Raw genomic sequence first — 45,789 nt, 5'->3', positions numbered from 1 at the left:
AAAAGAAACGGGGCCCTCGCGGGCCCCGTTTTTTTTCGGCTCCTGCAGGTCGCGCTAGTAGCCCGCGGCCTGCCCGTCCTTGCGGCTCTCGGACGCACCGGCATACACGCCGGTTTCCGGATCGCGCGCAATCGCCTGGTAGCCGCCGTAGGGGCCGTCGGCGAATTCGATGGTGTGGCCCTTGCGCATCAGGGCGCGGATGGTTTCGTAGTCGAAGCCGGTTTCCAGGTTCAGCACGCCGCCGTCGTTCATCTCGGCCACCTGGCCGGCCGGATCCGTGCTGCCGTCGTGCTGGATGCGCGGCGCGTCGCCGGCCTCCTGCAGGTTCATGCCGAAGTCCACCAGGTTCATCACGATCTGCGCGTGGCCCTGCGGCTGCATCGCGCCGCCCATCAGGCCGAAGCTCACCCAGGGCTTGCCATCCTTGGTGATGAAGGCCGGGATGATGGTGTGGAAGGGCCGCTTGCCCGGCGCGAAGCTGTTGGGGTGGCCGGCCTTGAGCACGAACTGCTCGCCGCGGTCCTGGAAGATGAAGCCCAGGCCCGGCGTCGCCATGCCGCTGCCCATGCCGCGGTAGTTGGACTGGATAAGCGAAACCATCATGCCGTCCTTGTCCGCGGTGGTCAGGTAGATGGTGTCGCCGTGCTGCAGGATGCCGGCGTCCACGGATTTCGCGGCGCGGTCCGGGTTGATCAGCGCGCGGCGCTTGGCGGCGTACTCTTCGGAGATGAGTTCACCGACCAGGGCCTTCGCCTTTGCACGGTCGCCATCGCGCGCCGGAAAATAGTCCGGATCGGCGTACCAGCGCGCACGGTCGGCGAAGGCCAGCTTCTTGGCTTCGACAAACAGGTGCACGTGTTCGGCGCTGCCGAAATCGATCTTCGAGAAGTCGAAGCCTTCCAGTATCTCCAGGATCTGCAGCGCGGCGATGCCCTGGCCGTTGGGCGGCAGTTCCCAGACATCGACGCCGCGGTAGTTGGCGCTGGCCGGCTCGACCCACTCGCCTTCGTGCGCGGCAAGGTCCTCGTAGCGCAGGAAGCCGTCGTTTTCGCGGAAGTAGGCGTCGATACGGCGGGCGATGTCACCCTTGTAGAAGGCGTCGCGGCCATCGCGGCCGATGGTCTCGAGCGTATTGGCCAGGTTCGGGTTCTTCCACAGCTCACCGGTGCGCGGCGCGCGGCCGTCGATGGTGAACTGTTCGCTGAAGCCCGGCCACTTCGACAGCAGCGGCACGCTGCGGTTCCAGTAGTAGGCGATGGTGTCGTGCACCGGGTGGCCCTCGCGCGCGTAGCGCACGGTCGGCGCCAGCACCTCACTCATCGGCAGTTTGCCGAAACGGCCATGCAGCGCGAACCAGCCGTCCACCGCGCCGGGCACGGTCACCGGCAGCGGGCCGTGCGAGGGCACCGATTCATGGCCGTTGTCCTGGAACCACTTCAGCGTCAGGCCCCTGGGCGAACGCCCGGAGCCGTTGTAACCGTGCAGCTTCTGCGTCTTCGGGTCCCAGACGATGGCGAACAGGTCGCCGCCGATGCCGTTGCCCGTGGGCTCCATCAGGCCCAGGGCCGCGTTGGCGGCGATGGCGGCGTCCACCGCGCTGCCGCCCTGTTTCATCACGTCCAGCGCGATCTGGGTGGCCAGCGGGTGCGAAGTGGCGGCCATGGCCTCGGGCGCGTAGACCACCGAACGCGTGGCGAAATCGCGGCCGGTGATGCGGTCGGCGGCCGGAGCGGGCGCCGCCAGCAGGACCAGGCAGCACATCAGGGAGGCGGGCATGACTTTCATCGGTAGGCTCCGGGCGGTGACTGGGGGAAGATAGCGCACTGTCCCCGATACAAAGCGAAGGAAACGTCATGCGCGCCCTGGCCCTGTGCTTGTCCTGCCTGTTACTGCTTGCCGCCTGCAGCGGCGAATCCGCGCCCGGGGCCGCTCCTGCCGCCGAGGCACCTGCCGCAGACCCGGCCACCGTAGCCGCCGAGCTCAACACCTTGCTGGCCGACTGGCACGAGGCCCAGCTCAAGGCCAACCCGATCATGGCCACCGCCCTGGGCGACCTGCGCTACAACGACCAGCTGCCCGATTTTTTCTCGGCCAGCTTCCGCGAACAGTCCGAAGCGCGCGAACGGGACTTCCTCGATCGCATCCAGCGCCTTGACCGCGACGCCCTGGCCGGCCAGGACCGGCTCAGCTACGACGTCTTCATCAGCGACCGCACCCTGTCGCTGGAAGGCAATCGCTTCCCGGCCTGGATGCTGCCGGTGAACCAGATGAGCAACTACGGCAGCTTCTTCGCCCAGCTGGGTTCGGGAAAAAGCCTGCAGCCCTTCAGTGAGGTCAAGCACTACGACGACTTCCTGGCGCGCATCGCCGCTTTCCCGGCCATCAACCGAAGCGCCATGGCCAACATGCGCGAAGGCATGTCCGCGGGCGTGGTGCAGCCCAGGCCCGTGGTCGAGAAGTCCATCCCGCAGTTCGCGGCGCACGTGGTCGAACGTGCCGAGGACAGCGTGTTCTGGGGGCCGATTTCGGCCATGCCGGAAAGCTTCCCGGCGGAAGAACGCGAACGGCTCACCGCGGCCTACCGCGCGGCGATCATGGACACCGTGGTGCCGGAGTACGCCGCCATGCGTGATTTCCTGCGCGACCAGTACCTGCCGGCCGCCCGCGAAGGCGTGGGCATGATGCACCTGCCCGACGGCAAGGACTGGTACGCCTACAGCGTGCGCACCCAGACCACCACCGGCCTGTCGCCGGAAGAGATCCACCAGTTCGGCCTGGACGAAGTGGCGCGCATCCTGGCCGAAATGAACGCGGTGCGCGAACAGGTGGGCTTCGAAGGCGACCTGCCGGCCTTCTTCGACCACCTGCAGACCGACGACCGCTTCTACTTCAAGACGCCCGAAGAAGCGCTGCAGGCGTATCGCGACGTGCAGGCGAAGATCAATCCGGCGCTGCCGCAGCTGTTCGACATCTTCCCCAAGGCCGATTACGAAGTGCGCGAAGTCGAAGCCTTCCGCGCCGAATCCTCGGCCGGCGCGTCCTACATGTCCGGCACGCCGGATGGTTCGCGGCCGGGCGTGTTCTACCTCAACACCTTCAATCTTCGCGCCCAGCCCAACTTCCTGGTCGAAACCCTGTCCATCCACGAAGCCTCGCCGGGCCACCACTTCCAGGTCTCGATCCAGCAGGAACTGGAATCGCTGCCGGCCTTCCGCCGCTTCGGCGGCTACACCGCCTACGCCGAGGGCTGGGCGCTGTACGCCGAATCGCTGGGCAAGGAACTGGGCCTGTTCACCGACCCCTACCAGTGGTACGGCCGCCTGAGCGACGAACAGCTGCGCGCCATGCGCCTGGTGGTGGACACCGGCCTGCACTACTACGGCTGGAGCCGCGAGCAGGCCATCGATTACATGATGCAGAACTCGTCCATGGCCGAGTCCGACGTGGTGGCCGAAGTCGAGCGCTACATCGTGATGCCGGGCCAGGCGCTTTCCTACAAGGTCGGGCAGCGGGTCATCCGCGAACTGCGCGAAGAGGCCGAAGCCGAACTGGGCGACGACTTCGACGTGCGCGCCTTCCACCGCCAGGTGCTGGCCGACGGTGCGCTGCCGATGGGCGTGCTGCAGACCAAGATCCGCGAGTGGATCGCCAGCGAAAAGGCTGCCCTCGCCGGCTGACCGGCGCACTGCATGGCTGCCTTCGACGCCTTTGCGCTGATCCTGGCGATGCTGGCCCTGGGGCTGGTGTTCCAGCGCCTGCGCCTGTTTCCGGAAAGCGCGCCGGAGGTCCTGAACAAGGTCGTGCTGTACGTGTGCCTGCCGGCGGCGGTGCTGCGCTACGCGCCGCGGCTGGAGCTGGGGCCCGAGGTGATCGCGGTGGCCGCGGTGCCCTGGGCCCTGCTCGGCGCCACCGTGCTGGCCGTTTCCGGCGTGACCCGGCTGCTGAAGCTGCGCCGCGACCAGCACGCGGTGCTGCTGCTGTGCGTAGCGCTGGGCAACACCAGCTTCCTGGGTTACCCGCTGGTGCGCGCGCTGCTGGGCGAAGACGCGCTACCGTACGCGGTCATCTACGACCAGTTCGGCGCCTTCCTCATTCTTTCGACCTTCGGCCTGTACGTGCTGGCACGCTACGGCGGCGACGCCGAACCCACCTGGCGCGACATCGCGCGGCGCATCGCCACGTTCCCGCCCTTCCTGGCCGATCCGCCGGAATGGATTGCCGGTGGCCTGCAGCGCCTGGCCGATGCACTGCTGCCGCTGGTGGTGCTGGCGATTGGCCTTGGCCTGAAGCTGAAGCTGCCGCGCGACGAACTCAGGCCGCTGGCGGCCGGCCTGGCGCTGAAACTGCTGGTGATGCCGGTGCTGGCGCTGCTGCTGGTGGCCTGGCTGCCGATGGATGCCGTCGCCGCCGACACCGCCGTTCTGGAAGCCGCGATGCCACCGATGATCACCGCCGCGGCGTTAGCGATATCGCACAGATTGGCGCCGAGCCTGGCATCGGCATTGGTGGGTTATGGCATCCTGCTTTCACTCGCCACGCTGCCTGCGTGGGCGTGGTTGCTGACTCAGCTGTAACCAGGTCCTGTGTGGGAGGGAAAATAGACCGGAGAAGGCCACCGTGAAGACTCGATTGCTGCTGCCGCTGATGCTGGGCTGCGCTTTTGCCGCAAGCGCAGAAGATCCCGGCAATGCCGACATGAACGTAAGGGTGAACCTGGCCGCCGCGAACGCGCCCGGCGACCTGCTTTCCGATGCCTACCTGGTCCCGATGATCGACCTGGCCCTGGAGGCCGACGCGCCGGGCCGTGAGCTCGATCCGGAGCTGCGCAAATCCCTTGAACAGGCGCGCGACGACCTTGCGCAGCGCGTGGATTCGGCCGCGGACGAAGTGCCCGTGGGGCTCTATACGACCGTCAACTGCATGAAGAAGGGGGCGGACGCCCGTGAGTGCAGCGACAGCCGGGAACGATTGGCCGGGCTCGCGAAAGAGAATGGTTACCACCACTTCGTGCTGATGAGCATGGCGGCCAGGCGCGGCGACGAGGACGCCTTCGCCACCCACGGCGAAAAGCTCATCGCAGCGCCGAGGTTCGACCCGGACCTGGTTCCTGTCTTTGCCTCCCTGCATGCGCGCTACAGCCAGGTGCCGGACGCCCTGTGGCAGCACCCGGAAAACGAATACGGTCCCGAGGCCGCCCCGGGCGTCCAGGCCATGGCCATCGCCGCCGCGGTCGTCCTCCCCGGCTATCAGCCCTTCATGCAGGCCTGCGAGAAGGATGACGCCGATCGGCGCACGCTCTGCGTGGCCGTGGCCAGTCGCATGGCCGAACGCAGCACCGTTCTCCTGGACCGCCTCATCGGGGTCGCCCTGATAAAAAAGATCGGCACGCCAGCCGAGCAACAAGGCGCGCGCGAACTGGAGCGCGAAGCGAAGTGGCTGCTTGCCAGCGTCGCGAACTTCGGCAGTGAGCTCGACGACGGGCAATGGGGCCGGTACTACGAAATTTTCGCCAGCGAAGGCGAGTTCGCCGCCATGCGTTATGCCGCGCAGGCGACGGGGCGCTCCCTCGAGCCGCCCGCGGACTGGCAACCGAAGTAGAAAAACCCCTCCCACATCGAGCGCACTAGTCGGCGGGGACGGTACGCCCGCTCGCCCAGGCGCGCAGGGCGTTCACCTGTTCGGCCATCAGCACGCTCAGCGGGCGGGTGGCGCCGACTTCGGTGACCACGCGCGCTTCGTCCACCGGCACGCCGTCGGCGTGGGCGGAATAAAGTGCGCTGACGACGGCCTGTTCGATTTCCGCGCCTGAAAACCCGTCGGCGGCGGTGGCCAGGGTGTCCAGGGAAAAACCTTCCCAGTCCACTTCGCGTTTTTCCAGGTGCAGGCGGAAGATCTCGGCGCGGGCGGCGTGGTCGGGCAGGTCGACGAAGAAGATTTCGTCGAAGCGGCCCTTGCGCAGCAGCTCCGGTGGCAGGTCATTCACTGCGTTGGCGGTGGCGACCAGGAACACCTTGGACTTGCGTTCGGCCATCCAGGTCAGGAAATAACCCAGTACGCGGCGCGACACGCCGCCGTCTTCGCTGCTGCCGGAGGCGGCCAGGCCCTTCTCGAGTTCGTCTATCCACAGCACGCAGGGCGAAAGCTGCTCGGCCGAGGCCAGCGCGTCACGCAGGTTCTTTTCGGTTTCGCCGTGGTACTTGTTGTACAGGGTGCCAAAATCAAGCCGCACCAGCGGCACGCCGAAACCACCGGCCACCGCCTTGGCCGCCAGCGACTTGCCGCAGCCCTGCACGCCCAGCAGCAGCATGCCCTTGGGCGGGTCCAGGCCCGGCGGCAGCTTGTCGGCGGTGAAGGCGGCGCGGCGCTGGTTCACCCAGGCTTTCAGGCGCGCCAGCCCGGCGACGTCGGCGAACTGCGCGGTGTCGTATTCGAAATGCAGGTGGCCGGACTTGTTCAGCATTTCGAACTTGAGCTTGGCCAGCTCCGGCAGGTCGCCGGCATGCAGCGCGCCGTCGGTGAAGATCAGGTGCCGCGCCAGGCGCCGCGCTTCGGTCAGCGACAGGCCGCGCAGGTTGCGCACGATCGCCTTCAGCGCGTCCTGGTCGACTTCGACGCGCTTGCCGCCGTGTTCGCGCATGTACAGCGCAGCTTCGTCCTTGACGGTCTTGAGCAGCGCGTTTTCGTCGGGCAGCCGCAGCGAAAACCGCACGGCGTGGTGCTCGAGGTCGGGCGGAAGTTCGATCTTCGCGCCCACCAGCACCAGGGTGTGGCCCAGGCTGCCGCGGCGTTCCATGGTTTCGCGCAGCAGGCGCTGGGTGGTGGCGTAACCGAGGTAAGGGTGGAAATCGAGCAGCAGGCAGATGCTGCGCTGGTCGAGGTCGCGGATGGCGCGCAGGGTGCCGGTGGCGTCGGGCGAGGCGAGCGGCGGGTCTTCGCCGTCCAGGTCGACCCGGCGCAGGCCCTCGGTGATCGACCAGTGGTACAGCGGCCGCCAGACGTTCATCAGCAGGTGCCGGAACAGGTCCACCACGCGCGCCTCGTCGGGGGTCTCGATGACGATCAGCGCCGTGTTGGCGCGCACCAGCGAGGTCAGGTCCTGCAGTTCGCTCATTCTTGGTCCCCGGTCATTACCGGGATGATAACGGAGCGAGCTCGAGTTTCCGGGCGATGGCGTCGCCGGCTTCGCGGCCGTCGTGGACGGCGGTGACCACCAGGTCGGCGCCGCGCACGTTGTCGCCGCCGGCGAAAACCTTCGGGTGCGAGGTGGCGCCGGCCGGGCCGCGGGTGGCGACGTGGCCACGGCCGCCGAGTTCTATGCCGATGTCCTGCCACCAGGGCGCGGGGCTGGCGCGGAAGCCGAAGGACTGGATCACCACGTCGGCGGCGATGGTTTCTTCGCTGCCAGGGACCAGTTCCAGTGCGCCAGCCCGGCCACTGCTGGCGCGGGTTGCGGCCAGGCGCACGCCGGTCACGGCCGCGCCGCCCTCGATGGCCAGGGGCTGGCGGTGGAACAGGAAATGCACGCCCTCGGCGCGCGCGTGTTTGACCTCGCGCGCCGAACCGGGCATGTCGGCTTCGCCGCGGCGATAGGCGCAGGTCACCTGGGCCGCGCCCAGGCGCACGGCCGAACGCACGCAGTCCATGGCGGTGTCGCCGCCGCCGAGCACCAGTACACGCCGGCCCGCCAGGGCGAAGTTGACGTCGCCTTCGTGTTTTTCGCCGCGCTGCCGGCGCGCGTTGGCCACCAGGAAGGGCAGGGCCGAGAGCACGCCGGGAAGCTCCTGGCCCGGCAGGCCGGCATCCACGGGCGTGGTGGCGCCGGTGCCCAGGAACAGCGCGTCATGGTCGCGCAGCAGCCCGGCGCCCAGCGTCGCGTCCACGTCCACGCCCAGGTGGAACTGCACGCCCATGCCTTCGAGCACCTCGCGGCGCACGTCCATCACCGACTTTTCCAGCTTGAAGGCGGGGATGCCGTAGCTGAGCAGGCCGCCGATCTGGGCGTGGCGGTCGAACACATGCGCCTGGATGCCGGCGCGCGCCAGCCGGTCGGCGCAGGCCAGGCCGGCCGGGCCGGCGCCGATCACCGCCACGCGTTTGCCGCTGGGCTGAACCGCCGAAAGGTCGGGTCGCCAGCCCTGGCGGAAGGCTTCGTCAACGATGTATTTCTCGATGGCACCGATCGTCACCGCCTCGAAGCCGGTGTGCAGGGTGCAGTCGCCTTCGCACAGGCGATCCTGCGGGCAGACCCGGCCGCAGACTTCCGGCAGCGGGTTGGTGGAATGCGCCAGCTCGGCTGCCTCAAACAAGCGGCCCTCGCGCACCAGCGCCAGCCAGTCCGGGATCGGGTTGTGCACCGGGCACTTCCACTCGCAGTAGGGATTGCCGCAGTCCAGGCAGCGCGCGCCCTGTTCGGCGGCGCCTTCGGCTTCGAAGCCGGCGTAGATTTCCTGCCAGCCCAGCACGCGCACGTTGGCCGGCAGTTCGCGCGGCATGCGTCGCGGCACGTCCAGGAACTGGAAGGGCCGGGCCTTCATGCCGCCCGCCGCAGGTCGTCGGCCAATTGTTCGAGTGACGCGGCCTTGGGTTTGACCAGCCAGAACTTGCCTGCGACGTCGCGGAAGTCTTCCAGCAGGCGGGTCGCCCAGACGCTGCCGGTGTGGCCGGCGTGGTCGCGCAGCAGGCAGCGCAGGTGGTGGCGATGGTGTTCCATGCCTTCGGGCGTGACGCGGTGCACGTCCACCAGTTCGTGGTTGTAGCGGTCGACGAAATCGCGGTCCAGGTCGAGCACGTAGGCCAGGCCACCGGTGAAACCGGCGCCGAAGTTCAGGCCGGTGCGGCCCAGCACCGCCACCACGCCGCCGGTCATGTATTCGCAGCCGTGGTCGCCGACGCCTTCGACCACCGCCAGTGCGCCGGAGTTGCGCACCGCGAAGCGTTCGCCCGCGCGCCCCGCGGCGTACAGCTCGCCGCCGGTGGCGCCGTAGAGGCAGGTATTGCCCATGATCGGCGCCTCGCGGGCGACGTAGCGTGTATCCGCGGGCGGCCGCAGCACGATGCGGCCGCCGGCCATGCCCTTGCCGACGTAGTCGTTGGCGTCGCCGGTGAGTTCGATGAACAAACCGCCGGCGTTCCAGGCGCCCAGGCTCTGCCCGGCGTGGCCGGAAAGCCGCAGCTGCAGCGGTGTGTCGGCCATGCCCTGGTTGCCGTGCTGGCGCGCGATTTCGCCCGACAGGCGCGCACCCAGGCTGCGGTCGCGGTTGCGCACCGGGAAGTGGAATTCGCCGCCGGCGCCGGCCGCAAGCGCGGCGCGGGTTTCTTCGAGCATGCGCGCGGCCAGTTCGCCGGTGTCGCGCGGGGGATTGCGGGGCTGCTGGTTGTAACGGGCCGCTTCGCCTTTGCCGCTGGCCGCCTGCAGAACCGGATCCAGGTCGATGCGGCGCTGGCGCGGCGTATCCCCCGGCAGGCGTTCAAGCAGGTCGGTGCGGCCGATCAGGTCCTCGAGCCGCGCCACGCCCAGCCGCGCCAGCCACTGGCGCACGTCGTCGGCAACGAAGCGGAAGAAGTTCATCGCCATTTCCGGCAGGCCGATGAAATGGTTCGCGCGCAGGCGCGGGTCCTGGGTGGCGACGCCGGTCGCGCAGTTGTTCAGATGGCAGATGCGCAGGTAACGGCAGCCCAGCGCCACCATCGGCGTGGGGCCGAAGCCGAAACTCTCGGCGCCCAGGATGGCCGCCTTCACCACGTCGCGGCCGGTCTTGAGGCCCCCGTCCACCTGCAGGCGCACGCGCCCGCGTAGGTGGTTCAGGCGCAGCGTCTGCTGCACTTCGGCCAGGCCCAGTTCCCAGGGCGTGCCGGCGTGATGGATCGACGACAGCGGCGAAGCGCCGGTGCCGCCGTCGTGGCCGGAAACGGTGATCAGGTCGGCATAGGCCTTGGCCACGCCGGCGGCAATGGTGCCGATGCCGGCGTGCGAGACCAGCTTCACCGACACCAGCGCCGACGGGTTCACTTCCTTGAGGTCGAAGATCAGCTGCGCCAGGTCTTCGATGGAATAGATGTCGTGGTGCGGCGGCGGCGAGATCAGGCCGATGCCCGGGCGCGCGTGGCGCAGCGCGGCGATGGTGGCGTTGACCTTGTGGCCGGGCAGCTGGCCGCCTTCGCCGGGTTTGGCGCCCTGGGCGATCTTGATCTGCAGCACTTCGGCGTTGACCAGGTATTCGGGCGTCACGCCGAAGCGGCCGGACGCGACCTGCTTGATCTTGCTGCGCTTTTCGGTGCCGTGCCGGGAGGGGTCTTCGCCGCCCTCGCCGGAATTCGAACGCCCGCCCAGGCGGTTCATCGCGATCGCCAGCGCTTCGTGCGCTTCCGGCGACAGCGCGCCCAGCGACATGCCGGCCGAATCGAAGCGCGCCAGGATGGCTTCGGTGGGCTCAACCTCATCGAGCGCAAGCGGCGTCTTGGCCTCACGCAGCTGCAGCAGGTCGCGCAGCGCCGCCGGGGCGCGGCCGTCCACGTGCGCCGCGTACCGCTGGTAGTCGGCGCTGTCGCCGCTGCGCACCGCCTGCTGCAGGCTGTTGATGACGTCCGGGTTGAACATGTGGCTTTCGCCGCCGACCACCAGCTTGTGCCGGCCACCCGGCGCCAGTTCCGCCGTCGGGGACGCGGCCAGGGCCGCCAGTTCGCGCGCTTCGGCTTCGAGTTCGGCGAAGCCCGCGCCCTGGATGCGGCTGGGCACGCCGGGGAAACACAGCGCCACGACTTCATCGGCCAGGCCGACGATTTCAAACAGCTGGGCGCCGCGATAGCTGGCGATGGTGCTGATGCCCATCTTCGAAAGGATCTTCAGCAGGCCCTTTTTGATGCCGCGCCGGTAGCTGCGGCCCAGTTCGGCCGGAGCGTTGCCGATCTTGCCCGCGACCACGCCTGAACGGCCCAGCGCGGCGATGGTCTGGTAGGCCAGGTAGGGGTAAACGGCCGTCGCGCCCACGCCCACCAGGCAGGCGATGGCGTGCGCGCCGCGGGCCGCGCCGGTTTCCACCACCACATTGGCCCGGCAGCGCTGGCCGGTGGCGACCAGGTGGTGGTGCACCGCACCGGTGGCCAGCAGGGCCGGCACGACGGCCTGGCCGGGCTCCGGGTAACGGTCGGTCAGCAGCACCATCGATGCGCCGGCGCGCACCGCGGCTTCGGCTTCGTCGCGGATACGGTGCAGCGCCTGCTCGAGGGATTCACCCGCGCCCAGGTTCAGCCTGATCAGCGCGTGGGCGTCGGAAAAACGCGGCATCGCCAGCAGCTGGCGCAGCTTGCGCTGGCTCAGCACCGGCGAGTTCAGCAGCACCTGCACAGCATTGTCGGCGGTGTCTTCGAAGGCATTGCCTTCCGGGCCCAGCTGGGTGGCCAGCGACATCACCACCTGCTCGCGCAGCGGGTCGATCGGCGGATTGGTGACCTGGGCGAAGGCCTGCCGGAAGTGGTCGTGCACCGGCCGGATGAAGTGCGACATCACCGCCAGCGGCGTGTCGTCGCCCATCGATCCGGTGGCTTCCTGTTCGGTTTCGGCAAGCACGCGCAGCTCGGACTCGCGTTCTTCGCGGGTCAGCTGGAACAGCACCTGGAAACGCCGCAGCGTCGCCGGGTCCATGGGTTCGGCCGCCAGCGAGGGGTCGACCAGACTGGTGGACAGGTACTCCACGCCCTGCTTGAGCCAGGCCTTGTAGGGGGCGCGCGCCTTGTTGATGGCGTCGATGTCCTCGCTGCCCAGCAGCCGGCCGCGGCCGAAATCCACCGCCAGCATCTCGCCCGGGCCCAGCCGGCCGCGCGCCACCACCGCGTCGTCGGGCACGTCGCAGACGCCGGTTTCCGAGGCCACCACCAGCATCTGGTCGTCGGTGAGCAGCCAGCGCGCCGGCCGCAGGCCGTTGCGGTCGAGCGTGCAGGCGGCGTAGCGGGCATCGCACATCACGATGCCGGCCGGCCCGTCCCAGGGGTCGCTGGAAAGCCCGTGGTATTCGTAGAACGCCGCCAGGTCCGGGTCCTTGTACTCCAGTGAAGACGTGGCTGGCGGCACCAGCAGGCGCATGGCCTGCAGCAGGTCCATGCCGCCCATCAGCAGCAGCTCGAGCATGTTGTCCAGGCTCTGCGAATCCGAGCCTTCCAGCGACACCAGCGGCTGCAGCTCGGCCAGGTCGAAGTGCGGCGTGCGCCAGTGCGCGGCGCGCGCCAGGGCCCAGCAGCGGTTGCCGGCGATGGTGTTGATCTCGCCGTTGTGCGCCAGCACCCGGAACGGCTGGGCCAGCGCCCAGGCCGGCGCGGTATTGGTGGAAAAACGCTGGTGGAAAACCACCGCCGAACTGGCCAGGTCGGCCCGCGCCAGGTCCGGGAACAGGGACGGCAGCGCCGCCGGCAGCACCATGGCCTTGTAGGCCAGGGTCGCCGCCGACAGGCTGGCGACATAAAAACCCGGCCGCCGGGCCAGGAAGAGCCTGCGTTCGAAGCCTGCGGCATCGCCGTCGCCCGGCGCATGCACGAACACCTGGGCCAGCCGCGGCAGCCCGCGCCGGGCCACTTCGCCGCAGGCCGCCTGGTCAACCGGCACCTCGCGCCAGCCGGAAACGGCCAGGCCACGGGCCTGCAGGGCCCCGGCCAGCGCCTCGCGGCAGCGGGCATCGCCGGCATCGTCGTCGGGCAGGAACACCAGGCCGCAGGCATCGCCGGACCGCCAGGCCAGGCCGGCTTCGGCGGCAATCGCGGCCAGGAAGGCTTCGGGCCGGCGCAGCAGCAGGCCGCAGCCGTCGCCGCTGCGACCGTCGGCGGCCACGGCACCGCGGTGGGTCAGCCGGTCCAGCGCCACCAGCGCCGCGTCCACGATCGCCCGCTGCGGGCGGTCGTCGAGCCGCGCCACCAGGCCGAAGCCGCAGCTGTCGTGCTCGAACGCCGGGGAATACAGCCCCGGGGCTGGCGATTTGCTCATGCGCCCCCCGCGGAAACCGATGGATTCGTTCAACCTCACACACTCGTCTAGAGTTTCTGCTCGGCCGCCGTTCCCAGGCCGTGCCGGCCGGGGTAGAGTGGAGCTTCGTCCCGCAGCGGAGTCCCGTTGATGCGCACGATCCTGGTCGCAAGTTCGAAAGGCGGCGCCGGCAAGTCCACGGTCGCCACCAACCTGGCCGCGTATTTCGCGCTCGATGGCAAGGCCACGGCCATCCTCGACGCCGACAAGCAAAAATCCTCGACCCACTGGTGCGAGAAGCGCGCCCACCTCGAATCCGCGGTGCTGCCGCTCGACGGCTGCCGGCGCAACTGGGACAAACACCTGCCCGACGGCATCGCCCGGCTGGTGGTCGATGCGCCCGCCGGCGCCATGGGCGACGACCTCAAGGACTTCCTGGACCGCGCCGACGCCGTCGTGGTGCCGGTGCTGCCTTCGGCGATCGACATCGAGGCCACCGTGCCCTTCCTCGACAGCCTGGTCACCCACCCGCGGGTGAAAAAGGGCAAGCTGCCCGTGGGCCTGGTCGGCAACCGCCTCAAGCCCTGGACCAGCGCCTCCCAGCAGGCCATGGCCCAGCTGCAGGCCTGGCCCTACCCGCTGGTCGCCCAGCTGCGCGACACCCAGGCCTACGTGCTGCTGGCCGGCCTGGGCAAATCCGTATTCGACTACCACTCCGAGCAGGTGCGAAGCCATCAGGAAGACTGGGCTCCGCTGCTGCGCTGGCTCAAGAAAGCCCTCTGACCGACAAGGAACGTCATGCGCGAACTGATCCTGCTGCGCCACGCCCACGCTGAACCGCCCGCCCCGGGCCAGGACGACCTCGACCGGCCGCTGTCCCTCCAGGGCCAGGCCGAAGCCGAGGCCGCCGGCCGCTGGCTCAAGGAACATGGCTACCTGCCCGACCGCGTGCTGGTGTCGCCGGCCCGGCGCACCCGCGAAACCTGCGAGACGGTCATGGCCTCGCTGGGCTACTTCGAGTGCCGGCAGGAAGACCGCATCTACGACGCCACCCCGGGCCGGCTTATCCAAATCGCCGACGAAAACAACGACGTCGCCCGGCTGCTGATGATCGGCCACAACCCCGGCTTCGAGCAGCTGGCCGCCCTGCTGGCATCGGGCCAGTCCGGCGACTTCCGCGGCATGCCCGCCGGCGGCGTGGCCGTGCTGACCCTGCCCGACGAAGCCACGCTCGAACCCGGTATCGCCCGAATCGCCGCCTTCTGGTGGCCCTGAGCCAATGAAACCCGGTCCGGCTGGCGCCGGCCTGGCCCTGGTGGCCGGCCTCTGGCTGCCCGGCTGGTCGCTGGCGATCGGCCCGGAAGATTCCCCGCTTATAGATGCCGCCGCCTCGCGCGCGGGCATCGAGGTGGACCTGCGCCTGGGCGGCCGCGTGCGGGGCGATTTCCAGGCCATGGAAGGGCGCATAGACCGGCTCGAGGACGAGCGCCTGCAGGTGTCGGTGCGTCTGGACGCCCGCAGCCTGGTACTCGACGGCCCGGCCTGGATGGGCCGTTCGATGCGCTCGCCCAAGTTCCTGGACGTCGAGGCCCATCGCTGGATCCACTTCCGCTCCGAACCTTTCGCGCCCGAACTGGTGCGCAAGGGCGGCACCCTGGCCGGCACCGTCGAACTGCGCGGCGTGGCCCGTCCGGTGGCCTTCCAGGTGGCGCCTTCGGCCTGCGAAAACCCCGGCTACGATTGCGACATCCCCGTGGCCGGGCAGGTCAGCCGGCGCGACTTCGGCATGGAGGCCTACCGGGTCTGGCTGCGCGACGAGGTAGGCTTCGACTTCCACGTCCGCCTCCGGCAACCCTGAGACCGCCATGTCCCCCCGCCTGGCCCTGCCGCTGCTCCTGGTCCTGTTCGCCTCCGGCTGCGCCACGCTCAGCCGCAGCGACCTGCGTGCCGCCACCGATATCGTCGAATCCGGCCACGCTGCCGCCCGCGACTGCCGCGACGGCAACGACCCGGCCTGCCGCCCGGTGGCTTCGCCCCTGCTCGCCCTGGGCGGCGAGGCGATTGCCGCGTCCACCGCCGAGGCGCCGCACCACTACGTCACGTTGCTCGACCGCGGCCAGGACGGCCTGATCGCCCGCCTGCACCTTATCCGTGCCGCGCGCGAAAACATCGACCTGCAAAGTTTCATCTACGACGTCGACGACTCCGGCCTGCTGGTGCTCGACGAGCTGCTGGCCGCTGCGCGCCGCGGCGTGAAGGTGCGCCTGCTGCTCGACCAGCTCTACGGCCTGCCCGACCCCGGCCTGCAGGCCGCGCTGGCCGGCGCCCATCCCAATTTCGAGCTGCGCCTGTACAACCCGACCTTCGGCGAAGCCAAGACCCAGCCCCTGCAGTACGCGGCCGGCATCGTCTGCTGCTTCCGCAAGTTCAACCGACGCATGCACACCAAGCTGCTGCTGGTGGACGGCACGGTCGGGGTCACCGGCGGCCGCAACATCCAGGACCGCTATTTCGACTGGGGCGAAAGTTACAACTACCGCGACCGCGACATCCTCGTCGCCGGCCCGATCGCCGCGGCCATGAAGGAAAACTTCGAGGCCTTCTGGACCTTTGAACAAAGCCACCCGGCGCATACGCTCAAGGACGTTGCCGAGCGCCTGATCCGCGAGGGCGGGGTGCCCGCGCACCGACTGCTCGACCCCGCCCGCGAGCGTTCACCGCGGGTGCTGGCCATGGCCGAGGCCGTCACCGACGGCGCCGCCGTGTACGAACGCCTGGCGCCGCTGACCCTGCCCGTGGGCCAGGTCGAATTTTTCGCCGACCTGCCGGAAAAGCACATCGGCGAACAGCCCGCGCACGAGGATGCCTCGCGGGCCATGCGCGACCTGGTCGATTCCTCCCGCGACGAACTGGTCATGCAGACGCCCTACCTGGTGCTGTCGCGGCCGGCGCGCAAGCTGTTCCGGGAAATGCACGCGCGCACCGACGCGCCCGAGGTCATCGTTTCGACCAATTCCCTGGCCGCGACCGACGCCTTCCCCGTTTACGCGATGAGCCACAAGTACAAGCGCCTGTACCTGCGCGAGCTGGGCTTCCAGATCTTCGAGTACAAGCCCTATCCCGAGGACGCACCGATCGATGTCGCGGCCACCGGCGTGCTGGGTCCCCGTGAGGCCGCGCTGCCGATCTTCGGCTCCGGCTCGTCCGGCTCGGCCTCGGGGCCGGTGCCGCTCAAGCGCGCCGGCGTGCGGGTGGGCCTGCACGCCAAGTCCATCGTCGTGGACGACCGCATCGGCGTGGTCGGCAGCCACAACTTCGACCCGCGCTCGGACAAGCTCAACACCGAATCGATGGTGGTCGTTCACGACAGCCAGTTCGCCGGGGCCCTGCGCGCCAGCATCCAGCGCGACATGATCCCGGCCAATGCCTGGACCATCGCCCGCCAGGAAAAGCCGCCGGTGCTGTCGGGCCTGAACTACAGCCTGGGCAAATTGTCGGAAAAGCTGCCGATCTTCGACATCTGGCCCTTCCCCTACGCCAGCAGCTTCGAGCTGCGTGAAGGCTGCAACCCGCTGCCGCCCGAAGACCCGCGCTTCTACACCTGTTACCAGGACGTGGGCGCCTTTCCGGAGGTCGACCTGCCCCTGAAAACCGTCTACACCCGCATCCTGACGGCCTTTGGCGCCGGCCTGGTGCCCATTCTCTGACCCGCCCGCCAGCCTGGCCGGATCCACCCGCCACTGCGTTCGATTGACGCTGCTGGCGGCCCGGCCTAGGCTGCGCGTTCCTGTAAACGTCTGCCGGAATCGCCCGCATGCCCCTTTCGATCAGCTTCGAACTCTCCGACCGCGACCTCGCCCACTTCACGAAGGCCATGGAAACGGCGCGCGCGTCGGCCGGCAACAAGTCCGCCGACGAAATCATCAACGCCGCGGCCGGGCTGCTCAAGGGCGCCAACATCGCCGACCTGCCGGACTTCATCAATGAGCGCCTGGACCGCCTGGACGCCATGATCGCCATGCTGCGCGACGATGGCTGGCACCTGCCCGAAGAAGACAGGCAGCGCGTGCTGTCGGCCTTGGTCTATTTCGCCGACCCGGCCGACGTCATCCCGGACAGCGTGCCGGTGCTGGGTTACTTCGACGACGCCATCGCCATCGAAATGTGCGTCAAGGACCTCAAGCACGAGCTCGACGCCTACGACGAATTCTGCGAGTTCCGCCAGGGCGAGGCCGAGCGCCGCGGCCTGGACCCGGCCAAGGCCGGTCGCGCCGACTGGCTCGAAGCCCGCCGCGACGAACTCGTCGACCGCATGCACCGCCGCCGCAACCGCGAACTGGGCGGTGGCTACGGCGACAGCTCGGGTTACGCGCGCCGCGGCTACACCTCGGCCTACCGCCCGGGCATGCTGCGCGTCCGCTGAGCCTGGCAAGCGCGTGACCGACCCGTTCCGCCAGCGGCCCGGCGTCGATGCTCTCAATGCCCTGTTGCCCGGCACCGCGCCGGGCAACCTGGGCATCGTGCTGACCGAACACGGTCCCGACTTCCTGCGCGCCACCATGCCCGTGGACGCGCGCACCAAACAGCCCTTTGGCCTGCTGCACGGCGGCTCCTCGGTGTTGCTGGCCGAAACCCTGGCCAGCCTGGGCGGTTACCTGTGCCTGGATCCGGACTCGGGCCAGCAGCTGGCGGGCCTGGAAATCAACGCCAACCACATCAAGGCCGTCACCGAAGGCCAAGTCACCGGCACCGCGCGCCCGATCCACCTGGGCCGCGCCACCCAGGTCTGGGAAATCCGCATCGAAGACGACAGGGGCCGCCTGGTCTGCATTTCGCGCATGACCGGCGCCGTCATCGGCCGCTGAACGCAGCGTACCGCTGCGTCGGGTGTCGCCGGGCCCCGCTTGCGGCACAATGCCGGCAATGTCCGTAATCACTGAAGCGACCCGCCCGTCGCGCGACTGGCGCCGGCCGCTGCGCTACCTCTGGCGATTCCCGTTCCTGGTGCTGCACCTGCTGGTGGGGCTGCCAATCACGCTGCTGCTTATCAATCCGATCAGCGCGCGCATCGACGTGCGCGGCGAACGCCTCGACCACCTGGCCGTGCGCCTTTGGTCGGGCACGCTGATGCGGATCTTCGGCTTCCGCCTGCGCCGCTACGGCACGCCGCTGCCGGGCGCGGTGATGTTCGTGGCCAACCATGTCAGCTGGATCGACATCGAACTGATGCACAGCCAGCGCATGATGGGCTTCGTGGCCAAGGCCGAAATCGCCCGCTGGCCGCTGGTGGGCTGGCTGGCCAGCCGCGGCGGCACCATCTACCACCACCGCGGCAGCAACGATTCGCTGCACGGGGTGATGCACCAGATGGTGCAGCGGCTGGAACAGGGCCTGTCGGTGGGCGTGTTCCCGGAAGGCCGCACCACCCGCGGCGACGCCATCGCCACCTTCCACGCGCGCATCTTCCAGCCGGCGGTGCTGGCCGGCGTGCCGGCGCAGCCGGTGGCGCTCAAGTACGGCCTGCGCGGCAACGCCCAGACCATCATCGCCTTCGGTGAGCGCGAGAACTTCTTCCAGAACTTCGTGCGCCTGCTCGGCGAACCCGCCCGGGTGGCGGAAGTGCACTTCCTGGAACCCGTGGCCGCCAGCGAAGACGGCCGGCGGCGCATGGCCGACACCTGCCGCGCGCGCATCATCGCGGCCATGGCGGGCTGAAGGCATGACCCGGTCGGTCGGCTACCGCCCGCCGCGCTGGCTGCGCAACCCGCACCTGCAGTCGCTGCTGGGCTCGACCACGCTGCGCCGCGCCGCCGGCGAACGCGCCCTGCGCCGGCTGGGCGCAGTCACCACCGAACACCTGGTGGAAGTCGAAGACGGCGTGCGCCTGCAGGGTTTCCACAGCGCCCTGCCGGGCCGCGACCCGCGTGGCCTGGTGCTGCTGCTGCACGGCTGGGAAGGCAGCGCCGACTCGAGCTACATGCGCCATACCGCCGCCACCATGCTGGCGCGCGGCTTCGACGTGTTCCGGCTCAACTTCCGCGACCATGGCGACACCCATCATCTGAACCCCGACCTGTTCCACTCCTGCCGCCTGGCCGAAGTGGTGCAGGCGGCGGGCGAAGTCTCCCGGCGCTTCCCGGCCCGGCCGCTGCTGGCGGCGGGTTATTCCCTGGGCGGCAACTTCGCGCTGCGCCTGGCGCTGGCGGCCCCGGGCGCCGGCGTGCCGCTGGTGCACGCCGCGGCCGTGTGCCCGGCCATCGACCCGGCGGCGGTGCTGCGCACGCTCGAAGGCGGGCCGCGGTTCTACCACTGGTACTTCATGAAGAAATGGCGCCGGTCGCTGCAGCGCAAGCGCCAGCTGTTTCCCGAGCTGCACGACTTCGGCGACGACGTGCTGGCCATGGACATGCGCGCGCTGACCGGCTGGATGGTCAAGCGCCACACCACCCTGGCCGGCATCGATGACTACTTCGAAGGCTATTCGGTGTCCGGCGGCCGCCTGGCTGCCCTGCAGGTGCCGGTGAGCGTGCTGGCCGCGGCCGACGACCCGGTGATCCCCGTCGACGGTTTCCCGGGCCTGCAGCTGCCGGCCCATTCGCGCCTGGAAATCGCCGATTTCGGCGGCCACTGCGGCTTCCTCGAGGGCCTGCACCTGGGCGGCTACGGCGAACGCTGGGTCGCCGACCGGCTGGAAGAAGCGGCCCGGGAGGCCGGGGCGGCTACAATGGTCGTTTCCGCGCCTGCCTGAAGACTCCCTCATGATCGTCGACATCATCGAAGCCATGCGCCGTGGCGACATCGCCGCCGCGCTGGCCGCCGCCCGCGACACCCTCGCCGCCGAGCCCGACAACGCCTCCGCCCACCACCTGCTGGGCGTGTGCCTGCAGCAGAAGGGCGACCTGGCCGGTGCCCGCCAGGGCTTCGAGCGCGCGCTTGAACTGGCCCCCGACGTCGCGGCCCACCATTTCAGCCTGGCCACCCTGAAGCTGGCCGAAGGCGACGCCGCCGGCGCCATCCGTGGCCTGCAGGACGCCCTGGTGCTGGACCCGAACCAGCTGGGCGCCTACGTGCTGCTGGCCCACCTGGCCCTGGGCCGCGGCGACCGGGCCGAGGCCGAGCGCAACCTGCGCCTGGCCCAGCGCGTGAACGCCGAGCACCCGCAGGTGCGCGTCATCGAAGGTTACGTGGCCCAGGCCCAGGGCGACGGCGACAAGGCGCTGAAGTGTTTCACCGCCGCCGCCGAAGCCGACCCCAACCTCGCCGCCGCCCAGCTGGCCCTGGGCCAGGCCTACCTGTCGCGTGGCATGTGGCCCTTCGCCGAACAGGCGCTGGTCAACGCCCTGCGCCTGGACAATTCGCGCGCCCCGACCACCCTGCGCGCGCTGGTCGAAGCCCGCCGCCGCCAGGGCAAGGCCGAAGAAACCCTGGCCACCCTGGACGAGCTGATCGCCATCGCGCCGGCCGACCCGATGGCCCGCGTGCTGCGTTCCGAACTGCTTATCGACTACGGCCGCGACGCCGACGCCGTGGCCGACCTGTGCGCCGTGCTCGACGCCCACCCGACCCAGGCGCCGGTGCTGGCCCAGGCCGTGGCGCTGCTGGTGCGCGGCGGCCGCCCGGACGAAGCCAAGGTCCGCGCCGAAGCCGCGCTGGAGAAGGCCCCCGACCAGGACGAACTGTGGAAGGTGCGCCTGAACGTGGCCGGCATGCTGGGCGAAGAAGCCAAGCCCGTGCTCGACCGCTGGTTCAAGGCCATGCCGCAGTCGGCGGCCTGCCTGGAAATGCTCAGTGCCTACCACGACGCCCAGGGCCAGCCCGAACAGGCCGGCCAGTACGCCGACCAGGCGCTGGCGATCAATCCCGAGCTCTACACCGCCAACCTGCACAAGCTGCGCGCCGAATTCCGCGACGACCCGGCCCTGTCTCTGGCCCGCGCCGAACGCCTGCTGGCGCAGGCCAAGGACGGCCCGGCCCGGCGCACCCTGCTCAGCTGGCGCGGCCTGTCGCTCGACGCCCTGGGTCGCCACGCCGAAGCCGCCGAGGTCTGGCGCGAGATGGTGCGCCTGCCGGTGCCTGGCCAGGTCCTGCCGCCGCCGGCGGTGCCGGCCGGTGAAGCGCCCGCCGGCAAGATCGACGGCATGCTGCTGTGGTCGCCGCCGGGCGTGCGCGCCGAGTTCGTGCTGCGCCAGGCCAAGTCCCAGCTGGGCCCGAAGCTGCGCCTGGACCGCATCGGCAGCGAAGCCGACGGCGACGGCTACGGCGTTCGCCGTCGCGCCCCGGGCCACCCGGAAGCCGGCACCGCGTCGCGCTGGGAAGCCTCGCTGCGTGCCGCCGGCCTGGACCCGGCCGAATCACGCGACTGGCTGCCGCACGTGGACGCCTACACCTTCGCCACCCTGGGCGGCGCCAAGGTGCTGGTGCTGCTGACCGACCCGCGCGACGCGCTGCTGAACTGGATGCTGCACGGCAGCCTGCAGAACTATCACTTCCTGCCGGAAATCAGCCGTTCGGCGCAGTGGCTGGCGGATGTGCTGGAGGCCGTGGCCGACGAAGCCGAAGTCTCGGGCCGCATCGACCTGGTGCGCCTGGACGCCGACGCCGGCGAAGCCGCGCAGCGCATCGAACAGGCCCTGGGCCTGGAAAGCCCGCTGCCGGGCGTGTTCGGCCCCGGCCAGCGCCTGCCGGCCGGCCATTGGCGCCACTACCGCGAAAGCCTGGCCGAAGAGTTCGCCCTGCTCGCGCCGGTGGCCGCACGCCTGGGCTACCCGGCCGAATAAACCGCGGCCAGGGCCGCGGCGGGTGCTCAGCCGCCCGCCGGCAGGCCCAGCAGCAGCGCCGCGCCCAGGCCGATGCGGTACCAGGCGAAGGGCGTGAAGCGGTGGTTGGCGATGTAGGCCAGCAGCCAGCGCACCGCGGCGAAGCCGGTGATCGTCGCGGCCACGAAGGCCACGGCCAGACTGGCCCAGTCCTCGTCGCCGGCCTCGCCTTCAAGCACGGTTTCCATCAGCGCGTAGCCGCTGGCGGCGAACATGGTGGGAATGCCCACCAGGAACACGAACTCCGCTGCGGCTGGCTTGCGGTTCAGGCCCAGCAGCATGGCCATGAAGATCGCCGCCGCCGAGCGCGAGGTGCCGGGAAATACGCCGGCCAGCACCTGGGCCAGGCCCACCGCCACCACGATCGCCCAGGTCACCTGGCTGCTGGGCGGGCCGCGTTCGCCCAGGCGTTCGGCCACCAGCATCCAGACGCCGCCGATCACCAGCGCCCAGGCCACGGGCGTCACCGTTTCCGGCAGCTCCCAGCCCAGCAGCCGCACCGGCAGGCCGACCGCGGCCGTCACCGCGAAGGCGCCGAGGATCTTGAGCAGGTAATCGCGCTCTTCCGGCTGCCGCCAGCCGGTGGCCAGTGCCAGCAGGCGTTCGCGATAGACCAGCGTGATCGCCAGGATCGCGCCGGCCTGGATGCTGATGTTGAACAGGTCCGAACGCGCGCCCAGCCAGTGCTGGGCAATGAGCAGGTGGCCGGTGCTGGAGATCGGCAGGAATTCGGTCAGGCCCTCGATGATGCCAAGCAGCAGGGCGGTCAGCAGGTCGGTCACGGCGGTCCGGGTGGTCTTGGAAGCGCCCAAGCATAACCGCCCCGGTGGGAGGGACTTCAGTCCCGGTGCTTTTCGGGACTGAAGTCCCTCCCACAGGGAAATGCTACTTTCCAGAGCACCATGATGGTGCAAGTAGGAAACCCTGGCGGACCCGGTGGCGTTACCAATCAAGAACTTGGCGGGGAAATGCACTTGGCACGCCCCTTGCACCTACCCCAGCAGACCCAAACCCGCCAGGAAACCTTCCATGCCCTACAGCCACATCGAAAAGCTCATCAAGGACCACGACATCGAGTTCGTGGACCTGCGTTTCACCGACGTGCGCGGCGTGCAGCACCACGTCACCTATCCGGTTTCGATCGTCGAGCCGGCGCTGTTCGAAGACGGCAAGATGTTCGACGGCAGCTCGATCTCTGGCTGGAAGGGCATCAACGAGTCCGACATGGTGCTGCTGCCGGATCCGGAAACCGCGCTGGTCGACCCCTTCACCGCCGACCCGACCATCATCCTGGTCTGCGACGTGCTCGACCCGGCCACCATGCAGGGTTATTCGCGCTGCCCGCGCGGCGTCGCCCGTCGCGCCGAGGCCTACCTCAAGGCCAGCGGCGTCGCCGACCAGGCCTTCTTCGGTCCCGAGCCCGAGTTCTTCATCTTCGATTCGGTGCGCTGGGCCAATGAAATGGGCAACACCTTCTTCGAGATCGAATCCGAGGAAGCGCACTGGAACAGCAAGAAGAAGTACGAAGGCGGCAACACCGGCTACCGCCCGGGCCTGAAGGGCGGCTACTTCCCGGTCGCGCCGACCGACACGCTGCACGACATCCGCGCCGAGATGTGCAAGGTGCTCACCGAAGCCGGCATCGAAGTCGAAGTGCACCACCACGAAGTGGCGAACGCGGGCCAGTGCGAGATCGGCACCAAGTTCAATTCGCTGGTGAAGAAGGCCGACGAACTGTTGACGATGAAGTACATCATCAAGAACGTCGCCCACCGCAACGGCAAGACCGCCACCTTCATGCCCAAGCCGCTGGTCGGCGACAACGGCAGCGGCATGCACGTGCACCAGAGCCTGGCCAAGGGCGGCACCAACCTGTTCACCGGCGACGGTTACGGCGGCCTGAGCCAGATGGCGCTGTGGTACATCGGCGGCGTGTTCAAGCACGCGCGCGCCATCAACGCCTTCACCAACTCGGGCACCAACAGCTACAAGCGCCTGGTGCCGGGCTTCGAAGCGCCGGTGATGCTGGCTTACTCCGCGCGCAACCGCTCGGCTTCGTGCCGCATCCCGTACGTGTCGAACCCGAAGGCGCGCCGCATCGAAATGCGCTTTCCGGATCCGATCCAGTCGGGCTACCTCACCTTCACCGCGCTGATGATGGCCGGCCTGGACGGCATCAAGAACAAGATCGACCCGGGCGCGCCCAGCGACAAGGACCTGTACGACCTGCCGCCGGAAGAAGAGAAGAACATCCCGACCGTCTGCCACAGCCTCGACCAGGCGCTGGAAGCCCTGGACAAGGACCGCGAGTTCCTCAAGGCCGGCGGCGTGATGACCGACGACTTCATCGACGGCTACATCGCCCTGAAGATGCAGGAAGTGACCAAGTTCCGCGCGGCCACGCACCCGCTGGAATACCAGATGTACTACGGCGTCTGATCCGTCACTGGATCAGCGTTTGATGTTCGCGGCCCGGGTAAAACCGGGCCGCACTTCGTTCGGGACCCACGATGAATATCGAGATTGATGACCTGGAGCGGCAGCCGGTCCGCGAGCTCCTGGCTGGCCATCGCGCGCAAATGCTTACGATGTCGCCGGCCTGCAGCGTGCACGCGCTGGATCTGGACCGCCTGCGCCAGCCTGGGATTCACGTCTGGACGGCCTGGGAAGGCGAGTTACTGCTGGGCTGCGGCGCGCTCAAGGAGTTGACGCCGCTGCACGGCGAAATAAAGTCCATGCGCACGGCCGACGCCCACCGAGGCAAAGGAATAGGCCGCACGATGCTGTCCCACCTGCTGGCCGTGGCGCGCGAACGCGGCTACGAACGGGTCAGCCTGGAAACAGGGGCGACGCCGGCCTTCCTGCCGGCCCTGCGCTTGTACGAGTCAGCAGGCTTCCAGCGCTGCGGACCATTCGCCGACTACCGCGAAGATCCGCACAGCGTGTACATGACCCGGTTGCTTGATTGATGCATGCTTTGCCCCGAAGCCTTTGACGGAGCGACCCAGTGAACCAATGGTTCAAGCGCCTCTTTTTTACCGTGCTGTTTCTTCTCGTGGGGTACGTACTCACGGTCCAGGTGCTGCGCTGGATCGCCTTCGGTGATGAAGAAAGCGAAGCGCTGGCGGTGATGGAAGTCGCGCCGGTCGCGCCGGCGGGCGAAAGCGGCTTCAAGTACCTGGCCTACACGGACCTGGTGGTGCCCGAAGACGAACTGGACGCGGCGCTGGCGGCGGACCTCGACGCTTTCATCGCCTGGCATGCCACCGCCGGCGAACGTTTCGCGACGACCGGCGACGTTGTCGTGCAGCCACCCCAGCTTCCCAGCGCGTCCCGCTACCCGCCCCGCGCCGCGGTGGCGCCACCCGACGTGGACTGCGGTTTCCGCGATGAAGACTGCCTCGCCAAACTGCGCGGCCAGGAAGACATCGTCCGCACCTGGCTGGACGCCGAGGCCGAACGACTGGCCCTGGCCGAAAAAGCGCTGGCCGCCGGACACTTCCTCAATCCCTATCCACATGACGTGGCCAGCCCGCTGGCGAACTTCCGCCTGCTGCGCCTGCCGCTCAATGACATCGCCCTGCAGGCGCTGGAGGGCGACGTCGCCGGCGCGCTGCCACGAGCCTGCGCGCTGCTCGCCAATAGCCGCAGGCACCTGCGCAATGACGGCATGCTGATCGAGAAGATCGTGACGGCATCGCTGGCCGAAGGCGCCGGCGCACTGCTGGCCGACTTGCGGGCCCTGGATCCCACCCTGCCCCTGCCCGGCGAATGCAACGCCGCGCTGGAGCCGGTGACCGTGGATGACTACCAGGTCTGCGGCGCCCTGCGCACCGAATACGCAATGCTGGCCGAGCTCTCCCGCCAGACCAACGCCGCCATGGACGGCTGGCGCCTGCCCGCGCGCTGGGTGCTCTACAGCGACAAGCTGCAGCGCGCCTGGAGCGCCAACCACTTCGCGCCGATGTGTACCGCCGAAGGCCAGGCCGCGATCGCACGCGGCGAGATTCCGCAGTTGGAGGTGCAGGACTACGACCGCACCTCGATCAACTTCTGGGCGGCGCCCATCAGCCACATCCTTGCTTCCATCGCGTCACCGGCCTACGGCAACTACCAGCAGCGGCTGCTGGACCATGCCGAAGCACTGCGGGGACATCTGGCGGCGATCATTGCCACCCAGGCCGGGCCGGAGCCGCAGCCCGAATCCTGAGCGAGGGGCTCAGGGCGCGTGCGTGACGCCCAGGTAGGCCAGGAACATTCGCGCCAGTTCTCCGGTGAAACGCTCCAGCCCCACCGCCGGCGGCACGCGGCCGAGCATGATCGCCGTCTGCAGCGTCTGCAGGGTGGTGAACAAGCCCAGTGAAAGCGCCCCGCGTGGATCCGGATGCGTGATTTCATCGGTGCGCTCCGACAGCCAGGCATGCATGGCGCCCATCACTTCGGCGGCGCGCGCTTCCTGCGGAACCGGGTCGGTCGATTGCCAGTGGCCCACCACCAGGGCGCGGATCAGCCGTTGCCGCGCCACCTGGCTTTCGGCGAATACGCCAAGCAGGGCATGCACGCGTTCGGACAGGCCGGCGTCGCGCCAGCGTTCCTGCCCCAGGAATTCATGCAGGCGGGCGAGCTGCTGCTGGTGGACACGGTCAAGCACCAGCGGCAGCAGCGAAGACTTGCCCTGGAACCGTTTGTAGATCGCACCGATGGAAACGTGGGCGCGTTCGGCCACCTGTTCCATGGTCATCAGGTCCGGGTCGCCTTCGGCCAGCAGCGCCTCGGTGGCGGCCAGGATGCGTTCCTGGGTGGCCACGCTGCGGGGCTGCCGGGGTGGATTCACGCGGGCGCGGGTGTGGGCCAATCGGCTGTCCGGGACGGGGCAGCAAAAGTATAGGGCGGTTCTCTTTTGCTTCCGGCAACCTGCCGCCGTTCCCCTGAAAAGGCCGTCGCCATGATTCGCCAACTCCTGATCGTCGCCTGCGTCTTCATTGCCGCCTTCGTGACCCTGCCGATGCTGGGCCTGCCGCTGGCCGGTCCCGTGGCCGTCGTCCTGGCCGCGGTGACGGCAGTGGTCTGCCTGCACCGGCAGGGCGAAGGCTGGGCCGCGCTGGGCCTGGCCCGCCCCGCGCGCCCGGTGCGCACGCTGGCCGCCGGCCTCGGAATCGCCGTCGTGGGCTACCTGGCCGCGATCGCCGCCACGGTGGTGGCGACCCAGGTGTTGGGCTGGCCGCCGATGGTGTCCGGCAAGGTCGGGGCCGTGCAGGGCAACCTGCCGGCGCTGCTGGGCATGCTGGCCATTGCCTGGACCACCGCGGCGATCGGCGAGGAGCTGCTGTTCCGCGGCTTCCTGCAGGGGCGGCTGCAGCGACTTTTCGGTGCCGGGCGCGGCGCCGGCCTGCTCGCCGCGCTGGTGCAGGCGGGCCTGTTCGGCCTGGCCCACGTCTACCAGGGCCCCACCGGCATCCTGGTCACGGGCAGCCTCGGCCTGGTGTTCGGCCTGTTCTACCTGCGGTCCAGGAACCTGTGGACGCTGGTTCTGGCACACGGCCTGATCGACACCCTGAGCCTGGTGGCGCTGTACGCGGGCAAGCTGCCCACCCAATAAGCGGTAAATCCACTGTGCATACTGTGCATATCAAAGCAGCACAGTTAGCCTCCGCGCATGGAACTCTTCCTGTCGGCCAGTGACCCCCGGCCGATGTACCAGCAGATCGCCGACCAGATCACCGCCAAGGTGATGGCCGGCGACTGGGCGCCCGGTCAGTCCCTGCCGTCCATCCGTGAACTGGCGGCGGCCAGCCACGTCAGCGTCATCACCGTGCGCCGCGCCTACGAAGAGCTCGAGCGCGCCGGCGTCATCGCCACCCGCCAGGGCAAGGGTTCGGTGGTCGCCGAGCGTTCCGACCTGCCCACCGTGCTGATGCACGACGAGCTGCAGCGCCAGCTCGAGGCCCTGCTGGCGATCGCCACGCGCCTGGGCCTTTCCCGCGCCGACCTGCACCGCTTCCTCGACGCTGCCGCAGACGCGGCCGAGGCCGGCCCCGACACCCCGAAAGGACACACGCCATGACCCCGGCCTTCTCCCTGACCGGCATCGCCAAGCGCTACCCGCACTTCGCGTTGCGCGACATCACGCTGCAGCTACCCGAAGGCCAGGTCATGGGCCTGGTGGGCGCGAACGGCGCCGGCAAGACCACGCTGCTGCGGCTGCTGACCGGCCTGGCCGCGCCCGACGAAGGCCAGGTCACGGTGCTGGGCCACCGCCTGCCCGGGGCGCAGGTCGCCGCCAAGCGCGACATCGGCTTCGCCTCCGAAGACATGCGCCTGTACCGCGGCCAGAGCCTGCGCTGGCACATGGACCTGGTGAAGAACATCTACCCCGGTTGGGACGAAAGCTACGCCGGCGAGCTGGTGAAGCGCTTCGACGTGCGGCCCGAACAGGCCGTGGGCGGCTTCTCGCACGGCCAGCGGGTCAAGGCCCTGCTGCTGCTGTGCCTGGCCCGCCGCCCGCGCCTGCTGCTGCTCGACGAACCCACCACCGGCCTGGATCCCGTGGCGCGCATCGAAGTGCTTGAAGCCCTGGCCGACGTGCTGCGCGACGAACAGCGCAGCGTGCTGTTCTCATCGCACAACACCCACGACATCGAACAGCTGGCCGACACCATCACCTTCCTGCACCAGGGCCGCCTGGTCGCGTCGGCCGACAAGGACAGCTTCCTGGAAAGCTGGCGCCGTATCGTCTGCCAGGGCGCGCTGCCCGCGGACATCGGCGACTGGCCTGAAATCGCCAGCGCCCGCGCCAACGGCAGCCTGGTCGAGATCAAGGCACGTGCCTGGAACGACACGCTGCCGGCGCGACTGGCCGCGACGGGTCTGCAGGTACAGCGCACCGACCCGATGAACCTGGAAGACATCTTCATCACCGCCGTTCGTTCGGGAGACGTGGCATGACGCTCAACACCCCCGTGATCCGCCTGCTGGTGGCCAAGGACTGGCAGTTGTTCCAGAAGCAGCTGGCCCTGTACGTGCTGGCCGGCATCGTCGCCCTGTGTTTCCTGGGGCTGGCCAAGCCGTGGGCGTTCTACATCGGCTCGCTGATGTTGATCATCGTCACGGTGTCGATTGCCTGCTTCTCGATCTCGACGTCCCTGATGGTCGAGCGCAAGGAAAAAACCCTCGCCTTCGTGATGAGCCTGCCGGTGTCACCGCTGGATTTCACGGTGGCGAAGATCGCCGGCAACGTGCTCACCTTCGCCGTGCCCTTCGCCATCATTGCCGGCGGCACGCTGGCGGTGGTGCTGTTCACGCCGCTGCCCGATGGGCTGTTCGTCTATTCGCTGCTCATCTACGCCTACATCCTGTTCGCCTTCAGCGTGTCCCTGGCGGTGGCGATGTCGGTGGAGTCGGAAGGCTGGGCCACGTTCGCGATGATCGGTTCGATGGTGCTGATCAATCCCTTCATCATGGGTATGTCGCAGATTCCCGCCATCAACGACCGCGTCAGCAAGGACGCCATCGTCTGGACGCCCGAAGCCCTGGGCATTCTGGCGGGCCTGGTGCTGGCGAGTCTCGCGGTGATCGCGGTCACCACCTGGGTGCACGCGCGCAAGCCGGCGTTCTACTGACGCCATGGACGCCAGCGCGACGCAGGACCGGCTGCACTACATGGACCACCTGCGCGCGCTGGCGATGCTGGCCGGCGTGTTCTTCCATGCGGCCCTGGCCTACAGCCCGCTGATGCATGACTTCTGGCCGCTGGCCGACCGGCAATCGTCGGCGTGGGTGGATGTCGCGGCGTGGGGACTGCACCTGGTGCGCATGCCGCTTTTTTTCCTGGTGGCGGGATTTTTCGCAGCCTGGATCCTGGGCCGGCGCGGCGGCATGGCGCTGGCCCGCCAGCGCGTGCGGCGCATCCTGCTGCCTTTCCTGGTTGCCTGGCCGTTGGTGTGGTGGTCCTTGTCGGCGAGCACCGACTGGGCGCTGGCGAACGTGCAGCATCCCTCGCCCCTGCTGGAAATGGTGCGCGCCTGGATGCTGCTGCCGGATCGGCCGCGAATGCCGCCGGGCACGGCGCATCTGTGGTTCCTCTACTACCTGCTGCTGTTCGCGGTCCTGCATTGGGTCGCGCGCACGCTGGAACTGGGTCGCCTGGGCCGGTGGCTGCTGGACCGGCATCCGGCCTGGGTGCTGCTGGGGCTGCCACTGTTGCTGGCCCCGGCGCTGGCCACGGTCAGCGCGCCGCACCCGGCGCCGGAAGGCCTGCTGCCACAATTCTGGGCGCTGGTTTTTTATGGGGCGTTCTTCGCACTGGGCACGCAGGTCCACGCACGGCCGGACTGGCTGCAACGCGCCCGACCGTTCGCACCCTGGCTGTTCGCCGGCTGCGTGCTGCTGTACCTGGTGTTCCTGTGGCGACTGCGGGTTGAACTTCCGGGTTCCGAAACGCCAACCGCCTCCTGGCCGGTCGCCGCGCTCGAAGCGCTGCTAAGCGTCTGGCTGACCGTGTCTTGCCTGCTGGCGGGCCAGCGCCTGCTGAACCGGCCGAACCCGGTGATGCGCTACCTCGCCCAAAGCGCGTACTGGACCTACCTGCTGCACCTGCCGCTGCTGTTCGCCATCCAGTACCTGCTGATGGACCTTGAACTGCACTGGCCGCTGAAGTTCGCGCTGGCCAGCGCCGGCACGCTGGCGCTGTGCCTGCTCAGCTACCAGCTGCTGGTGCGGCACACGCCGCTGCGGCGTTTCGTCGGCTAGGGGCAGCGCGGTCGCCGCCGGCTCCACTATGCTTGCGGGCATGTCGCCCGCCGCGCCCCCGTCCCTGGACCAACTGGCCACGCCGCTCGCCTGGCTGGACGCCGAAGGCAAGCTCGCCGGCTGCACGCCCGCCTTCGCCAGCTGGCTGGGCGTCAGCGCGCGCCGACTGCACGGTCTGTCCCTGGCCGAACTCGACGCCGAAGGCGACCGCCTGGCCGAACTGCTGCCGCGCCTGCCCGACACCGGCGGCGCCCTGCGCGTGCGCCGCGCCCGCCTGGCCAGCCCGGGTGGCAGCGAACGGTTTGCCGACCTGTGGCTGGCGCGCGGCGAAGACGGCGGCCTGTGGCTCGAAGCCCATCCGGCCGACGAATTCCCCGGCGAAGACCCCGCCACCGCCCTGCCGGCGGCGCTGTCGGCCGCGCTCAAGGGCCTGGCCCACGAAATCCGCAACCCGCTGGCCGGCATGAAGGGCGCCGCGCAGTTGCTGGCGCGCCGCGTCGAAGGCGAAGAGTCCACCGAACTCGTGCAGCTGATCAGCGCCGAAGTCGATCGCCTCGCGGCGCTGGTGGACCGCCTGATGAATCCGGCGCCGCCGCGCGACTTCGAACCCACCAACATCCACGCCGTGCTTGAACGCGTGCGCCAGCTGGCCGAAGTCGAAGCCGGCTGGGCCGTGAAACTGGTGCGCGACTTTGATCCGTCACTGCCGGAATTCGCCGGCGACGCCGACCGCCTGGTGCAGGCGCTGTGGAACCTGGTGCGCAATGCGCTTGAATCGGGCGCGTCCAACGTCTGGCTGCGCACCCGCGCCGAACACCACGTGCTGATCGGCGACACCAGCCACCGCCTGGCCCTGCGCGTGGAAATCGCCGACGACGGCCGCGGAGTTCCCGACGACCTGGCCGAACGCATCTTCCTGCCCCTGGTCAGCGGCCGCGCCGAAGGCACCGGCCTGGGCCTGCCGCTGGCCCAGCAGGTTGCACGCGAACACGGGGGATCGCTGGGCTACCGCTCGCGGCCGGGGCATACGGTGTTCACCTTGCTGCTGCCGGCGCCGTCGCCCGAAGCAGTCGCCCCGGACTAGCCGGGCACATGCTTTCGCTTTCAGCGGTTTGTGCTTCCGCCGGGCTTGATCTTTGGATCCAACACCACCCGTCCATGGGGCCCGTCGACGGCGACCGAGTATTCGTAAACCTTCTGGTCGGCTTCCAGATCCACCCAGGTCACCGAGCGCCGGTCGGCCGAGACGGTCGGCGGCAGGAAGTTCGCAGGCCAGCGTGCCTGGTCGAATACGGGCTGGGGCGGCGGCTGGGAGGCGGGGGCGGCGGCCAGGGCGACGGCCTGCCATGGATCGCCCGGAAACCGGCAGCCGGCGCCGTAGGCGGAGTCCTCCAGCGACACCGTGATCCTGACGTCGCCGTGCGGGGTGTTGGACAGGTCGATGTCGCCGTTGGTTTGCGCCACGATCCCGGACACTTCGCCACCGGCAGGCGTCCTGAAGGACTCGCCCAGGTAGGAAAAGCCCAGGACGCCGTCCTTGAGGTTGACGCCGACGTTGACACTGCCGACCTCATTCGGATTGCTGCTCGTCATCTTCTTGCTCCTTCAGGCGCTGCCGCGGGATCTCAGCGGTTGGTGCTTCCGCCGGGCTTGATCTTGGGGTCGATGACGATGCGGCCGTTCGGGCCATCGAGCGCCAGGGAGTACTCGTAGACGTTCTGGTCGGACTCCGTGTCGATCCACGTAACCGAACGCTGGTCGGCTGCCACCACGGGCGCCCCGAAGTTGGCGGGCCAGTTCGCCTGGCCGAACACCGGCGTACTGGGCGGGCCACCCACGGGATTCGCCGCCAGCGCCACGGCCTGCCACGCGTCGGCGGGGATCCGGTAGCCACCGTTGAACACGCTGTCGTCGATCAGCACCGTCAATTGCACGTCGCCGGGCGGAAACCCCGTGAGGTCGATATCACCGCCATCGGTGCGGATAACCAGCGGCGGCACTTCGGCCGCCAGCATCGTCTGGCCGCTGGGTGGGTTGTAGCCGGCGGCGGCGGCGGAGAACCACATCACGTTGTCGCGCAGGGAGAGCGTCACGCTGGCCCCGCCCACGACGTGCGCAGGCAATGCCGCGGCTTCGATTGGCGTAAGGATGAGCCCGGGCAGGCCCATGGCGGCTCTCCCCGCGTTCGCGGAGTCCATCTCCGACTTGCCTTGGTCAGTCATTGGTTCGTCCTTGGGATGGATCGTTGAGGTCGGTCGTGCCGGTTTCTATTAGCAACGCAGGAAACCGGTCGAGTACGGCCATGAAATCCGGATGCCGGTAGCCTGCGGCATGCAGCGGCGCGAAAAGCGCCGCACCTTCTTCAAGGCGCCCAGTCCGGGCATAGGCCTCCGCCAGCAGCCCCGCTTCCTCAGGGGCCAGTCGTCCCCGAGCGGGCTCGAGCAGCGCGACCACGTCCTGCCAGCCCGGCCCGCCGGTGCCGGCGAGCCGGACCTGGCCCGCCAGCGCTTCGGCAAGACGACGCCGGGCGACCGGGTACAGGCTGTTGCCCGCGGCCTGGTCGTCGCGGTAGCGGTTCGCTACGTCCGCGTATATCGACCGCGCCTCGGAGGCACGACCCTCCCGCGCATGAAGTGCCGCCAGCACGAGGCGCGGTTGGGTGCTGGTCAGGCTGCGCGAGCGCTCAAGTCCGCCCTTGCCGGCGACGAAATCCTCGGCGATCCCCATCGCCCGCTGCAGCGAGGCCCGGGCCAGGTCGTGCTGGCCCAGGTGAAGGTAGGCTTCGCCTGCGACGGCATGCGCCAGCGAGGCGCGGTCCACCCATTCGATGTTCTCCCGGTCGCCGGCGAGCAGTGCGTCGGCGAGCGCCGTGGCCAGCGTGGCGTCGTTGCGGGCCTGGTCCGGCAGGCCCAGGCCGAGGTGGATCTGCGCCAGCCGGGATCGGGCATCCACCAGCAGCTGGCGCACGTTGGCATCGGCCGGATGCCCGGCCAGCCAGTGCTCGTAGAGCGCGATTTCCTCTCCCCGCAAGCCGGCGGCCGGCGCCAGCTTGCCCTGGCGCAACAGCGCGTCGGCCAGCCAGGCCAGCGAGGTACCGGTGTTTATCATCCGGTCGGCATCGTCCGGCCCTGTGTCTGAAAGGGCCCGGGAGACCTCGAGCGCCTCCCTGAAATGCCGCTCGGCCGCCACGGCATCGCCACGGTCCATGGCCAGGGTGCCAAGGTTGCTCAGGCCGTAATTGAGCTCCATCTGCCAGTCGGCATTGTCCGGATCGAGCTCGACCAGCTGGCGCGCATAGTCGTGGTACTGCGTGAAGTGCAGTCTGGCGACATCAGCCTCGCCGCGCTGCCAGGCCACCTGGCCGACCCAGAACACCGACTGCGCATGGTCGTAGATGCGCTGCGGGTCACCTGGTTCGCGCGCGAGCAGCTCACCGGTGGTTGCCGCGGCCTGCCGGTACTGCGAAAGCGCGGCATCAAGATTGCCGCGGGTGCTTTCTATCTCGCCCAGGAGCAGTTGGACCCGCGCGCGACGCCCCAGGGCGTCGGCATCGAGCTGGGAAAGATCCTGGCGGGCGTAGGTGGCCGAAAGTCGTTCGCCGACCGCCTCCAGCACGTCCAGCCGGCCCACGGCATCCAGGCGCTGGCGAAGGTCGGTGAGCATGAACTCGACCAGGCCTTGCGCCTCGTCGCGCTGGAACTGCGCCTCGGCCTGCGCGAGACGGGCGGCGTTGCGCTGGCGCAGCGCGTCCCAGGTCAGGGCCGACAGCACCACCACCAGCGCGGCGAGGGCCGTCGAAAGCACGGCAAGCCGCGTGTGCCTGCGCTTCTGCTCGCGCCGGACCAGCTCGTCCAGGCGCGCGCCGGAAAGGCCCGCGACCAGCTTCAGGAATGCGAACCTCCGGCCGTCGCCCTGGCGGCGCGCATCGGCTGCGATCGGCTCGGCGGGCTGGGACGTGCGCTCGCCGCGCGCGTTGAAACGCACGCGCAGCGACGCGGGGAAACACTCAGTGGCCGGGTCCCCCGAGAGCGGCTCACCGTCGACGATGATCGCGCGCACGCGGTCCTCGCCGTGCAGGCGCTTGAAGGCGGCGATTTCCTCGTCGATCCAGCGCGAACGGGCCGCCGCCGGCGAGCAGACCACCACCAGGAACATCGATTGCGCCAGCGCGGCATCGATCTCGGTCGACAAATCGGTCGCAGCGGCCAGCTCGTCGCGATCGCGGAAGATCGGTGCAAGCCGGGCAGGTATCGGCCCCGAGGGGCTTTCGCGGCCAACCATGGCGGCCGGCAGCCGGTAGGTCTCCAGCCGTCGGTGCAGCCAGTCAGCCCAGGCCTTGTCGGCGTGGCTGTAGCTCAGGAAGGCGCGGTAACTGAAACGGCTGTCCAAGGGGCAACCTTGGCGGGGGGCGTGAACCGAGCCTAGCCCAAAAGCGAAGTGCAGATTGACGATCGGACTGCCCTTGTTGCCGGGCAGCGACCGAAGCCGACAGGATGCACCCGAATGGTGCAAACTGGGTGGCATGAACTCCCGGGCCGCCCACCTCTGGGTCATCGACGACGACCGCACCGTGCGCTTCGTGCTGGTGCAGGCGCTGCGCGACGCCGGCCACAAGGTGTCGGCCTTCGAGGGCGCACGCGAGGCACTGGCCGCGCTGGCCGACGGCGAACAGCCCGACCTGGTGTTCACCGACGTGCGCATGCCGGGGCTCGACGGCCTGGCCTTCCTGGACCAACTCAAGGCGCAGCAGCCCGATTTGCCCGTGGTGGTCATGTCGGCCTACACGGATGTCGCCAGCACCGCCGGCGCCTTCCGCGGCGGCGCCCACGAATTCCTGTCCAAACCCTTCGACCTCGACGAAGCGGTGGCGCTGGTCGAACGCGCGCTGCCGCCGACGAATGCCTCACCGGTGGCCGAGGAACCAAGCGCCACCGGCGACGAACTGATCGGCGACACCCCGGCCATGCGCGAACTGTTCCGCGCCATCGGCCGCCTGGCGCAGGCACCACTGTCGGTGCTGATCACCGGCGAAACCGGCACCGGCAAGGAACTGGTGGCGCGCGCGCTGCACCGCGAGTCGCCGCGCGCACGCGGGCCCTACCTGGCGCTCAACACCGCCGCCATTCCCGCCGAACTGCTGGAAAGCGAACTGTTCGGCCACGAGGCTGGCGCTTTCACCGGCGCCAACAAACGCCACGTCGGCCGCTTCGAACAGGCGCACGGCGGCACGCTGTTCCTCGACGAAATCGGCGACATGCCGGCCAACCTGCAGACCCGCCTGCTGCGCGTGCTGGCCGAAGGCGAGTTCTACCGCGTCGGTGGCCGCGAACTGATCAAGGTGGACGTGCGCGTCATCGCCGCCACCCACCAGGACCTGGAAGCCAAGGTGCGCGCCGGCACCTTCCGCGCCGACCTGCTGCACCGCCTCGACGTCGTGCGCCTGCGCCTGCCGCCGCTGCGCGAGCGCAAGGCCGACGTGCCGGCGCTGGCGGCGCGTTTCCTGGCCCAGGCCGGCGACGAACTCGACGCGCCGCCGAAACGTTTCGACACGGCGGCGATGGAACGGTTGTTGAAGCACGACTGGCCCGGCAACGTGCGCGAACTGGAGAACCTGTGCTGGCGCCTGGCCGTGCTGGCTCCCGGCGACACCATCACCCCGCGCGACCTGGCCAAGGCCATGGCGCGAGACGAAGCGCCGGGACCGCCGGCCTGGCAGCAGGCGCTGGCCTCGGAGGTGCGCGCGCGCCTGGACCGCGGCGAGACCGGCCTGCACGCGCCGCTGCGCGAAGCCTTCGACCAGGCCCTGTTGGAGACCGCGCTCGAACACACCGGCGGCCACCGCCAGAACGCCGCCGAAGTGCTGGGCCTGGGCCGCAACACCGTCACCCGCAAGCTGGGCGCGCGTCCGCGTCGCGGCAAATCCAATCGCTCGCCTTGACTAAACGTTAAGCCGTAACCCGTCACCCTGCGTGTTCAATTTGTACGCCAAGGAGTCCCCATGAAGACGATGACCACCGTGCTTGCCGCCGCCCTGGCCCTTGGCCTGGCGGGCTGCGCCGGCGAACCCGAACCTGAGGTGCCGACGCCTGCGCCGGCCGCCCCGCCGACGACAGCGCATCGGCCGCCGGCGGCATCGCCCTGGCTGCACAGGCCCGCGTCGTCCTGGCCGAAGTCCAGGGCAGCGGCGTCACCGGCGAACTGACCTTCGACCCCGATGGTGACGCCCTGCGTCTGCACGGCGAAGTTCGTGGCCTCAAACCCGGCAGCGTGCACGGCTTCCATGTGCATGAATTTGGTGACTGCAGCGCGCCCGACGCCACCAGCGCCGGCGGCCACTTCAATCCCGACCAGATGCAGCACGGCGACCGCCAGACCGAAGGTCCGCACCACGCCGGCGACATGCCGAACCTGACCGCGGGCGACGATGGCGTCGGCCAGGTGGACGTGCGCCTGGACGGCCTGCAGATCGACGGCGACGCCAGCCACGACGTGGTCGGCCGCGCGGTGATCGTGCACGCCCAGGCCGACGACTACGCCACCCAGCCCACCGGCAACGCCGGCGCACGCATCGCCTGCGGCGTGGTCGAACTGGTGCAGCCGGCGCCCGACTACCAGGGCCCTGCCTCGTGACCAAAGGCCCCTGGCAGATCCGCGCGGCGGGCGACGGCGACGTCGCCCGCCTGCGCGACTGGGCCGTGGCCATGGCCTGGGAAACCGAACACAAGGCGCTCGATGCCGACACCGTCGAAGCCGGCATTCGCGCGGTGCTGGCGGAGTCGCGCCGCGGCGCCTACTTCGTCGCCGAACATGAGGGCGAACCGGCCGGCACGCTGATGCTTACCTACGAGTGGAGCGACTGGCGCAACGGCGACTGGTGGTGGATCCAGAGCGTTTACGTGGACCCGGCCTTCCGTCGCCGCGGCTGTTACGCCGCGCTGTACAAACACGTGCTCGAGCGCGCGAAAGCCACGCCCGACGTCTGCGGCCTGCGCCTGTACGTCGAGCGCGAAAACAGCATCGCCCAGAAGACCTACGAAGGCCTGGGCATGGTGGATGCGGGCTACCGCATGTACGAGGCGCCGACCCGCTGAACGCGCGCTAGAGCTTCTCGCGCCAGGCCTGGAACATCAGCACGCCCCACAGATGGGTGTGCCATTTGCGCTCGCCGTCCAGGAAGGCCTTCCAGATGCGGCGGATCGGCGCCGGGTCGAAGTGGCCTTCTTCGCGCAGGCGGGTTTCGTCGAGCTGGGCCTCGGCCCACTCGCGCAGCGGCCCGCGCAGCCAGTCACCCACCGGCGCACCGAAGCCGGTCTTGGGATGCTGCACCAGCGGCTTGGGCAGGTAGCGCAGCAGCAGCTGCTTGGGCAGCCACTTGAGCTGGCCGTGACGCGCCTTCATCGACATCGGCAGCGTCCAGGCGAAGCTGGCCACGCGCCAGTCCAGCAGCGGGGCGCGCGCTTCCAGCGACACCGCCATGCTGGCCCGGTCGACCTTGGCCAGGATGTCCTCGGGCAGGTAGCAGGCCATGTCCATCGCCATCAGCGCGTCGCCGGGCGTGCCGACGCCGGGCAGGGCATCGGGGTCGTCATAGGCGGTTTTCAGCCGCCGTGCGCCGATGACCACGGCCTCGGGCAAACGCCAGCGCGAAACGCGGTGCCGGGCCAGGCCCTGCAGGTCGCCGGCGCGCAGCTCGGCGCGCAGCGCGGCCATTCCGCCCAGGCGCGCGGCTTCGCCGGGCTCGCTGATCCGGTTGGCCAGCATCGCCCGCGGCAGCTTGCCCAGCCAGGCGTTGTTGCGCAGCGTGCGGGCGTAGCGCGAATAGCCAAAAAACAGTTCGTCGCCGCCGTCGCCCGACAGCGCCACCGTCACGTGCTTGCGGGTCAGCGCGCACAGCAGCGCGGTCGGCACCTGCGAGGAGTCGGCGAAGGGTTCGTCGAAGATGTCCGGCAGCGAAGGCACCAGGTCGAGCGCGGCCTGGCCATCGACGCGCAGCTCGGTGTGGTGGGTGCCCAGGTGCGCGGCCACCCGCGCCGCATGCGCGCTTTCGTCGTGGCGCAGGTTGTCGAAGCCGATGGAAAAACTGCGCACGGGCGCCGCCGACTGCACCTGCATCATCGCCGTCACCAGCGACGAATCGGTGCCGCCGGACAGGAAGGCGCCCAGCGGCACGTCGGCCTCCATGCGCATGGCGGTGGCTTCGCGCAGCAGCACGTCCAGCGTGTCCAGGGCTTCCTGGTCGCCGCCGGCGAAACCGTGGTTGATCGCCTCGCGCTGGGCAGCCAGCGCGTCCCACCAGCGTCGCGGAGTTTTCGCCGGGTCCAGGGCCGCCGCGCCGGCCTGCAGCGCGGCCATGTCCAGGCTCAGCAACGTGCCGGCCGGCAGCTTGTGCACGCCGCGCAGGATCGACCAGGGCGCCGGGATGTAGTCGAGCCGCAGCAGCAGGGACAGCGCGTCGGGATCCACCGTGGCTTCCAGCGCCGGATGTGCCTTCAGCGCCCGCAGTTCGCTGCCGAACACCAGCGCGCCGTCGCCGGCGAAGCCGTAATACAGCGGCTTCTTGCCCATGCGGTCGCGGGCCAGCCACAGGCGGCGCTGCTTGCGGTCCCAGGCGGCCAGCGCGAGCATGCCGTTGCTCTTTTGCAGCGCCTGTTCGACGCCCCATTCGCCGATCGCCGCCAGCAGCACTTCGGTGTCGGAGTGGCCGCGGAACGCGTGCCCCAGGGTCGCCAGTTCAGCGCGCAGGGCGCCGTGGTTGTAGATCTCGCCGTTGAAGATCAGCGCCCACCGGCCGTCGCGCGACAGCATGGGCTGGTGGCCCTCGGGGCTCAGGTCGAGGATGGAAAGCCGGCGGTGCGACAGCACCAGGCCGGCGGCCGGGTCTGCCCAGGTGCCGGCGTCGTCGGGGCCGCGGTGGGCGATGGCTTCACCCTGGCGGGCGCCGAGCGCGTGCAGGGACGCGTCGTCGCGCGCGCCCGGGAACCAGGTGCCGGCAATGCCGCACATGGCTCAGCGGTCCCCGCGCGGGGGTTCGACCACCGGCTGCTTGTGCTGCAGCATCCACAGCATGATGGTCTTCTGGCGCACGTAGTTGGCGCGCACGTAGGCATAAACCAGGCCGTGCCAGCCGTCCAGGAAACCCGCGCGCAGCAGGTAGCCGCGCCAGAAGCGCCAGGCCGGCGACAGCACCAGGCCGACCAGGCTGGCGCGCCGGCCGCGCTTGAAATCGTGCTCGGCCATCATGCGCGCGTAGCGCTGGGTCTTGGCCAGCTGCTGTTCCAGCGACCGGTAGGGGAAATGCAGCAGGTCGCCGGCAAGCGTGCGCACCGGGCCATCGACGCTGGCGGCTTCATGCACTTCGCGATTGCCGCGCCAGCCGCCGCGGCGGCGGTCGAACAGGCGCAGCACGCGGTCGGGATAGGCATTGCCGTGGCGCAGGAAGCGCCCGAAGTAGTTCGACAGCCGGGCGAAGCGATAGCCCGCGACGTGCTCGAAGCCCAGCGCGCGTTCGGCCTGGATGCTGGCGCGCAGGGTGTCGTCCACGCGTTCGTCGGCGTCCAGGCACAGCACCCAGTCGAAGCGGGCCTGTTCGACCGCGAACTGCTTCTGGCTGCGGAAGCCCTCGAAGGGCCGCTCGAAGACGCGGGCGCCGGCCTGGTGGGCGATGGCGACGGTGGCGTCGGTCGAACCCGAGTCCACCACCACGATTTCATCGCAGAAGGCCAGCGACGCCAGGCAGTCGGCCAGGCGATCGGCTTCATTGAAGGTGATAATGCAGGCCGATAGGCGAGGCGACATGGCCGGGGGTGCGTTGATGGCGGAATACCTGTTGTTCGCGACCGAGCGCTACGCGTTGCCCATTCTGGGCCCGCTCGCGGAAACCCTGCAAGCCGCGGGCCACGGTGTACACACGCTGTTCATCCGCGGCGCCGCGGGCGCCACGCTGCCGCCGGCGGCGCGACCGGTAGGCGTGCACGAAGCGGTGGCGCTGCGGCCGCGGGCCGTTTTCAGCGCCGCCAACGACGTGCCGGGATTCATCGCCGGCGCAAAAGTGCAGCTCTTCCACGGCTTCAACGTCGAGAAGCGAAGCGACACGCGCGGCCATTTCCGCGTGCGCGGGCAGTTCGACCTCTATTGCACGCAGGGGCCGGCCACCACCGGGCCCTTCCAGGCCCTGGCCGCCCGGGCCGGGCATTTCGCCGTGGTTGAAACCGGCTGGCCCAAGCTCGACCCCCTGTTCCGTGCCAGCGACCCGCTGGCCGACACCCTGCGCGCCGGCGCCGGTGGCCGGCCGGTGGTGCTGTTCGCCTCGACCTTCACCGAACGCCTCAGCGCGGCGCCGCGCCTGTACGACGCCATCGCCGCGCAGGTCGCCCGCGGCGACCGCTACTGGCTGCTGACCCTGCATCCCAAGTGCCCGGCGGAATTGTTCGAACGCTATCGCGCGCTGGCCGGCGCCAACGCGGCCTTCGTCGAGACCGAACAGCTGGTAAGCGCCCAGCGCGCCGCCGACGTGCTGCTGGCCGACACCACCTCGGTGGTCTCGGAATTCGTGGTGCAGCGTAAACCGGTGGTCACTTTCCGCAACCGCGCGCCGAAGCCGCACATGATCGATTTCGACGACCCGGCGGCCCTGGAACAGCACCTGGCGCGGGCGTTCGCGCCCGACGACACGCTGCGCGCGGCCATCGCCGCCTACGCCGACGCCATCCATCCCTGGCGCGACGGCCGGTCCAGCCAAAGGGTTCTTGAAGCCACCGAGGCCCTGCTGCGCGGCGATCTGGGCAGCCTGCGCCGCAAACCGCTGGCGGGCTGGTGGCGCAGCCTCAAGCTGCGCCGCGAGCTGGGTTATTGGGGCCGCTGAAACCGCTCAGCGCTGCTGGCCCAGTTCCAGCAGGAAAATGCCGTCGCCGCCTTCGCGGATGCCGTAGCCCAGCTGCATCGGCCCCAGCCAGGAGTCGAAGCCGAAGTACACGCTGCCGTGCAGTTCGCGGCTGCCGCGGCCCAGCGACCCGCTGCCGTCCCAGGTGCGCCCGTATTCGATGGTGCCGCCCAGCACGGCGGAACGACTGAGCACGCGCCCGAGTTCGTAGGTGTAGCCGGCGTAGGCCAGGGCGTAGTTTTCGACCAGGCGTTCGTTGGGCCGGAAGCCGCTGAAGCGGGTCAGGCCGCCCAGCCGGAACAGGCCCTGCACCGGCACGCCGGAGTCGCTGTCGCTGGTGTGCAGGCGGATGCCGCCAAAGCCCGAGTGTTTGCCGATGGCATGCGCCGTGACCGCATCGAAGTTGTTGAGCGTGTAGTCCGCGCCGGCGCCCAGCGCGTCGCGCGAATGTACCTGGCCCAGCACGGCGTACTGGCCGGCGCGCGGCAGGAACAGGCTGTCGATGCGGTCGTAGGTCAGCGCCCACTCCAGTTCGCCCTGTTCGAAATCCAGCCCCTGCACCAGCGGATCACCCAGCTCGAGTTCGACCCGGCCGCTGCGGCGCCGGTAGGCCAGGGTGGCGGCGCCGTAGTTGCTGAACTCGCGGCCCAGGGCCAGCTCGATACCGGCGTTGGGCGCACGATAGTTCGCCAGGCGTTCGCCGTCGGCGTCGAACAGGCCGAACTTGGGCGATTCGTAGCTGGCGCTGGCGATGAAGAAATAATTGCCCTGCGGATCCAACGGCTGGTAGTAGTCGAGCAGCAGGCCCGGCTCGTCGCCCAGCTGCAGCAGCCCGCGCAGTTCGCCGCCGCGCGCATTCACCGGCGAACGCAGCACGCCGGCGCGCAGGTTCACGAAGAAGTCGCCGTTGAAGTCGGAATAGACGCTCAGCCCGCTTTCCAGGTAATTGGGTCCGAAGGCGTGTGGCACCACGTGGATCACCAGGCCGGTGTGGCCGTTTTCCTCGACCAGGTCGTAGGTCACCAGGTCCAGCGTGTCCAGGCCGTGGATGCGGCGCAGTCCGCGTTCGAGTGCCATGGCGTCCAGCGGCTGACGCAGCGGCACATCGATGTGCGAGAGCACGAACTCATCGGCGTAGCGGCTGCGGTTGTCCAGGCGCACGAAATCCACCACCGGCGGTGACGTCGCCACGGTGGCGCGGTTCGCGGCAAGGCGCGCGGCCTCCTCGGCCCCCACCGACAGCGCCGCCAGGCGCGGCCGCACCTGCACCAGGCCGGCTTCGGCCAGTTCAAGCGCGAGGTCGAGCTTCGAGAAATCGCTGGTGCCCACCTCGGTGCCCAGCGGCGGCGACACCAGCACGTCGCGGCCCTGCAGGCTTGCCGTTTGCGCCGCGGCGCTGCCAACGGTCATGAAGCCGCTGATCTGGTCGATGATGGCGAACAGCCCCGCGCCTTCGTCCAGCGGTCGCAGCGGCGTGCCCACGTCCACGGCGATCACGATGTCGGCGCCCATCGCCCGCGCCACGTCCACCGGCACCTGGTTGGCCAGGCCGCCGTCCACCAGCACCATTTCGCCCACCCGCACCGGCCGGAACACGCCCGGGATGGACATGCTCGCGCGCATGGCCTGGGCCAGGTTGCCGTCGCCGATCACCACGGCCTGGCCGGTGTTGAGGTCGGTGGCGACGGCGCGGAAGGGAATCGGCAGCGCGTCGAAATCGTCGGCCAGCGCCGCCGGCTGGGTCAGGCGCTCGAGCAGCAGCACCACCCGCTCGCCCGAGACCAGGCCCGAGGCGATCTTCAGGCCTTCGTTGCCGATGCCGGGTTTGCCGGCGACCAGGGCCAGGTCGTCGTCGCGTTTGCGCCGGAAGGACCGCGCCGGCCGGTCCAGCCGGTCGCTGAACATCGCCGGCCAGTCGATTGCGCGCAGTTCGGTTTCGATCTGCGCGGCAGAAAGGCCCGAGGCGTACAGGCCGCCGACCAGCGCGCCCATGCTGGTGCCGGCGATGCAGTCCACGGGCACGTTCAGGCGCTCGAGCTCCTTGAGCACCGCCACGTGCGCGAAACCGCGGGCGCCGCCGCCGCCCAGCACCAGGCCGATGCGCGGGCGCTCGGGATCGCCGCCGCCGCTGCGGCAGGCCTTGGTTTGCACCGGGTCGCTGGCCGCCGTCGCCATGGCTGGCAGCCAAAGCAGCAGCGCCAGCGCCAGCAGGCGGAGGGGGGCGGGCATGGGTGAGGCTCCTGCGGCGGCGCGTAGGCCGGGGGACGGGGCCTAGTCTGACAGTACCTGCCTGGGGTCGCGGCCGGCGGGGCAGTGGTCGTAGGTGACCGGGATGCCGTGGGCCTCGAGCAGGCCGGCGAACTGGCGCTGGCGCATCTGGAAGCGGTCGAAGGCGCGGCCCAGGCGCGCGGCGTCGGTATCGGCCGGCGCGAAGCCGCCTTCCGCCCAGGCGTCCATGTCCAGCATCGCCATGCGCACCCCGCCGTTGGCATAACGCGCCAGCGGCTCGGGCGGCGCGTCGAGCCATTGTTCGCCGTCCGGGGCCAGCAGCGCGGCCTCCACCCGCGGCCACAGCGCGGCGATACCGGCATGTTCGAACTGCATGGCCATCATCGCGGCCAGGTCGTTGATGGTCAGCAGGCGCGCATGTTCCACCTGTGTGCCAAATGCCTTCTGCGCGAACAGGGCGGTGTCGGCCGAGGCCATGCCGGTGTCGAGCAGCACCTGTTCAAGCTGGTCGCCCACCGGCGCCACCGCCGTCACGTCGCCGCGCAGCACCAGTGGCAGCAGCTTTAGCGGGCCGCCGGCGAACTCCGGCGCCGGCGCCAGTCCGGCCGGCAATCCTTCCTGGCCGGCACCAAAACCGATGATGCGGCCACCGGCGGCGCCCGGCGCGCGAGCGGCGAGGCGGCCCAGTTCGGCGTGCACGGGGTAACCGGGGCGCAGCAGTTCGGCCGGATCGAACAGACCGGCCACCATCGCCAGGTCCAGTGCGGCGGCGTCGGGGACCAGCCGGGCCAGGTCGCGGGCGACCAGGCCGGCCAGTTCACCGGCGGCGTCGACCCCAAGCTCGAGGCGGCCGGCTTCGGCGCCTGGCGAAAGTTCCAGTGCAAGGGCCGCCAGGACGCTCAGTTCGGGCTTGGACATACGGGTGCGTGCGGTGTCGGGGTATGATCGCCATCATACCTTTCGACACATGGACGGCCGGTCCCGCGCCCGCCGCAGGCATGGATTTCCAAGACTACAAATCCTTCTGGAACGACAAGGCCAGCACGCCGCGCGGCGCGCTGGTGGCGGTCGATGGCAGCCACGACGAGCGCACCGTCCGTCTTACCGGCGCCTTTTCCGCCGCCCAGGCGCGCGCCGCGCTCGACCTGCAGGCAGGCGATCGCGTATTCGAACTGGGCTGCGGCGTCGGCCGCATCGGCCGCGAACTCGCCGGCGACGTGGCGCACTGGCACGGTTTGGACATCAGCGAAAACATGCTCGACGTCGCCCGCGAACGGCTGGCCGGCAGCGGCGACTGCGCTTTCAGCGCACTGCAGGGTCCGCACCTGGATGCGCTGGCCGACGGTTCGATGGACAAGGGCTACTGCGTGGCCGTGTTCATCCACATGGACAAGGAAGACTTCGTGCTTTACCTGCGCGACGTCGCCCGCGTGCTGCGTCCCGGCGGCCTGTTCTACTTCGACCACTGGAACCTGGCGCACCCGGTCGGCTGGCGGCGCTTCGCGCTGGAGTTCGAGCAGGCCGCGCGCCTGCCGCCCGGCCAGCGCAAGGACGTGGCGCGCAACCAGTTCGTGGTGCCGCAGGAAGTGGAAGCCTATGTGCGCGGCGTCGGCCTGGAACCGGTGCTGGTGCTCGACGATTCGCCCTGCGTGCAGGTCGTGGCGCGCAAGCCCGACGGCGACCCGGTGGCCAGCGCGCGCGAGGCCGAACGCCTGCGCAACGCCGCGCCGCGCATCACCTACGGCCAGCAGTGGACCACCTATTTCGACGCCATCGTCGCCGACGAAGCCGAGGCCCGCGGGCCGCATCGCCTGGTGGCGCTGCTGTCGCAGCGGCCCGCCGACGACGGCGTGGCCAACATGTTCCGCGCCTGGATCTTCGGCGCCTGGCAAACCCGCCCCGACTGGGGTCCGGTGCCGGCCGGCCTGGAGCCCAGCGTTTGACCCCCCGAACAAGTTCCAGCAAGGAGTGAACCGCATGTCGCCTTCCCGCCGTGTCGCCATCCTGGGCGGTGTCCGCATCCCCTTCGTCCGCAATAACACCGCCTACCACGACGTCGGCAACCTCGGCATGTCGATCAAGGCCCTGGGCGCGCTGGTGGAAAAGTTCGGCCTGCACGGTGAACAGCTGGGCGAAGTGGCGATGGGCGCGGTGCTCAAACACAGCAG

Annotated in this window: 40 protein-coding genes and 1 pseudogene; 27 read left to right on the top strand and 14 right to left on the bottom strand. The window is 69.5% G+C overall.

Features of this window, described 5'->3' with window-relative positions; translation table 11 throughout:
* Positions 1-54 precede the first annotated feature (54 nt).
* A complete protein-coding gene (ggt, locus tag AACZ35_RS00205) occupies positions 55-1,785 on the bottom strand; it encodes a gamma-glutamyltransferase (protein ID WP_339824571.1) in 1,731 nt (576 codons plus the stop codon).
* Positions 1,786-1,853: 68 nt separating this feature from the next.
* Here ggt and AACZ35_RS00200 point away from each other — a divergent pair, with 68 nt between their 5' ends.
* Genes AACZ35_RS00200 through AACZ35_RS00190 form a run of 3 tightly spaced genes read left to right on the top strand, consistent with a single transcriptional unit; the run spans position 1,854 to position 5,598 of the window.
* Positions 1,854-3,677 carry a DUF885 domain-containing protein gene (locus AACZ35_RS00200; RefSeq protein ID WP_339824568.1) on the top strand — a complete coding sequence of 608 codons (1,824 nt, stop codon included), beginning with the start codon at positions 1,854-1,856 and terminating at the stop codon, positions 3,675-3,677.
* 12 nt (positions 3,678-3,689) lie between these two features.
* On the top strand, positions 3,690-4,574 hold the full coding sequence (locus AACZ35_RS00195) for an AEC family transporter (protein WP_339824565.1): 885 nt from the start codon (positions 3,690-3,692) through the stop codon (positions 4,572-4,574).
* 43 nt (positions 4,575-4,617) lie between these two features.
* On the top strand, positions 4,618-5,598 hold the full coding sequence (locus tag AACZ35_RS00190) for a hypothetical protein (RefSeq protein WP_339824563.1): 981 nt from the start codon (positions 4,618-4,620) through the stop codon (positions 5,596-5,598).
* 25 nt (positions 5,599-5,623) lie between these two features.
* On the opposite strand, the gene AACZ35_RS00185 is transcribed toward AACZ35_RS00190, so the two are convergent.
* Genes AACZ35_RS00185 through gltB form a run of 3 tightly spaced genes read right to left on the bottom strand, consistent with a single transcriptional unit; the run spans position 5,624 to position 12,970 of the window.
* Entirely contained in the window at positions 5,624-7,111 is a 1,488-nt protein-coding gene (locus AACZ35_RS00185; RefSeq protein ID WP_339824561.1) for an AAA family ATPase, read from the bottom strand.
* Positions 7,112-7,127: 16 nt separating this feature from the next.
* Entirely contained in the window at positions 7,128-8,534 is a 1,407-nt protein-coding gene (locus tag AACZ35_RS00180) for a glutamate synthase subunit beta (protein ID WP_339824558.1), read from the bottom strand.
* Positions 8,531-12,970, bottom strand: a complete 4,440-nt coding sequence (gene gltB / locus AACZ35_RS00175; RefSeq protein WP_339824556.1) for a glutamate synthase large subunit — start codon at positions 12,968-12,970, stop codon at positions 8,531-8,533. The genes AACZ35_RS00180 and gltB overlap by 4 nt, the downstream gene beginning before the upstream one ends.
* Before the next feature lie 129 nt (positions 12,971-13,099).
* Between gltB and AACZ35_RS00170 the strand changes: the two genes are divergently transcribed.
* From AACZ35_RS00170 to AACZ35_RS00130, 9 genes are all read left to right on the top strand, one after another.
* Positions 13,100-13,732, top strand: coding sequence for a ParA family protein (locus tag AACZ35_RS00170; RefSeq protein ID WP_339824554.1), 633 nt, complete (start codon positions 13,100-13,102; stop codon positions 13,730-13,732).
* 15 nt (positions 13,733-13,747) lie between these two features.
* Entirely contained in the window at positions 13,748-14,224 is a 477-nt protein-coding gene (locus AACZ35_RS00165) for a histidine phosphatase family protein (RefSeq protein ID WP_339824552.1), read from the top strand.
* Positions 14,225-14,228: 4 nt separating this feature from the next.
* Complete coding sequence (locus AACZ35_RS00160; RefSeq protein ID WP_339824550.1) at positions 14,229-14,807, top strand: YceI family protein; 579 nt, start codon at positions 14,229-14,231, stop codon at positions 14,805-14,807.
* Positions 14,808-14,814: 7 nt separating this feature from the next.
* Entirely contained in the window at positions 14,815-16,656 is a 1,842-nt protein-coding gene (locus AACZ35_RS00155) for a phospholipase D family protein (protein WP_339824548.1), read from the top strand.
* A 107-nt stretch (positions 16,657-16,763) separates the two neighbouring features.
* Positions 16,764-17,372 (top strand): YkvA family protein, encoded by a 609-nt coding sequence (locus AACZ35_RS00150; protein WP_339824546.1) that lies wholly within the window; start codon positions 16,764-16,766, stop codon positions 17,370-17,372.
* A 61-nt stretch (positions 17,373-17,433) separates the two neighbouring features.
* Complete coding sequence (locus AACZ35_RS00145; RefSeq protein WP_339824580.1) at positions 17,434-17,814, top strand: hotdog fold thioesterase; 381 nt, start codon at positions 17,434-17,436, stop codon at positions 17,812-17,814.
* 58 nt (positions 17,815-17,872) lie between these two features.
* Positions 17,873-18,664 carry a lysophospholipid acyltransferase family protein gene (locus AACZ35_RS00140; RefSeq protein WP_339824543.1) on the top strand — a complete coding sequence of 264 codons (792 nt, stop codon included), beginning with the start codon at positions 17,873-17,875 and terminating at the stop codon, positions 18,662-18,664.
* 4 nt (positions 18,665-18,668) lie between these two features.
* On the top strand, positions 18,669-19,697 hold the full coding sequence (locus AACZ35_RS00135) for an alpha/beta fold hydrolase (RefSeq protein ID WP_339824540.1): 1,029 nt from the start codon (positions 18,669-18,671) through the stop codon (positions 19,695-19,697).
* Positions 19,698-19,707: 10 nt separating this feature from the next.
* Entirely contained in the window at positions 19,708-21,726 is a 2,019-nt protein-coding gene (locus AACZ35_RS00130) for a tetratricopeptide repeat protein (RefSeq protein WP_339824537.1), read from the top strand.
* 26 nt (positions 21,727-21,752) lie between these two features.
* Here the strand turns inward: AACZ35_RS00130 and AACZ35_RS00125 are convergent, their stop codons facing one another.
* Complete coding sequence (locus AACZ35_RS00125) at positions 21,753-22,547, bottom strand: undecaprenyl-diphosphate phosphatase (protein ID WP_339824535.1); 795 nt, start codon at positions 22,545-22,547, stop codon at positions 21,753-21,755.
* A 247-nt stretch (positions 22,548-22,794) separates the two neighbouring features.
* Here AACZ35_RS00125 and glnA point away from each other — a divergent pair, with 247 nt between their 5' ends.
* The 3 genes from glnA to AACZ35_RS00110 all read left to right on the top strand — a co-directional run bounded on the left by glnA (position 22,795) and on the right by AACZ35_RS00110 (position 25,975).
* Positions 22,795-24,204, top strand: a complete 1,410-nt coding sequence (gene glnA / locus AACZ35_RS00120) for a type I glutamate--ammonia ligase (protein WP_339824532.1) — start codon at positions 22,795-22,797, stop codon at positions 24,202-24,204.
* Positions 24,205-24,275: 71 nt separating this feature from the next.
* Positions 24,276-24,734, top strand: a complete 459-nt coding sequence (locus AACZ35_RS00115; RefSeq protein ID WP_339824530.1) for a GNAT family N-acetyltransferase — start codon at positions 24,276-24,278, stop codon at positions 24,732-24,734.
* 38 nt (positions 24,735-24,772) lie between these two features.
* Entirely contained in the window at positions 24,773-25,975 is a 1,203-nt protein-coding gene (locus AACZ35_RS00110) for a hypothetical protein (protein ID WP_339824527.1), read from the top strand.
* 9 nt (positions 25,976-25,984) lie between these two features.
* On the opposite strand, the gene AACZ35_RS00105 is transcribed toward AACZ35_RS00110, so the two are convergent.
* A complete protein-coding gene (locus tag AACZ35_RS00105; protein ID WP_339824525.1) occupies positions 25,985-26,599 on the bottom strand; it encodes a TetR/AcrR family transcriptional regulator in 615 nt (204 codons plus the stop codon).
* Between the two features lie 111 nt (positions 26,600-26,710).
* Between AACZ35_RS00105 and AACZ35_RS00100 the strand changes: the two genes are divergently transcribed.
* Genes AACZ35_RS00100 through AACZ35_RS00075 form a run of 6 tightly spaced genes read left to right on the top strand, consistent with a single transcriptional unit; the run spans position 26,711 to position 31,597 of the window.
* Complete coding sequence (locus tag AACZ35_RS00100; protein WP_339824522.1) at positions 26,711-27,364, top strand: CPBP family intramembrane glutamic endopeptidase; 654 nt, start codon at positions 26,711-26,713, stop codon at positions 27,362-27,364.
* 57 nt (positions 27,365-27,421) lie between these two features.
* The gene (locus AACZ35_RS00095) at positions 27,422-27,829 is read left to right on the top strand and encodes a GntR family transcriptional regulator (protein ID WP_339824519.1); all 408 of its coding nucleotides are present in this window, start codon (positions 27,422-27,424) and stop codon (positions 27,827-27,829) included.
* On the top strand, positions 27,826-28,710 hold the full coding sequence (locus tag AACZ35_RS00090; RefSeq protein ID WP_339824516.1) for an ABC transporter ATP-binding protein: 885 nt from the start codon (positions 27,826-27,828) through the stop codon (positions 28,708-28,710). The genes AACZ35_RS00095 and AACZ35_RS00090 overlap by 4 nt, the downstream gene beginning before the upstream one ends.
* Positions 28,707-29,384, top strand: coding sequence for a hypothetical protein (locus tag AACZ35_RS00085; protein WP_339824514.1), 678 nt, complete (start codon positions 28,707-28,709; stop codon positions 29,382-29,384). The genes AACZ35_RS00090 and AACZ35_RS00085 overlap by 4 nt, the downstream gene beginning before the upstream one ends.
* 4 nt (positions 29,385-29,388) lie before the next feature.
* On the top strand, positions 29,389-30,513 hold the full coding sequence (locus AACZ35_RS00080; protein ID WP_339824512.1) for an acyltransferase family protein: 1,125 nt from the start codon (positions 29,389-29,391) through the stop codon (positions 30,511-30,513).
* 40 nt (positions 30,514-30,553) lie between these two features.
* A complete protein-coding gene (locus AACZ35_RS00075; protein WP_339824511.1) occupies positions 30,554-31,597 on the top strand; it encodes an ATP-binding protein in 1,044 nt (347 codons plus the stop codon).
* Positions 31,598-31,617: 20 nt separating this feature from the next.
* Here the strand turns inward: AACZ35_RS00075 and AACZ35_RS00070 are convergent, their stop codons facing one another.
* From AACZ35_RS00070 to AACZ35_RS00060, 3 genes are read right to left on the bottom strand one after another with little or no spacing between them, the layout of a single operon-like run.
* Positions 31,618-32,106, bottom strand: coding sequence for a hypothetical protein (locus tag AACZ35_RS00070; protein WP_339824509.1), 489 nt, complete (start codon positions 32,104-32,106; stop codon positions 31,618-31,620).
* Between the two features lie 32 nt (positions 32,107-32,138).
* Positions 32,139-32,735 (bottom strand): hypothetical protein, encoded by a 597-nt coding sequence (locus AACZ35_RS00065; RefSeq protein ID WP_339824508.1) that lies wholly within the window; start codon positions 32,733-32,735, stop codon positions 32,139-32,141.
* On the bottom strand, positions 32,728-34,902 hold the full coding sequence (locus AACZ35_RS00060) for a TIR domain-containing protein (protein ID WP_339824507.1): 2,175 nt from the start codon (positions 34,900-34,902) through the stop codon (positions 32,728-32,730). The genes AACZ35_RS00065 and AACZ35_RS00060 overlap by 8 nt, the downstream gene beginning before the upstream one ends.
* Before the next feature lie 133 nt (positions 34,903-35,035).
* Between AACZ35_RS00060 and ntrC the strand changes: the two genes are divergently transcribed.
* Positions 35,036-36,451 carry a nitrogen regulation protein NR(I) gene (gene ntrC / locus AACZ35_RS00055; RefSeq protein ID WP_339824504.1) on the top strand — a complete coding sequence of 472 codons (1,416 nt, stop codon included), beginning with the start codon at positions 35,036-35,038 and terminating at the stop codon, positions 36,449-36,451.
* A 35-nt stretch (positions 36,452-36,486) separates the two neighbouring features.
* Here the strand turns inward: ntrC and AACZ35_RS00050 are convergent, their stop codons facing one another.
* Positions 36,487-36,795, bottom strand: coding sequence for a hypothetical protein (locus AACZ35_RS00050; protein ID WP_339824502.1), 309 nt, complete (start codon positions 36,793-36,795; stop codon positions 36,487-36,489).
* Here AACZ35_RS00050 and AACZ35_RS00045 point away from each other — a divergent pair.
* Complete coding sequence (locus AACZ35_RS00045) at positions 36,676-37,143, top strand: superoxide dismutase family protein (protein WP_339824577.1); 468 nt, start codon at positions 36,676-36,678, stop codon at positions 37,141-37,143. The genes AACZ35_RS00050 and AACZ35_RS00045 overlap by 120 nt on opposite strands.
* On the top strand, positions 37,140-37,604 hold the full coding sequence (locus tag AACZ35_RS00040; protein ID WP_339824499.1) for a GNAT family N-acetyltransferase: 465 nt from the start codon (positions 37,140-37,142) through the stop codon (positions 37,602-37,604). Before AACZ35_RS00045 ends, AACZ35_RS00040 begins: the two co-directional genes overlap by 4 nt.
* A gap of 7 nt (positions 37,605-37,611) precedes the next feature.
* On the opposite strand, the gene asnB is transcribed toward AACZ35_RS00040, so the two are convergent.
* Entirely contained in the window at positions 37,612-39,516 is a 1,905-nt protein-coding gene (gene asnB, locus AACZ35_RS00035) for an asparagine synthase (glutamine-hydrolyzing) (protein WP_339824497.1), read from the bottom strand.
* Positions 39,517-39,519: 3 nt separating this feature from the next.
* A complete protein-coding gene (locus tag AACZ35_RS00030; protein ID WP_339824494.1) occupies positions 39,520-40,308 on the bottom strand; it encodes a glycosyltransferase family 2 protein in 789 nt (262 codons plus the stop codon).
* Positions 40,309-40,321: 13 nt separating this feature from the next.
* On the opposite strand from AACZ35_RS00030, the gene AACZ35_RS00025 reads away from it, so the two are divergent.
* On the top strand, positions 40,322-41,374 hold the full coding sequence (locus tag AACZ35_RS00025; RefSeq protein ID WP_339824574.1) for a CDP-glycerol glycerophosphotransferase family protein: 1,053 nt from the start codon (positions 40,322-40,324) through the stop codon (positions 41,372-41,374).
* Positions 41,375-41,380: 6 nt separating this feature from the next.
* Here the strand turns inward: AACZ35_RS00025 and AACZ35_RS00020 are convergent, their stop codons facing one another.
* Both AACZ35_RS00020 and AACZ35_RS00015 read right to left on the bottom strand, forming a co-directional pair.
* Positions 41,381-43,621: a patatin-like phospholipase family protein gene (locus AACZ35_RS00020; protein WP_339824491.1), complete on the bottom strand. Its 2,241-nt coding sequence runs from the start codon at positions 43,619-43,621 to the stop codon at positions 41,381-41,383.
* 42 nt (positions 43,622-43,663) lie between these two features.
* Complete coding sequence (locus AACZ35_RS00015; protein ID WP_339824489.1) at positions 43,664-44,539, bottom strand: hypothetical protein; 876 nt, start codon at positions 44,537-44,539, stop codon at positions 43,664-43,666.
* A gap of 80 nt (positions 44,540-44,619) precedes the next feature.
* On the opposite strand from AACZ35_RS00015, the gene AACZ35_RS00010 reads away from it, so the two are divergent.
* Together AACZ35_RS00010 and AACZ35_RS00005 are read left to right on the top strand one after the other, a co-directional pair.
* Positions 44,620-45,564 carry a class I SAM-dependent methyltransferase gene (locus AACZ35_RS00010; protein ID WP_339824487.1) on the top strand — a complete coding sequence of 315 codons (945 nt, stop codon included), beginning with the start codon at positions 44,620-44,622 and terminating at the stop codon, positions 45,562-45,564.
* A 34-nt stretch (positions 45,565-45,598) separates the two neighbouring features.
* A pseudogene (locus tag AACZ35_RS00005) lies at positions 45,599-45,789 on the top strand (acetyl-CoA C-acyltransferase); the annotation flags it as partial.

The sequence above is a fragment of the uncultured Arenimonas sp. genome (genome assembly GCF_963976025.1).
GTDB lineage: Bacteria > Pseudomonadota > Gammaproteobacteria > Xanthomonadales > Xanthomonadaceae > Arenimonas.
Note: the sequence above shows the minus strand (reverse complement) of the source record. Positions and strands in the feature narration are given on the sequence as shown.

Coding starts and splice junctions, on each gene's coding strand:
- glnA (WP_339824532.1), top strand. CDS start 22,795: ATGCCCTACAGCCACATCGAAAAGCTCATCAAGGACCACGACATCGAG.
- AACZ35_RS00180 (WP_339824558.1), bottom strand. CDS start 8,534: ATGAAGGCCCGGCCCTTCCAGTTCCTGGACGTGCCGCGACGCATGCCG.
- AACZ35_RS00015 (WP_339824489.1), bottom strand. CDS start 44,539: ATGTCCAAGCCCGAACTGAGCGTCCTGGCGGCCCTTGCACTGGAACTT.
- AACZ35_RS00100 (WP_339824522.1), top strand. CDS start 26,711: ATGATTCGCCAACTCCTGATCGTCGCCTGCGTCTTCATTGCCGCCTTC.
- AACZ35_RS00115 (WP_339824530.1), top strand. CDS start 24,276: ATGAATATCGAGATTGATGACCTGGAGCGGCAGCCGGTCCGCGAGCTC.
- AACZ35_RS00135 (WP_339824540.1), top strand. CDS start 18,669: ATGACCCGGTCGGTCGGCTACCGCCCGCCGCGCTGGCTGCGCAACCCG.
- AACZ35_RS00030 (WP_339824494.1), bottom strand. CDS start 40,308: ATGTCGCCTCGCCTATCGGCCTGCATTATCACCTTCAATGAAGCCGAT.
- AACZ35_RS00065 (WP_339824508.1), bottom strand. CDS start 32,735: ATGACTGACCAAGGCAAGTCGGAGATGGACTCCGCGAACGCGGGGAGA.
- ntrC (WP_339824504.1), top strand. CDS start 35,036: ATGAACTCCCGGGCCGCCCACCTCTGGGTCATCGACGACGACCGCACC.
- AACZ35_RS00020 (WP_339824491.1), bottom strand. CDS start 43,621: ATGCCCGCCCCCCTCCGCCTGCTGGCGCTGGCGCTGCTGCTTTGGCTG.
- AACZ35_RS00185 (WP_339824561.1), bottom strand. CDS start 7,111: ATGAGCGAACTGCAGGACCTGACCTCGCTGGTGCGCGCCAACACGGCG.
- gltB (WP_339824556.1), bottom strand. CDS start 12,970: ATGAGCAAATCGCCAGCCCCGGGGCTGTATTCCCCGGCGTTCGAGCAC.
- AACZ35_RS00160 (WP_339824550.1), top strand. CDS start 14,229: ATGAAACCCGGTCCGGCTGGCGCCGGCCTGGCCCTGGTGGCCGGCCTC.
- AACZ35_RS00155 (WP_339824548.1), top strand. CDS start 14,815: ATGTCCCCCCGCCTGGCCCTGCCGCTGCTCCTGGTCCTGTTCGCCTCC.
- AACZ35_RS00085 (WP_339824514.1), top strand. CDS start 28,707: ATGACGCTCAACACCCCCGTGATCCGCCTGCTGGTGGCCAAGGACTGG.
- AACZ35_RS00165 (WP_339824552.1), top strand. CDS start 13,748: ATGCGCGAACTGATCCTGCTGCGCCACGCCCACGCTGAACCGCCCGCC.
- AACZ35_RS00075 (WP_339824511.1), top strand. CDS start 30,554: ATGTCGCCCGCCGCGCCCCCGTCCCTGGACCAACTGGCCACGCCGCTC.
- AACZ35_RS00200 (WP_339824568.1), top strand. CDS start 1,854: ATGCGCGCCCTGGCCCTGTGCTTGTCCTGCCTGTTACTGCTTGCCGCC.
- AACZ35_RS00150 (WP_339824546.1), top strand. CDS start 16,764: ATGCCCCTTTCGATCAGCTTCGAACTCTCCGACCGCGACCTCGCCCAC.
- AACZ35_RS00130 (WP_339824537.1), top strand. CDS start 19,708: ATGATCGTCGACATCATCGAAGCCATGCGCCGTGGCGACATCGCCGCC.
- AACZ35_RS00170 (WP_339824554.1), top strand. CDS start 13,100: ATGCGCACGATCCTGGTCGCAAGTTCGAAAGGCGGCGCCGGCAAGTCC.
- AACZ35_RS00010 (WP_339824487.1), top strand. CDS start 44,620: ATGGATTTCCAAGACTACAAATCCTTCTGGAACGACAAGGCCAGCACG.
- AACZ35_RS00050 (WP_339824502.1), bottom strand. CDS start 36,795: ATGGAAGCCGTGCACGCTGCCGGGTTTGAGGCCACGAACTTCGCCGTG.
- ggt (WP_339824571.1), bottom strand. CDS start 1,785: ATGAAAGTCATGCCCGCCTCCCTGATGTGCTGCCTGGTCCTGCTGGCG.
- AACZ35_RS00095 (WP_339824519.1), top strand. CDS start 27,422: ATGGAACTCTTCCTGTCGGCCAGTGACCCCCGGCCGATGTACCAGCAG.
- AACZ35_RS00080 (WP_339824512.1), top strand. CDS start 29,389: ATGGACGCCAGCGCGACGCAGGACCGGCTGCACTACATGGACCACCTG.
- AACZ35_RS00195 (WP_339824565.1), top strand. CDS start 3,690: ATGGCTGCCTTCGACGCCTTTGCGCTGATCCTGGCGATGCTGGCCCTG.
- AACZ35_RS00140 (WP_339824543.1), top strand. CDS start 17,873: ATGTCCGTAATCACTGAAGCGACCCGCCCGTCGCGCGACTGGCGCCGG.
- AACZ35_RS00070 (WP_339824509.1), bottom strand. CDS start 32,106: ATGACGAGCAGCAATCCGAATGAGGTCGGCAGTGTCAACGTCGGCGTC.
- AACZ35_RS00090 (WP_339824516.1), top strand. CDS start 27,826: ATGACCCCGGCCTTCTCCCTGACCGGCATCGCCAAGCGCTACCCGCAC.
- asnB (WP_339824497.1), bottom strand. CDS start 39,516: ATGTGCGGCATTGCCGGCACCTGGTTCCCGGGCGCGCGCGACGACGCG.